The organism is Streptomyces sp. NPDC102259, assembly GCF_044766465.1.
Lineage (GTDB): Bacteria > Actinomycetota > Actinomycetes > Streptomycetales > Streptomycetaceae > Streptomyces.
Map to the genome: position 1 here is coordinate 1 of NZ_JBIWMA010000013.1, position 55,719 is coordinate 55,719.

Sequence of the window (55,719 nt, forward strand, 5' to 3'; positions counted from 1 at the left end):
AGCTACGACGAGATCGCGGCCGCCGTCGACAAGAGCCCCGCGGCCGTCCGCCAGATCGCCCACCGCGCCCGCAAGCACGTCGACGCCCGCCGGCCTCGCGAGGTGGTCTCCCCGCGCGAGACCCGGGCGGTGCTGGAGTCGTTCCGGCACGCCCTCGACACCGGGGACCTCCAGGGCCTCCTCGACGTGCTCGCGCCCGAGGTCGTCATGCTCAACGACGGCGGGGGCGTCAAACAGGCCGCGCGACGGCCCGTCGTCGGCGCCGACAAGGTGGCCCGCTTCATCATCGCCACCGCGGGCCGGCACGAGGCCGTCCTCACCGGCCACCCCACCCTGGTCAACGGCAGCCCGGCACTGCTCATGCGGTTCGACGGCGAGGACGACGGTGTCATGGCGATCCGCGTCGAGGACGGCCGCATCACCGGCATCTACTACGTCCGCAACCCCGAGAAGCTCACCCGGGTCGCCGTCGAGACCCCGCTCACCCTGCGCTGAACACCGCGGTGGCGGACCCCTGACCTCGGAAGCCGGACCCCGGACCCCGGAAGCCGTGCCGCCGGAGGCACGCGGGAGACATGCGCGAGGCACGCCTGAGGCGCGCGGGTGTGGCAGCGGGTCGGGGGCGCCGTCACCTGCGCAGTGACCTCCCCGGGTGCCCAACTCGGCCGTTTTTCATGGCGTTTCCACAGGATTCCACGGTAGACAGAAAGCGATCTCCACCACTTTCCGGAACCGTTTCAGTTCGTAGCGTTGACACCCCGCACACCCCCTCTTATTGTCACGCCACCATTCCGACCACGTGACGATATTTCGAACGGCTGAAAGGCAAGTGCCCTGCGCGCCACCGAAATCAGTGCATACGTGGCAGGCGCGCCCCGGCGCGGCCTGGCGTATGTACAGGTGCGCCCCGGTGACGCGATCACGAGAGCCGGCACGTCCTGCTTACAGGGCCGTCCCGCCGCACTGATCGATGATCCACCGGACACCGAGGCGCTGGAGCGCCGGCCCGAGCCACGCGCCGGGCGATCCGATCGGCAGTCAGTTCAGCGTGACCCTCCGCCTGTTCGCCGTCCATGACCAGGCGCGCCGGGCCCCCGACGGCCTCGCGACCGCACGCGGATCCAAGAGATCGCCGAGCGGATCCGCGCCGCGGGGCGTACCCCTTCACCGGAAGTCCGGTCGGTACCCGGCGCCCGAAACCCACCCGCACGGCGCCCCCCTGAGGGGTCGGGACCCGACCCCCGCACCAAGCCGCGCGGAAGCGGACACGGCGCGTCCCACCCCCGGATCGCCCGCCCTGCTCGCCGGCTGTCCGGCCCGCTCCACCGGTTCCCCACAGCCATCCGACACCCCCCATCCTCTCAACGACGAGAAGAACGAGGAACGATCACCATGCGCAACCGAAGAGCTGCCCTCGCCGCCACCGCCGGAGCCGTCTCTGTCGCCCTCACCCTGTCCGGCTGCGGCCAGGACGTCGGGGGTAGCTCCGAGGGCAGTTCCGACGGCGGCACCATCGGCATCGCCATGCCGACCCAGGCCTCCGAGCGTTGGCTCACCGACGGCAAGAGCGTCGTCGACGACCTGAAGGCCGACGGTTACCAGGCCAAGCTGGTGTACGGCAAGGACGACCCGAAGACGCAGGTCTCACAGATCGAGGCCCTGATCAAGCAGGGCGTCGACGCGCTGATCATCGCGGCCATCGACAACAAGTCGCTGAACGGCGTGCTGCAGAAGGCCGCCGACGCGAACATCCCGGTGATCTCCTACGACCGGCTCATCCTCGGTACCGAGAACGTCGACTACTACGTCTCCTTCGACAACGAGCAGGTCGGCCGGTTCCAGGCCCGCTACATCATCGACAAGCTCGGCCTGGAGGACGGCGCGGGCCCGTTCAACATCGAGCTGTTCGCCGGTTCCGCCGACGACAACAACACCAAGTTCTTCTTCGACGGCGCGATGCACCTCCTCCAGCCGTACCTGGACACCAAGCAGTTGGTGGTCCGGTCCGGCCAGACCGCGCTCAAGGACGTCACCACCCTGCGCTGGGACGGGCCCACCGCGCAGAAGCGCCTGGACGGCATCCTCGCCGAGTCGTACGGGAGCAAGAAGGTCGACGCGGTTCTGTCGCCGTACGACGGCATCTCCATCGGCGTCCTGAACGCGCTGAAGGCGAACGGCTACGGCTCCGGCAACAAGCCGCTGCCGATCGTCACCGGGCAGGACGCCGAACTCGCCTCGGTGAAGTCGATCATCGCGGGTGAGCAGTCGCAGACCGTCTACAAGGACCTCCGTCAACTCGCCGGAGTCGCCGCGGAGATGGCGGACGACATACTCAACGACAAGACGCCGAAGGTGAACAACAGAAGGGCCTACGACAACGGAGTCAAGGCCGTGCCCGCCTACTTGTTGCAGCCGACCACCGTCGACAAGACCAACTACGAGTACGTCCTGGTCGCGGGCGGCTACTACACCGAAGCCGAACTCAAGTAACCGCGGAACGGTCCCGTCGACGCCGGACCACGAGCGCCCCCGATCACCCCGATCACCCCGATCACGCCGACCGCGCCGACCGCGCCGACCGCGCCGATCACGCCGACCGCGGGTTCGCCGCGGTCGGCGCGGTCCTGGCGGTCCTGGCGGTCCCGTTGATCCTGGTGGTTCTGGCGGTCTGGCGGTCCCGGTGATCCTGGCGGTGCGTCCGCCCGGCTAGATCCACGTGTCGAGCCACATCCGCGACCGCCAGTCGCCGACCGGGATCGCCTGGCCGGTGTAAACGGGCCAGAAGTAGATGAAGTTCCAGGCGATGAGCAGCACGAGGCCGCCCGCGGCGACCGCGCCCAGTGTCCGGCGTCTCTCGCCCGCCCCCGGCGGACCCAGGAGCGCGCCCAGCATCATCGCCACGGCCAGACACAGGTACGGCACGAAGGCGACCGCGTAGAAGGAGAAGATCGTGCGGTCCTGGTACAGGAACCAGGGCAGATAGCCGGCCGCCACCGCGCACAGGACGGCGCCCGCGCGCCAGTCGCGGCGCAGCGCCCACCGGTAGAGCAGATAGACGAGCGCGCAGCACGCCGACCACCACAGCAGCGGTGTGCCGAGCGCGAGGACGGCCTGCGAGCAGTCGGTCGTGGCGTGGCACCCGTCCTGCCCGGCCTTAGGCGACCGGTAGTCGAACAGCACCGGGCGGCCGAGGACCAGCCAGCTCCACGGGTTGGACTCGTACCGGTGCCAGGTGTGGAGCCCCACGTTGAACCGGTAGACGCCGTACTCGTAGTGCCACAGGCTGCGGAGCGGGGCCGGTATCCACGACCAGGGGCCGCCGCGGCCGTCCGCCCAGTGCCGCCCGTAACCGTCGTCGGACCGGAACCAGCCGGCCCACGTCACCAGATAGGTCACCACGGCGACCGGCACGACGGACAGCACCGACCAGCCGAGATCCTTGCGCAGCACCGCCCGGTACGGGCGACCGGCCCCGGCCACGCGGCGGGAGCCGACGTCCCACAGCAGGGTGAGGGCCACGAAGAAGACGAGGAAGTACAGGCCGTTCCACTTGGTCGAGGCCGCCAGCCCCAGGAAGACGCCGGCCGCGAGCCGCCACGGACGCGGTCCCGTCCCGGCACGTTCGCCCGTGACCCGGTCCGGGCGCGCGTGGCCGTCCCCGTCCACCGGGAGGGCCGCCGCGAGCCGCGCCCGTGCGTGGTCCCGGTCGAGCAGCAGACAGCCGAACGCCGCCAGCACGAAGAACATGACGACGAGGTCCAGCAGCGCGGAACGGCTCATCACCACATGCAGACCGTCCAGCGCCATCAGCGCGCCGGCCAGACAGCCCAGCGCCGTCGACCGGAACAGACGGCGTCCGATACGGCACAGCATCAGCACCGACAGCGTGCCCAGCACCGCGGTCATGAAGCGCCAGCCGAACGGGGTGAGGCCGAACATCCACTCACCGAGGGCGATCACCCACTTGCCCGTCGGCGGGTGGGCGACGAACGCCCCGGTGTCGGAGAGCGGGATCACCTGCGGGTCCGCGAGGATCTGCGGGTCGGCGATCTTGCGGTCGGGCCAGCTGCCCTCGTAGCCGAGCCGCAGCAGTGCCCAGGCGTCCTTGGCGTAGTAGGTCTCGTCGAAGACGAGGCCCCGCGGCTGCCCGAGACGCCGGAACCGGATCGCTCCGGCCAGCGCGGCGACGAGTACCGGCCCCAGCCAGTCCAGCACCTTCACGACGCGGTACGCCCCGGCCGGACCGAGACGTATGAGCTCCCACACGCGGGTCGACGGCCCCGGAAACGCCGGAACCAGACGCTCCCGCACATCGACCCGAGGACGCCCGGCGTACCCGAACAGGCGCAGCCGGCCCCGCCAGTCGTCGGGCGTCTTCGTCGCACGGCCGCCGTCGACAACGGGGAAGCGCCGCACACCGCTACTCGTCACCGGACGACCCTAAACGCCGACCTGCACGAACAACCGCGCGACCCCGATTCCCCCGCCGGGGGACCTGCGGTGCCCGTGCCGCTTCCGTCCGGAGAAACGGAAGATCTCGGACGGCATGTCATGAGAACGGCGCGCTCATACCTCTCTTCCGTGAACGGCCGCCGCGCCCGAAGAGCGCCAACGGCCCGCACCTCAAGGGAGGTTGGACGATGGAGCTCGCCGCTGCACTCTTGTACGTGGTCGCCCCGCTGGCCCCAGCGATCAAAGGCTGGCTCGACAGCGTGGCACATCGCAACCGGTCCTACGCCCGCGCCGAGATCATCCGCGCCAGGTCGGCGAGTCCGAGCGACTCGCGCGAAGTGCACCTGAGGAGAGAGGAAGACAATGACTGAGCGGGAGGCGGTGACCGCCGAGGCCCTGGGCGCCCTGTACGCGAAGTACCGGGTCAGCCTGACGGTGACCGCTCGGCACGCGCTCCTGACCCGCGGCGTGCCGGAGTCGGTGGTCTCGGCCGAGGACATCGTGCAGAACGCCTTCACCAAGGCCCTGCGCAACCCGGCGTCCATCGAGCATCCGATCAGCTACCTGCGGGCGGTGATCCGCACCGAGGTGGCCAACCGGGCCCGGCAGCAGGCTGATCACAGCCGCTTGGAGGCCCGTCGTACGGCTGATCCTCTCCGCTTCGACCCACCGCGATCGCCGGACTTCTCCGCGCTGGTGGTCAACCGTTGTGCCGTCGACAAGGCCCTGGCCGGCCTGTCTCCCCAGCAGCGCACCGCGGTATGGGCGACCAAGGCGCTGGACTTCACCCAGGGCGAGGCGGCGAATCTCATGGACAGAGCCCCGGGCACGGTCGCCACACACGTCTCCCGCGGCATGGTTCTGCTGCGCGCGAGCCTTGTCGCCGCCGTGGTGGCCGCCATCGTGTGTGCTACGGGTCGTTTCATCGGCGGACACCCGCAACGCGCCGATCCGGCGAGGGAACCCGGCGACGGGACGGGCGCCTCGCCCTCACGGTGGTGGCATGAGGTACGGGCCATGCTGCTGGTGCTGTACGAGCGCCGGCCCGAAGCCACTGTCCTGTCACTCCTGGCTGTGGGTGTGGCTGTGGCTGCGGCTGTGGGTGTGGCTGCGTGCGGCGCTCTTCCCCGGTTCCGGCGGCGCTGCGCGACCAGCCGGAGACCCGGGGCGTTACTCGGCAGGTGGCTGAGCGTTCGCAGGACGAGGCGGGCGTGGCTGAGCGCGACGAGGGGACTCGGCACGCCCTTCATCGCGCGCGGCATCACCCGCGACGTCATCGTCTTCACGGCCCAGGGCGCTTCCGACGCCGACGCCCTCGCGAAGGGCATGGAACACGTCTCCCTCCACATGGAGCGAAAGCTGGGCCGTGTCGTTCGCCTGGAGCTGTCCGGCGAGCCTCCCCGCCGACGGCACCTCACCCCCAACACCCGCCTACAGGAGTTGTTCCGCCTGACCGGCTGGTCCAAGGGCGACCTCGCCAGACTGCTGAGCAGGCAGACGGCCGCCATGGGTCACCCGCACCTGGCAACCGACACCTCGCGGGTACGGCGCTGGCTGGACGCGGGGGAGATCCCGCGCGACCCCGTACCGCAGGCGCTGGCAGCCCTGTTCACCGAACGACTCGGCCGGGTCGTGACCGCCGAGGACCTCGGTCTGGTCGGACGCGGGCGCATGAGGACACGGTCCGCGGGCGGGGGCGGGGAGAATCCGGACGGCGTGCCGTGGGCACCGGAGCGCACTGCCGCGGTCCTCACCGAGTTCACGGGAATGGACCTCATGCTCAACCGCCGCGGCTTGGTGGGCGCGGGCGCCACGCTGACTTCAGGCGCCACGCTGACCGCGGGCACCAAGCTGACCGCGGGCACCAAGCTGACCGCCGGCACCGGCACCGCGCCCGACGGGCAGCCCGCCGAGCGTCCGGGCAAGCCGAACGCGCAGGCACATCACGCAACCCGCGAAGCCCTGAGGATCCTGGAAGTAGTCACCCAGGCACCGCACGGCGTGGTCTCCCAAGCCCAGATCGTCCGCTCCCTGACGAGGTTCGGCATGGCGGAGGCAGCGGCCCTGTCCATGCTCATCCAACAGGGCTACGTCCAACGCCTCCCGGACAGCAGATACACCACCGGGCAGAACCTGGACAGACTCGCCCTCATGAACTACCCACCCATGGGGGCACATTGACGATCAAGACGGCTCTCTGAACGCCGCGTACGCTCGCCCGACCTCGCCCAGGTACTGCTCCAGACAGAAGCGGACCTCCTCGACGAGCCGCCCGTCGGGGCCCGGATACATCAGGTCGGACCAGATGACCGTCCCGCCCCGGAGCCGGATCCGGAACGTCAGCTTCTCCGGTCCCGGCTCGCGCTGTTCCCGCGCCGCCACCGCCACCTCGCACGGCATGTCCGTCGGATAGAGCGGCCCGCCCGGGCGCAGCAGTCGCCTCGGATCGAGGCCGGCCATTCTGCTGTCGCTGCGCGCGACCACGTCGAGGCCGTCGACGAAGAGGTACGTGTGCACGGCGGCGCACGCCGGGGCTCCAGGGCACGCGCCGACGAGCAGCGTGCTCACCGCACCCTCGCTCTGCCCGCCGGGCCCGGCGGCCCGCATCTCGCGCGGGGACCTACGCGGCATCCGCCTGATGTGTCGTCATGCGCCGAGGGTAGCGGCTGCGCCACACCGCTCTCATGTGTGACGGGAGGGTGCGGAGCGGGATGAACCGCCCTCCCGCGGACGTCGGAGCCCGGCGGCGGCAAGTTCGACGGTGGCGAATCGATTTGGCGGGGCACCCAGATAGGCACGGCTTCTCTGAAAGGAACCACCATGGCAACTCCCCTGACCGCAGCGAGGGTTTTAGCCGCCCTCAGAGCGGAGGGCGTCACCGTCGTCGAGGTCGGCGGCTGGCGCACCCACAACCGGGCAGGGCACGGCGCGTGGGGCCCGGTCGCGGGGGTGGTCGTCCACCACACCGTGACGTCCGGGACGGCCGCCTCCGTAGCGATATGCCGTGACGGATACGCCGGCCTGCCCGGACCGCTGTGTCACGGCGTCATCGACAAGCGGGGCGTCGTGCACCTCGTCGGTTGGGGCCGTGCCAACCACGCCGGCAGCGGCGACGGCGACGTGCTGAAAGCGGTCATCGCCGAGAAGGCGCTGCCCGCGCCGAACGAGAGCGACACGGACGGCAACGCCCGCTTCTACGGCTTCGAGTGCATCAACCTCGGCGACGGCAAGGACCCCTGGCCGGCGGTCCAGCTGGACGCCATGGTCCGCGCCTGCGCCGCGCTGTGCCGGGCCCACGGCTGGTCCGCCGCCTCCGTGATCGGCCACAAGGAGTGGACGAACACGAAGACGGACCCACGCGGCTTCACCATGGCCGACTTCCGCGCCAGGGTCGCGGCCCGGCTGCGCAAGGCCCCCGGCGCCGATGCGAACCCCACCCCGACCACCCCGAGCCAGGAGGACACCGTGCCCAACCCGATGATGCTGAGCGAAACGAACGACACCGATGTCGAGCTGCCCTCCGGCGAGTGGGTCAGCCTGGCGTTCACGGACCCGGTCGTCCACTCCGGGCCGCGCCTGCACGACACCCTGGTCCATGTCTCACTCGACGAGAAGGCCCCGGACGACGCGCTCGTCGAGGGCCGCTTCTACCTGACGGACACCTCGGGCCAGCACCCGTCGGCCTACCAGACAGTCACCCGTTACGGCGGCGGTGGCCACCAGTTCGCCGCGTCCGGCACCGTCCCGGCCGGAAAGCACCTGCGGTTCCAGCTCCGGGTGAAGACGGCGGACGCCAGCCCGGTCACCCTCCTGCACCGCACCGCGACCGGCCCGTACTGGGCCACCACCTGACCCACAACCCTTACGAGGTGCCCGAGCGGCCGGTCCTCAGGGGTCGCTCGGGGGGCCGGTGGGCCGGTGGGCCCGTGAGGTGCGGGCCGGGTGGGGTGTGGGTCGGGTGGGGGCAGTCATCGGCCCGGACGAAGACCGGCTTCAGATGCTTCTCCGGCAGGGCGGTAGGCAGGTCCTCCCAGTCCAGGACGTGGGAGACCACCTTCCTCCGTCGGCGGATGGGGGAGTCAGGCAGGCGTGGCCTGGTTGGCCACGACAGCCGCAGCAGCCCTGGCCCGAGCACGGTTTCGGGCATTCCATCGGATCAACAGGGTCGCAACGCCAAGAACCACAGTGATGAGGATCCAAGTAACGGTGTTTTCCCACAAATGCCGATTCAGCATCCAAGCCAAGGCCAAATCGATGAGGACCAGGCTGGCGCCAGTGGCCACGAAGCTGCGCTGGTTCGTCGCCGCCAACCCCCAGACGATCAGGATGACGGGAATCACCAACAGTCCGATGGTCATAACCGTCGCGTTGGGCCAGGGAATGACCGTGGACCCGTGGGGAATCGCAACAGCTATGACGGCCAGAACCAACCCCAGGACGATCCGGCCCCATCTGGGCCCCTTCGACACCTGCGGTCCAGGAGACACCGAAGGTCGTGGAGCGGGTGTGGCCGGGGCGATGGCAACCGAAGTGAGGGGCGGGAGTCGGGTCGGAGCCTGGGGCGTGAGGGGGGCCGATGGTTTCCCGACGCGCCGGGCAACCTTGTTGACGGGGGTCATCGCCCCGTCCAGGGCGTAGACGAACAAAGCGATGTCGTTGGTGTCGGCGTATTCGATGCCGGTGGCGGCATAGCGACTGCCGGTGAAGAAGAACAGCTGCTTGTGCATGTCGCGGCCCCGGGCGCCGAAGAGGTTTTGCAGTTCGGGGCGGCCGACGGCGGCAGCCTGATATTTGACCTGTCCCAGGGCGCGGCGCGAGCGTACGTCGATACCTCCGTCAGCACCGCCTGGCTTCGCCTGGGCGTCACTGAAGCCCCAATGGCGCATCCATGCCGCAGCGTTGTGCTCGGCGTCCTGCCAGGACTGGATCTGTCGCCTGGCCGGCGGGGCAGCTGATGTCACGAGACGGGGATTCTCACTGGTCACAGGCATGAAGTATCACAGGGCAACGACTGCCAGCCTCGCCAGGATGCCCAGTGACGGTGGCCGCCGCTCGGTAAGTTCGATCCATGCGCTTCCTCGGCTGGGATCAGCTCGAGGCGGACGTTCCCCACGGAGCCGTCATGCTTCGACGGGCGCTCGACGACTACCAAGCCACATACCGCCCGGAGCTCGTCGCCGAGTATGCGTAGCGATAAGCAATCTCCGGGCTTGGCATGGCTGTACCAGCGTCGCAGATCGAGTCGAGTGACCCGATGCTGTGGTGGCCGGCTACGCGACTGTCGCAGCCTGGCGGTCGGTGATGGTCTGGTCAGCCCGGTTTGAAGCCCCGAGCGCAGCCGCGATGGATTCGGCAAGCGGGGTGGTCGGGCGGCCGATCAGGCGGCTGAGCGTCTGCATGAACAGGCAGCCGCGCCGCGCCCGACACTGCCGGCCTGGGGTACGTACGTGTCCTCGGCCCTGTCTGGCGCAGACGGGGCCGCGTGGCACGACACCTGGCTGGGATACGGCAGGAAGACCCCCGTGGCTGAACAACTGCACGACACCGTCGCGTTGGTCACCGGTGCCGGCATAGGCGGGCTGCCCGCACTGTGTGGTGCTGCGGCCGTGGGTGTTCCTACTTGGCCGGCAGCAGTTTGTGCCCTGCGGTGCGGATGGACGTGGTGCCGTCCTCACCGATGCGGCGGAGTTTGCCGACGCCGTCGTACTTGCGGGCGTTGATGAGGTAGCCCAGGCCGAAGATGGGGAGAAAGACGCCGGCTATGCCGGTGTATCCGTACCAGGAAGCAATGTCCGGTTCCATGTCGAGGTCCGAGCCGTCCGGCTGCATGGCGACGTCGAAGGTGAGCCAGAGCAGCAAGGCGGCGAGCGCCAGGCCGGTGAGGCCGAGGACGAAGTAGCGGACTCGGTTGGCGGTGGTGCGGTCGCGGCTGTGGACGGTCACCAGGAACTGTTCGCCGCAGGCCTGGCAGACGAGTTTGCCCGTGCCGCTGCCTTCCTGGGGCCGCATGGGCAGCGGCTGGATCCGGTGATTGGTGACCATCACCGAGCCCGCCACGCCCCCCTGCACACTCAGCACATGGGCGAACATCGTTCTCGGCTGGTCCATGACGATGCTGCTTCCGAATGCCATGTGGCGCCCCCCTCCGGACAGTTGCCCCCCGAACAGACGGCAATCATGCCCGCGGGAGGTAGAACCGAATCGCACGGACGCGCACCTGTGCGGCAAGAGTTCGGGCGACTGGCTCGCTCGACCTCGCCCAGGCATTTACTCCAAGCGGAAGCGAACCTCCTCGATGGGCCTGGCATCGGGGCCCGGATACATCAGGTCGGACCGGACGACCGTCTCGTCCCGGAGCGGGACCCCGTCCGGCGTCGTTGATGTCACCCGTGGATGTCAGCCGTCCATCAGGTCCGGGTGGGGACAGAGTTCCAGCGGGGCGGTCGGGCGGTCGGCCCACTTCCACCAGACGTGTTGGTTGGAGCAGCCCCAGACCACCCGACAGGTGCGGCGGTCGTCCTCCTCGCGGTGACAAAGCGCCATCGCGCCGGCCTTCAACGGCCCACCGCACTGGGGACAGGTCGGTACGGACTCGGTTGACATCCCTGCAACGTACCCCTTGGCTCCAGCGGCCAGAGCCCTCAGCTCGGGAAGCTCAGGGCCTCTGGAGCTTGCTCCAGGCCTGACCTGCGGCGGCGGGACACGGACGCGCCATGGACGGTCGATTGGTTCCCCGCTGTTCCCCGTGGTGCCCCGCACGATCTGGCACGCGCTTGGCACGAGTCATTCGTCATCGCACGGCTCCAAGGCCAGCCCTACGGAGCCTTCTTCGAGCCCGTTGTTCTCCTCCAAGTGGAGATGAGCACCGTCCGGTGTGCCGTCCTGCGCGAGGGTGGGAGGTGGCCGGCCAGGGTCTTCAACCCGGCGGCGTTGGCCTCGATCACGATCTCGCCGCCCAGGTTGCGGACCTCGATGCGCGCGCCTTCCTCCCACGTGAAAACTCTGGCGGTTCCGTCGGTCACCGCACTAGCTGCGTGGTCATCGATGGAGCAGCGCTGGGTTCAGGGGCCATACCCCAAGCATCGTGTACCCCGGGCCGGCCGCGACGGCGAGAACGGTACGGCGAGACATGCATGATGACCTCTTCGTGCCGCAGCGACTTCGGTGGGCGTCTGACCTTGGGCTGGTGGGGCCCTCACCAGCGCTGACGGTCCGCAGGCGTCCGCGGTTGTTCGCCGGTGTTCGTCGGCGTTGTCACGCAGTTGGACACTCACCCGGTGCGCTCGTCGTCAGTGGAAAACACCAGTTCCCGCGAGTCCCCGTCCGTTCCGGCACGGGAGTGGGACCCCGGGACCCCCTCGAAATCTCATTGATCAAGGCTCTTGCGCCTCGCCCGCGGCAGTGTCGTCCGCAGAACCTCTGCGGCCTCGCCTGGTTGCTCGAATTCGGTCGATGATGAGTCCCGCAAGGGCGACCAGGAGACAAATCGCCGATGCTCCGAAGCCCACCCGCAGTAGTAGCGGTCGTCCGTTACCCAACGCGCGGGCGCCGGCCCAGACCGCTGCGGCCGTGAGCCCGAGACCCTGTATCCACCATCGCTCATCCTTGGCGCTTGTCATGTACTTCATCAGTGTCATGCGTGATGATCCCACTCGCACCCATCCGCCACTCACCTCAGCCCCCATCGCGTCTGCCGTCAGCCCACTTCGGCAGGGATCGGCCTACCCAGTGCGGCTCCTGGAGGGCGAGGCGCCGTGAACGCCGAAGACCCCGACCGCGATGGGCCGGGGTCTTCGAACTGGTGGGGCCAACAGGATTTTGAACCTGTGGCCTCATCCTTATCAGGTCGATCACTGGGGGACGGCGACGTTGGTCAACCGGCCGTGGCCCTCGGCTGACCGCAAGCCAGTCAGCTTCAGCATCCACGTCGCCGTCCCAGTGCCGACAGCCCCTCGGATCAAAGGCGGCCTGCTCAGGAGGCGTTCCGATCGTCAGTGACCGTCGCCGTTGATGTCAGATCTGGATGCCAGAAGGGGTCCACCTCCGAAATTTCGGAGGTGGACCCCTTCTGAACTGGTGCCCCCGGCAGGATTCGAACCTGCGACACCCGCTTTAGGAGAGAGGCTGGGTGATCTGCGGGCTGAGCTGCGGCTTCGCCTGCCGAGGAAGCGGGCGGCTGCTCGACCGTGGGGTACCGGTGTTGACCGTGACCGACCCCTGCATCTGGCACGGCTGTGGCACGAACCTCAGCCGACGACAGGGCCCGTAGAGCAACCACAAGACCAAGACAGCGATCCTCGCCGTAGCTGTCGACATCTGTCAGCCTTGGTCCGCTCCGGACGCCCCAGGGATGGCCCGGCTACCGCTCCGACTGCGGCGGCTGCAATGACGATCCCGTCTGATGACCGGCGACGGCTGCGGCGAGTGCCAGCAGGGCTTCGACCTGTGCAACCTGGGCACGCAGTTCATATGAGGCCAGCTTTCCGATCTTGATCGGTGTCAAGAGATCGCTCGCGGCTTGGGCGTGTACTTCGTAGCTGGCCATGCGGAACTCCCAAGTGAGTTGGGTCATGGGAGCGGAACCGTACTACGTCGACCTTCGAGCCTGATTCCCTCCCCGGTACTGACTGCCCGGTACCGCTCGGATGGCGCAGTCTCAATGGCCGAGGCAACCTGCCGCCCGATCGACGCCCCTCGATGCGAACTACGGGCGGGCAGATTGCTGAGGTCTGCCGGCCTGATCGGCCGGTCACGGTGGACCGGTGACGGTCGGCTGTGGTCGTGCCGGTTGCTGTACTCCACTGCTGTATTGGAGGGCCAAGGGCGGCATGAGCAGCTCAAACCCGCATCCTGCTTCTCCGGTGACCGACGCTGCCTCCTATGTACGGCGACGCCAGGCAGGAGGCAGCAAACGTACAATGAACCTGCGCCCCTTGCTCGTAAAGATGGCACGGCAGGTTCTAGTGAAGCTATTGACTACTTCGTCCATCAAGCGCTTGTCTCCCCAACGTTGCTCCCAGAAGTCGGCTTGATCGGGATTCTCGGCAGGGGGCATGCCGTTACTAACGTAATCAGCCAGGCGTTCGAGCCATATGTCGAGATGCACAACAGCAAACTGAGCAAGGGCGGCGGGATACTCCGGTGCCTCTACTGCAACGGCACTTACCGTACGCTTTAAGTCGACCTGCGACTGGCGGGCAACCTGGACTTTTCCCATCACTGCTACAGGTTCCAAGCGGCGCCACCGAATGTCGCCCATGATCTCATCCACGGTGTCTCGCTGAAGCAGCATAGCTGTCGCAAAGGCGTTTACCGCAGTCTTGAGGGACTTCTTGGCCTCCAGGGAGAACTGCCCGCGGCTACTGATCGAGGCAGCTCGCGTGGCTCCGAGTGCCCCAGCCATCGCCCCGAGGAGTGAGCCGGCTACACCCGCTAAGGCCACCTTCGTTTCCATGTCCACTCCGCGCATTGTGCCCTGTCTGTTTGGCACGAGCCAAGGCCCCTTGGACGCGTGCTGAACCTTGGCTGGGTCATGGGCGTGCGACGTGGCCGACGCGTCTTATTCCAGCCTGCACCCCACCCGCACTTATCCCAGCTCTCATCCCGTCCGCCGTCGACCCACACGCATGTGGCGCGGGCGTGGTCCACGGCGTCCAGATGGAGCGCGCCACTGTACGAACGACTTGGACGCCATGGGCCGCGTCTGCTCGGTTTCGCCAGGGTCGACGGCGGACGGGATGAGAGCTCCCAGCGCACGCCCCATCGGACCCGCAGTGGCGGCGGTGCCCCCTCCATCCCGGTGCCAGCCCTAGACGTCAAAGGCCCCCTGGAATCCGCCGATCGGTCCGGGGCCTTCTGCCTGGCGCCCCCGGCAGGATTCGAACCTGCGACACCCTCTTTAGGAGTTCGATCCGAGACCGTTTCGACTGCTGTCGGCGGCTGATGCGCCACCCGGAATGAGCCGCTGGTGTACGCCTCCGTCCGGCGTCGTTGATGTCAGACGTGGATGTCAGAAACCTTCTGATCCGTAGGATCCGGCTGCGCGTTGGGAGGAGTGTCCGCAGTCGTCCGCCCCGATCGCTCAGATTAGCGATCATGTGCACCTGTGCGCCGTCATTGCCGTCAACTCTGCACGGTAGCTGCACCGCAGGGTTCGCCGTCCTCCGTCACAGCTTCAGTCACCGTCGGTACCGTCTTCTGCAGAGACGATCGCGCAAACCGCACGGTGCCGGCATCAAACAAGGGACTAACCACATTCGATATGCAACATCCTATTGCCCGCTACGCCCACAAATGCTTCACTGATACCCCGCCTCCATATCGCCGCTGAGAGACTCGGCATCTAATTTTCAGAGACAGGCAAGGACGCTCGATGAAGCTAATCAAGCACTTTAATACGTTTCTATCGGAACAGGTGAACCTGTCCGAGTCTCGCCTTCAGTCTCTGGACTCCAGAGTAAATAGCGTTTCCAAATTTCTCAGAAACGGAAATAATTCCATTTCCAGTCGTTACATTGGCATGATTCCGCAAGGCTCCTACGCCCACAGAACTATGATCAACCCGGTCAGGAAGGACGACGATTTCGACGCTGATGTCTTGTTGGAGATGGAAGAGAACGCAGACTGGTCTGCAAAGGACTACATTGAGGAACTGTACAAAGTATTCTACGCAAGCGGTACCTACGGCCACATGGTGAGCCGTCATGCGCATTGCGTAAAGGTCGACTACGCGAATGACTTCCACATTGACGTCGTCCCTTATCTTGAGCGACATGGCAGTCACTATGTCACAAATCGCGACGACGACCTGTTTGAGCTGACGAATCCAGAAGGCTTCAATGAGTGGCTCGACGGAAAAAATAGAATTGCAAGCGGCCGACTCGTGAAGGTGATTCGCCTCTTCAAGTATTTGCGCGACTACAAGAACACCTTCTCAGCGAAGTCAATTATCTTGAATATCCTCCTCGGGAGCAGGGTCAACAGCGTGCTACTACTTGGAGACTCAAGGCGCTACTGTGATTTGCCCACGGCATTCACCAATATTCTTTCGGACCTCAATGACTACCTCCAATCCAACCCGTCAATGCCAAGCGTCGACGATCCGAGCTGTCCCGGACAAAACTTTAACCACCGCTGGAGCGAAAACCAGTATCAAAACTTTCGCAATAGAGTAAAGCTCTATCACGAATGGGCTCGGGCGGCGTTTGATGAGGAGGACCGAGCGGAAAGCATTCGTATGTGGCGCAAGATTTTCGGTGATTCCTTCGCCGAGACTCCAGCTGCCTCCATTGTGAAATCTTCGGCAACATCAGTTCCTGTAAATCACACGGAAACCGAGCAATTTCTCGACCGTGATTACGGAATCCCAGAGATGCTAGACGCGAGGTATAAGGTGGCCATCACAGCAAACGTGGTAGCGAAAGAAGGATTCCGAAACTTTAACCTACGCAGGCATGGAAATGTGGTTGGGCCTGATCGCATTATCGAGTTTCGTGTGTCCGAGTGCACAGTTCCCGGCTCATACCGGATCTATTGGAAGGTCAGAAACACGGGACTGGAGGCGACGTCCGCAAATTGTGTCCGCGGGCAAATCGAGCGAGATAATGGCTCGCGGTCTCGTCGTGAGCCAACGAAATACCGTGGCAAGCACTACGTGGAGTGCTACATCGTCGTAGATGGAATCTGCGTCGCGAAGGATCATCAGGTGGTCGTCATTAAATAGGTGAAAACGAGTTCTCACAGCATCAGAGGATCCTTTTACTGTGGGCGGACACTTCGACGGAGGGAGGCTGCCCGGGGATTACCCCGCGACGCTTGATCTGCTCAGCTGTCACCCACACGACATCAGTTCTCTGAGTTGATGCAAGGTCCCTAAAGGCTTGTGTTTGTTCCGGAGTCGGGACGAGCTCGTAAACATCAGCAACGAGAATCTCGAACGCCTGCGCCCACTCACTCCACCTGATTTTATCTACCTCCTGCTTAAGGTAGTTGTGCATGATGTGAGGGAATTTATCTTGTGGCAGAATTTGTGACGCTAGCAGCTCTTCTTGGAACTCGCGCCACGGAGAGTCCTCCCGCCCCAATCGAGAGTCAAACCACTGGAAGAACTGAAATAGGTTCTTCCCTGGAACTCGTACACGCAAATCACGGTAGTTTGCCGCGTCTACGGGAATCAGTCCATCATCAGTTACATCCATTGCGGACAAGACTGCGCTTCCCTGTGGCGAAACCTTGTGGACGCCACCAACGGGCTGATACTGATTGCGCCATCTAGAGCCTTGAATCAGCAGGTACTTTCCGTCGATATAAATCTTGAAAAGGTATGAAGTGGAAATTCTGACCGACTGGTTGCGGTAGCGGAATGAGTACCATAGGATTCGAAGCTTTCCCCGATTCTGGGCGAGTTGCTCAAAGACCGGAACTGCAAGTCCCATGCTTAGGCCGGCCGTCATATTCACAACGGTAGAATTGGTGATAAAGAAGCTCGCTACCCCAGAGACGATGGCCAGTAGCAAGTACACGGTAAGCCTTAGCAAGGTAACTCCTAACGTGGTAGTGGCACTAGAGGATTTCCGAGCAGGTATCGACTGATCCAAGTAAGTTGCGAGTTGGAATTAGCCAAGGCTTCTAGAAGTAAACGGGATACGGACTTCGCTTCATACATTGCAACCAGCAGGGCCCGTCTCACATTGACATCCGCCTCGTTCTCGAACTGGCGTCGTAGGAGCTGCCCATCGGCGATCGTGCTTACCCTTCCCAGATAGCGGGCGGCAAATTCGCGGGGTAGACTCGACTTATTTTTGTCGCCCAATATAGCCCACGCCATATCGCGAATATCCGCATCGAAAATATCTTGCCGCGTGGCTGCCTGCAATATTCGCTGTTCAAGATTGTCGTACTTGTGACCTGAGGCGCGTCGCATGGCCGATATGAAAGATCGAGTGATTGCAGGTAGCCTGTTTGGGAAACACTCCAGGTATCTGAGAAGCTCGCTGGCCAAGTGGTGGCTTTCCTTTAGGTTCCGTAGCACCCATGCGATCGCTCGATCGTCAGAGTGGTTTCCCATCCGGAAGAGGGAAAACTTAACATCTCGATCATTCTGATCACCTTCAGTGGCTTCTAGGAAGAGTTTGTAAAGCCTCTCCTCTGCCGCCACGTCGCCGATTCTAAGTCCGTAAGCGATCGCGTCCTTTTCCAAACTTTCAAGTTGCGAAAGAGCCGATATGGCGTCGTAAATATCGGTCTTCGTCATAGACATCGACAGGCGGCGAGAGCGGAGAATAGAGTTGATTTCCAGAAGGGCGCTTCGTAGGGACTCACGCTCTGTGTCAAAGATCATCATGTCATCGGAGTACCGGAGGTATTTGAACTTGGCGCGATGAACAAACTCATCTACTGGCAGCATGTAGAGGTTGGCCAAGATCGCTGAAGAGTCCGGACCTTGTGGTATCCCCCATGCGTGGCTTGATGACTGAAACATGCGAAGCCACGAAATCAGTCTGTCCGTCACCCACGAGTTAGCACCAACTGATTGAATGTCTACGGCGAGTGTTCCAACATCAATATGCTCGTAGAAGGAAACGACGTCTGTACGGGCGAGCTGAAACGGTGTTTTGCTGATCATTCTGACGCCGCGTTTCTGCATCGACACCCATGAATCGATTGGCTTCCAGAACGACTTTCCGTTTTTTCCCCACCTGGCACTGTAAACGCTGTCGTGTAGTTGCTTCTCTACAAGCTCCGCGATGGAAAATACCAACGTGTCATAAACAAGTCGGTCATGCACCGAAAGCCTGGCGATCGGGCGCACCGCTACTGCGTTCTTTGGTAGGTCTAGCACTTCGACATAGTCAGGGCCAACTTGTCCGTTTCGCAGAGAAGTTGCTACAGCAGAACGGATATCGCCCCATGACGCCTGTACATCTGCCCAATTGATAATGTCTGGCACTTCCGACCGCCCGCGCCCATGAAGTAGGCGGTTCCACGCGTCGTCCAGGTTGGCCCAGAAGGGACGTCCCATAGCTCGCCGTTCCCTCTCCATTCAAGCCCTCGCGATCGGGTTCCCTAGCGTAGTAGGAGCGATTGACAGTGAGGCCCCAAGTGGCAGGCATGAAGCCGGAAGTTGGCCGCCCAATCTCCAGATGCCAGCTCCCAACCACCGCTGGCAAGCAACGCAACCTGACTTGACGGCACCAGGCTTCGCCGTGCGATGCAGCCGATATGCCCCAATGTGTACTACTTGCCACTGGTTAACATCTGTTGATCCAAGGCTGCGAGCCACGTTCCAGAGCTTCAGTTGCTAAAGCTAGGCGGGCTCGCGGCCCGCTCCCAACCCGCCTCGTCCACGCTGCTACCCGCGCGGTCTTGCCCGCCTAGCCCTGATTGCGTCAGCCCAAGAGAGATCGCGCGTCGGGAATCTCGTCAAGGTGACGTGAAACGGCCGATGTTGCGTCCGCCTCTACTCCAGTCTGAGATCCTGGAGTCCGATCGAGAGGGGCCGCAGGTATGGAGTGGAAGACCCACGGTGAGCGACAGATCTACACCAACCCTTGGGTGAATCTGTGTCTGGTCGACGTCCAACAGCCTGACGGGCGCAGGTGGGAGTACCACGTCGTTCGCCTGCGGCATCTGGCCGTGGCTGCCGTGGTCAACGACCGCCAAGAGGTGCTGATGATGTGGCGGCACCGCTTCATCACGGACTCCTGGGCCTGGGAGTTGCCCATGGGCCTGGTCGAGGAGGGCGAGACTCCTGAGGAGGCGGCGGCCCGTGAGGTGCTGGAGGAGACGGGCTGGCGTCCTGGTCCCATCAAGCCCCTGATCTACGCCGAGCCGGCCAACGGGATCACCGACTCGCAGCACCATGTCTTCCGTGCAGACGGGGCGACTTACGAAGGTCCGCCCACGGAGAAGAACGAGTCCGACCGCATCGAGTGGATACCCCTCAGCGAGATACGGGGGATGATCGACCGTCGCGAGATCGTGAGTAGTGGATCGCTCGTCGGTCTCCTGTACGTCCTCATGGATGAAGCGATCCGCTGACTGGTGGCAGGAGCTCCCGTAGTCGCGCCTCGAAGGCCAGGGCTACGGGCTCCTGCCTGTGTGGGGCCAACTGGTCGTAGAACTCCCTGAGGTGGCCTGACACTCGCTCCGAAGCCACCGCCGATGCAGGCTCCAGGGCTTGGGTGGCGGTGTGGCACGCCTGGTCGAGCTTGCCTTGGTCCAGCTGCGTACGGGCCAGCCAGAACGCGTGAAATGCGCGGCCCCGCTGGTTGGTGTGGGCTTCCCGACGTAAGGCGTCCGCGATCAACGGTTCGGCTGTCGCTGCCTCGCCCAGTCGGCCGTGGGCAATGCCGGTGTCCACGATCAGCTTCGGCTCGTCGAAGTAGGCCACCCATGACGGGTCCGGGTCGCTCGCCTGGATCTGCTCGAACTGGCGGTGCGCTTCCGTGATCGCCCGGTGGGTGGATGTCTGGCTGCCGAGCGTGGCGTGGGCGAAGGCTTCCCGCATGGAAAGCATCGAGAGGACGCGCGGGGTGGTGTCGGTGGCTGAGCGGGCCTGGTCCTGGGCGGCGGTCACGAGTGCCAGGGAGTCCGCGGGCTTGTCCTGGTAGGTCGCCTGCAAGCTCATGCAGGCAAGGACGTTGGCCATGAACTGGCGGTCGTCGACGGCCTTGGCGAGTTGCAGGGCCTCGGTGAAGTAGGCGCGGGCCTGGTTGTACTGGCGGGCGTCGAAGTAGGTCCAGCCGGTGAGGCGTGCGAGTTCGGCCGCGATTCCGTACAGGCCGTGTTGGATGGCTGGCGGCCGATTCTCCTTGAGGAGTCCGACCACGTAGCGAAGCTGACCGACGACGGCCGGCCTGAGTGCCTCCCCGCCGTGCTGGTCGTCTCGTCGCCAGTAGTCCTCGATGGAGGAGCGGAAGGCTGCAAGTGTCGCTGCGCTGAGGTTGGTTCTCGTGGTCAGCGCAAGGATGCTGTCCACGTCGGGCCCCGGTAGCGACGCGGGGGCCTGCTGTTCCGGCTCCGGCATCTGGGGTGCTTCGCGCTCGGTGACGACGAGAGCTTGAGGCGTCTCCCATGGGCGCCGGGCAAGCCCGAGCATGTGCCCCGGGATGCGCAGCCCGTCGGCGATGCGCTCGACGACGTCCATGTGCAGCAACTGGCGTCGGCCCGCGATTACTTCGCCGACGCGGCTTGGCGTCAGCTCGCATCGCCTCGCGATCATCGACGGGTAGATGCCCGCTCTGGTCTTCACGAGCCGGAAGACTCTGCCGAAGTCCCGTACCCGGCACGCATTGATCATCTCGGGATCGGTGAGCAGCCGGGCAGGCAGCTCCTGCGGCCGGTCGGGCTCGGGCATTGGGCAAGCTCCCACACTGCGAGGGCTACGCAACGTCGCGGATTCTCTACTTGCCGCGATATTACCCAAGTTGGGTAATCAGCCTGACCTTTTGGCAGGGGTACCTGAATCGCGATGCTCGTGTGCATGGCGAGCAATCAGCAGACCAGACCAGCCATCGGTGAACTGGCGAAAGACAGTGCCACCGGACGCATCGGCTTCGTCATGGGTGAGATCGGTGGCCGCGTGCAGATGCGGCCGGTCCGTGGCGGCAAGGAGTGGGATGCCATGCCGGGCAGCGTGGCGGCACCCAGTGCGCGAGAAGAACTGAGTGCCCGCCTGGCCGTACGGAACAACGACAGTCAGGTCCCGCTGTGATGCGCGCCATCGGCCGGTATGCCGGGGTCCTGTTCATCATCTGCATCAGCGGTTCATGCGGTCTGGTGATCGGCGTGGCCCTCGGGTCCGGCCAGTAGACCGGCCGCCCCGGACGGGTGCCGACCGCCCGGCTCCCCGTCCCCGTCCGGGGCGGCCTCAAAGCCCGCTTCCCGATCGTCTCTGAGCCGAGCTCGCCGATCGGGACGGTGGTACATGCCCCGCACCACCTCACCTGAGGAGACTGCACATGACAGCAACAGCGAACGATCAGAAGACCGGCCGCGCGGTGGCTGGCGAAGAGCTGTTCGAGAACCTGGCCCGCTTCGTGGTGACCCACAACGGGCAGCCCCCCGAGCGCGCTGAGCGGATCGCGGACCAGGCGGTCGCCTTCCTGGTCACGGCGGCCACGGCCACCGTTCCCATGGTCCCGTCCGACGACGTCGACCTCGGTCTCCACGCGCTCATCTTGCACACGAAGGAGTACGCCGAGCTCTGCGAGCAGCACGCGGGGCGCTTCCTGCACCACAACCCGAAGCCGGGTGGAGGAGCACGCGACCCGGAGAAGGTCGCTGCCTCGGCTCACGCCATGAAGGCGGCCGGGTTCGTGGTCTTCGACGACCTGTGGACCGTGGACGGCGCGAACCTCGCGCAGTGCGACTCGGACTGTGGCCGACCGTACGGTCAGGCGTAGTTCACGACAGCAGCGAAGCGGCCGGCCTCGACTCGGGTCGGCCGCGTTCGCCCGGAGGGAGAAGAGATCTTGTCCGGCCCAACCCCTGAACTGCCGATCGTGGTGCTCGACGCGCTCATGCCCACGACTCGGCGCATGGTCATCAACCGCCGGGGCTCCACGGTGTGGGAGGTGGAGAACCACCGGGGCCACTACGCCGTGAAGCTCGGCTATCCGATCAAAGCCACTGCCGAATGGCCTGCCCAGCCGTGGACCGCTCTCGCGCCCGCACGTGAGGGCGCCGTCCTGCATCGCCTCGGCCTGCAAGCCGTGTTCGGCGAATGGGAGCACGGTACGTGGAACTTCCAGCCGTGGCACGAAGGACCAGACCTGCACAGGCTGTGGGAGCCATGCCGTAAGGCAGGCTCGCTCATGAAGCCCCACGCCAGTGTGGCGCTGGGATGTGTCCAAGCTCTGGCCGATCTGCACGTGAGGGGCTGGGCACACGGTGACGTGCAGCCCGCCCACTTCATCATCGGACCGGAACGCACGCACCTGATCGACCTCGCCCTCGCCCGGGGCGGACACGTGCCCCAGGGCTACGACTTCCCGTTCCGCGGCTGCCTCGTCCACTACGAAGCACCGGAGATCGCGCGCAGCGTGCTGGACACCGGGGAAGCGGAGCCGACTCAGGAAGCTGACATCTACGCGCTCGGGGCCTCGCTGCTCATCTCCGCCACGGGCTGGCGGGCGGTCGAGTACCCGGACGACGCTCCTCGTCCCGTGCAGCGAGAGGCGGTGGCCAATGGCCGACGTCGGCCCGTGAAGGTGCCCGGTGAGCTGGGCGAACTGGTCGACGCGATGCTCAGTCATGCCCCGGAGGATCGGCCCACCATCTACGAGGTGGGCAAAGCCCTGATCTGACCCCGAACCCCAACCGACCCGTCTCGCGCCACCCTCGCGCGGACGACAACAACAAAAGACCGGACCACCCCTCAGCCTCGACAGCATTCCGGGTGGTCCGGTCGCGGAAGCCCTGATCAGGACCCCGGTGCCGATGGTACCGGGGCGGTCGGCGTGCTCGGATTCGGGTGCTGCTCCAACCCCTTTCGTTTGTCGCTGAGTTAGAGAGGAGAGCGGTTGAAGGCCAGTCATTGGAAGCGCAGTTCTGGCCTGCGCCACCGAAAGTCAGCCACGGCGGCGGGTGCGCCGAACGAGTACCCGTCACGTGTGTCTCCAGCAACCCCGTCCCGGTATCAGCCACGTCTCCCGCTTTTGAAACGGCGGCCATCCGGACGGCGGGGTCGTGCTTGCTCGGGCACGGCCTGGACCTGGTCGTGGTCCTGTGGCTCGGGCCGGCCGGTTGCTTCCTGGCCTGGCTGTCTGGCTTGGCGGTGCTGCGCGCTGAGTGGCCGGGGGCCGGCGCAGCGGTGGCGGAGACAGGGAGCGGCGGCGGCCCGTGGCCGCCAGCGCGCGCGGACCGCCGTAGGCGGGCCGCCTTGATCCAGTAAAGAAACTCTGAACAGAACCGCAGGCCAGTAGTCGATCAACCTGGGAGAGGCACGGATGCCGTGGGCAAGTCCCGGCGGTTCGAGCAAGTGCGGCACGGAACGGCGGCACGGCAGCAAGCGGGGAGCGATGACCGAGCACATACCGGACAACGAAACGAGGTCGATCAGCATTCACGTCGGGGACGCGGATCAGGTAGTCGCGCTGATCGAGGAGATGCGGGCCATGGTCGTCCGCCTCAGCAGGGAGACCAGGGAGCTGCGAGAGGAAGTGGCCCAGATCAGGACTACGGCTTCGGCTGCTGAGCTGCCTTCAGCTCCTCGACCTCACGTCGCAGTTCCTGATGATCAGCGCTGAGGACACGGATCTCGTCACGTAGCGCGGTGAGTGCTTCAGCAAGGGTGGTCCCGGCGTCTTCGGCCGCTTCGGTGGCGTCGGGCCCCCCCTCCCCCTGCCCTGCCTGGCCAGGCTTCTCGTCCTGGTTCGCCAGGTACCAAGCGGGAGCGGTGTAGTTCGCCGAGAACTCCCCGCCGGCGCTGTGGTCTGCGACGAAGCTGCCACGTCCATGGATCGTGTAGATCAAGCCCTCATCGCGCAGCACATTGAGTGCGGACCTCGCGGTCATGTTGGCCACGCCGAAGCGTTCTTGCAGCTCGCGGATGGACGGCATCTGCTCGCCCGGCTTGATCCGCCCCTGCAAGATGTCGCGCCGAAGCTCGTCGGCAGCGTGCTGATACGGCGGCCGGCGGTCCTGCTTGTTCTCTGGCGCGGGGCTCATGGCCCAAGAGTAGCGATTTCTAGCACCCTTAGCACACCCCACTGACATAGGTGGCCTATGTCAGCTGATACCTAGCTCACCCGAGTCACTTGACACTGCTAGGTTAGCTATGTTCAATGGTGATCACGCCCCACCGCTCTGGTGGAGCGCAACCGAAAGGAATCAACTCCCATGGCACGCATCCGTGTTGGCCTGCTCCCCACCTCGTCGTTCATGGTCGGCACCCTGCCGGTGCCGAAGTACGCGGACCAGGAGAAGACGCAGTTCGCCACCGACCGTGAGACCGGCGCGAAGCTCTACACGATCACCCTCTTCTTCATGGAGGAGGACCGTGCCGAAGCTCTGAAGATCACCGTTCCGGAGACCGGACTGCCCAACGGACTCCGGCCGGGTGTCCCGGTCATGCCGGTGGAACTGTTCGCCACCCCGTGGGCGCGGATCTTCAACGGCTCGCTCTCGGACGGCATCGCCTACCGCGCTGGTCGGCTGGACCTGGTGGCCCCGGCCGCTGAGGCGGCGTGAGCGTCATTGCCTCCCGGTCCGGCGCTGAGCGCAGCTACCCGCTGTCTCACGCCGGGCCGGATGCCCGGTTCACCGAATCACTCGTGAACTCGGTGGCGGCCGTGCTCGTCGGCTACGGCTATCCCCGCCTCGACGCGTCGGCGGATCGGGCGGCCCTCGAATCGGCCCTGGCGGCCTTCCTCTACAACCCGTTGGAGAGCCACACATGAAGGACTCGAACGCCCCGGCGGAAGGGATCTTTGGTCAAGTCCCGCTCGTCGTCGCCCTGCCGCTCGCCGTGCTCGTCGGATGGGCGGCCTGGTGGGTCGTGCGCTACGTTCGCGCCGACGTCATGACCCGGCAGTCCATACGGCAGGCCGTACGCGTGCGTTGGGGCTGGAAGCGGCTCGCACCGATGCTCAAGCTGTCGGCCACGGACAAGACCCCGACCGCCCTGGCGTCTCTGGCGAACACGAACGGCAAGCCCATCAAGCCGCGCGTCCTCATCCCCTCCCTGAAGGTGAAGCACGACGCGTACGGAGTGATCGCGCGGGCACAGTGCCTGCCTGGTGTTGGACTCCAGCAGTTCCAGAAGGCGGGCCCGCATCTCGCGGACGCCTGGCGGTGCACGCGAGTGGCGGTCACCCAGGACAAGCCTGGGCAGGTCCTCATCCGGGGTGTGCGACTGGACCCGCTGAAGTTCCCCACCGAGCACCACCCCACGGGTGAGCCACCGGAGGAGACAGCCCGGTGGGATCTGGGCCTGGACGAGTACGCGCGGCCCGTCTCCGTGAACCTCACGCAGGTGCCCGGCGTCACCGTGGCCGGCCTCCCCGGCTTCGGCAAGACCAGCCTGATCAACCGGCTCCTCTCCGACTGGGCACCCTCGCCCGCGGTGCAGTTCGCCTGCGCGGACGGCAAGGTGTCGGCGGCCTACGAGGGCGACTATGCCGACTGGGTCCAACGCACGTTCGCCTTCGTCGGCGATGACCTGGAAGAGGCCAACAAGCTGTTCCGGCACCTGGTGGAGCTCCGCCGCGCCCGGTCGGCCTCGGTGCGCCAGATGCTCGGGGTGAAGTCCATGTGGGACGTCGGTCCGTCCGAACACTGGCCCCTGGTCGTGCTGATCATCGACGAAGCCCACACCTACTTCCGCGACCACAAGGGCAGCGACCAGCAGACGAAGAAGCTGGCCGCGCTCGCCGCCGAGAACGCCCGGCTCGTCGAAGACCTGGTGAAGAAGGGCCGGTCCGTGGGACTGCTCGTCATCCTCACCACTCAGAAGTCCACCGGCGACGCGATCCCCACCTTCATCCGCGACGTGTGCCCCGTGGGCCTGAGCTTCGCCCAGAAGACTGCCGAAGCCTCCGTGGCCGCGCTCGGCGAGGAGATCCGGGAATGGCCGGACGCCAACCCGATCAACCTCCAGGACCCCACCTACGTCGGCGTCGCCTCGATGAACCACCAGTCGCAACCCGGCTTCACCCGCATCCGTACGCCCTACGTGCCCGACACGGAAGCGGCCCGTGTCGCCAAACAGACTGCGAACCTCACCGCCGACCCCTCCGTCCTCCTCGAAGCCTTCCTCGGCCTCCGCACGGCGGACGTGGACCTCACCAGGCTCGACGTCTGAGCAGCCTGCCAACCGCCCTCGGCCGTTCCCGTCACCCCGGAGAGGAGGTGAACACTCATGACAGAAGACCGGATCACTCAGCGCACCATCACCGCCGTCATGATCGTCATTGCCGCGCTGGCGTTCGTCTTCTCCTTTGGCAACGTCTGGTCGCTCGCCCTGCGCCTGGGCGTCCCCGGCCCGATCGCACCGCTCATCGCCCCGATGGTGGACCTGTCCGTGGTCGGCCTCCTGGTCGCCCTGCGCTACCTCTCGCTGCGCGGCCTGCCGGCCGACCAGATGACGGCTGCCACCCGCCTCATGCACTTCTCCGGACTGCTGACCCTCGCCCTCAACGTCGCAGAACCGATCGTCGCCGGACACTACGGCCGCGCCGCCGTCGACGCGGTGGCCCCGCTGCTCCTCCTCGGCTGGGGCTCCGTCGGCCCGCAGCTCCTGCGCGCCTTCCACACCGTTGCGCGGCCCGCCGTACCGGCTTCCGTGCCGGACGAGATCGACCCGCAGGCCGAGACGGCAACGGAGGCCTCCCGTCCTTCGGTGCCCCTCACCCTTCCGGCCCCGGCCCCGATCGCTCCTCAGATCGCCCCGGCTCCCGCTGCGCCTGCGGTCAAGGTCCCTGAGCCGTTGCTGACCGAAGCACGCTCCATCGCGACATCCCACCACACCGAGCACGGCGAACCGATCACGGCGGCCCAGCTCAAGACGCGACTCGGGATCGGCCTGCCCATGGCCACCGCGCTGCACGCCGCTCTGTAGGGCCCCCCCTTCCGCCGGCCTCTCCGGTGCTCCCCACCATCGCCCGCCCCAGGGCCCGACTTGCCATGCCTGCGGGCAGCAGCCCGAGCGCACTGAATCGCTGCTGCCCGCAGGTCTCACCCTCGCGCCAGAAGGGACACCCCGCCACCCATGCGCCGCCCCCTCGACCTGCGCCACGTCATCAGCCCCGGCCTGCGGGACCTGGTCGAACTGGCCAACACCGACGACTTCGACCGCGTCACCGAACAGGTCCGCGACCTTCGCGGCTGCACCAGCCCCGTCAACCTGCACGGCTGGACGGTCACCACCGACCAGACCACCAAACAAGTCGTCCGCTCCTACCGCTCCGAGGACGAACCCTCCGGACGCCTCCTCACCACCTGCGGCAACCGCCGCGCCTCCCGCTGCCCCGCCTGCTCGCGCCTCTACGCGGCCGACACCTACCACCTGATCAAGACCGGACTGTCCGGCGGAAAGAACGTCGCCGAAACCGTCCGCGACCACCCCCGCGCCTTCGTCACCCTCACCGCCCCGTCCTTCGGCCCCGTCCACAACCGCCCCACGACCAACGCGGGCAAGCCGCGCCCCTGCCCGTGCGGCGAGAACCACCCCCGGGACGCTCCCGAACTCGGCACTCCACTCCGCCCGTCCAGCTACGACTACACCGGCGCCGTCCTCTGGAACGCCCATGCCGGGGCCCTGTGGGCGCGCTTCACCACCTACCTGCGCCGTGCCCTCGCCGAGCACCTTGGCATGACACAGAAAGCACTCAACACAGCCCTCCGCGTCTCCTTCGCCAAGGTCGCCGAGTACCAGCAACGCGGCCTGGTCCACTTTCACGCGGTCGTCCGCTTCGACGGTCCCGACGGCCACACCACCTCACCCCCGGCCTGGGCCACCTTCGACGCCCTCCGTGTCGCCGTCGGCCTGGCGGTCGAGCGTGCCCGGCTCACGATCGAGTCGGACGCGGTCGGCGAACGGGTCATCCGGTGGGGCGACCGCTTCAAGGTGGACCAGATCTCCGCCCTGGGGGACGGCGAACTCACGGACGCCAAAGTCGCCGGATACGTGGCCAAGTACGCCACGAAGAACGCCGAGGGCGCGGGCACCGTGGACCGCACCCTCGTATGCCGCCCCTGTGCCGGACGCGGCCACGTACGCGGCCCTGACGGCTTCCACGACCTCTGCGTCGACTGCGACGGCACCGGCCAGGCCGAACCCCTCACAGACCTCCCCGTGCAGCAGCACGCCCGCCAGATGATCCGCACCGCATGGGCGCTCGGCCACCTCCCCGAGTTCGCCGAACTCAAGCTCTGGAAGTGGGCCCACATGCTCGGCTTCCGCGGCCACTTCTCCAGCAAATCGCGCGCCTACTCGACCACCCTCGGCGCACTCCGCGACGTACGCCGCGCCTGGCGCACCGCCCAGGCCGAAGCCGCCCGCATCCGCGCCGGCCTCCCCGGCGGTGACGAGAACACCACCCTCGTCACCGACTCCTCATGGACCTACCTCAGCAGCGGCTACCGCCCTGGCGAAGAGCTCCTCGCCGCCCAGGTTCGCCACGACATCGCCCACTCCCAACGCGCCAAACAAGAAGGGCTGCTGCCTGCATGACGACGGCCGTTCTCACCGTGGACCAGGTCGCCGAGAGTCTCGGCGTCAGCCGCTGGAAGGTCTACTCGCCGCAAGCCCCCACCAACCCCGGAACGGAAGGAGAACCCACCCGTGGCTGACCGCTACCTCACCGTGGCGCAGGTGGCCGAATGCCTCGGCACCTCGGAGCGTTTCCCGCGCCGCCTCATCGCCGAGCGACGCATCACGTTCGTCAAGGTCGGTAGGCACGTCCGCATCCCGGAGAGCGCGCTGACCGCCTTCGTCGCAGCCCACACGGTGCAGCCGATCGACCATCGGCGTGGCTTGCTGCGGAGGGTCGCCTGATGACCAACCAGAAGAAGCAGCGTAGAAGCTTCGGGTCGGCTCGTCAGCTCCCGTCCGGCCGTTGGCAGGTCCGCTATCGAGACCCTGAGAGTGGGCAACTCCGCCCGGCCGAGAAGACGTACCCGACGAAGAGCGATGCTCAAGTCGCTCTCGCCCAAATCGAGGCTGACATCTCGCGTGGCCAGTGGTCGGACCCAGACGCCGGGGCGGTGAACTTCGAGGAGTACGCGATCGCGTGGCTTCGGGACCGGAAGCTAGCCGACCGCACTCGTGAGAGGTCTGAGTCCGTCATGCGGCTGCACATCTTGCCCACCTTCGGAGCCGGGACCGTGGCAGACGTGGCGACGGCTCGTGTGCGTAGCTGGCGGGGAAAGCTCCTCGCGGCCGGCGTTGGTGAGCCGACGGTGGTCAAGGCGTACCAACTACTGCGGGCCTTGATGAACATGGCCGTGGACGACGAGCTGATCCGGCGCAACCCGTGCCGTATCAAGGGTGCCGACCGCTACGACGTGCCCGAACGACCGGTCCTCACGGTCACCGAAGTCTTCGCCGTCGCCGACTCCATCGTGCCGCGCTACCGGCTGCTCGTCCTCCTGGCCGCGTTCACCACTCTGCGGTTCGGTGAACTCGCAGCCCTCCGCCGCCGAGACATCAACCTGGAAGCCCTGACTGTCAGCGTCCGCCGGTCACAAGCTGAGTTGCAGGACGGTCGGCTCTTCGACAAAGCGCCGAAGTCCGCTGCTGGCGTACGTGTCATCTCGTTCCCCGCCGAGCTGCTCGACGACGTCACACGCCACCTGGAACAGTTTGCCGCGCCCGGCCGCGACGGACACGTCTTCGTCGGCCCTCAGAGAGGCCAGCTCCGGCGAAGCAACTTCCGCGACGACTGGGTGTCGGCCAGGACGGCGGCGGGCGTCACGTCGGAACTCCACTTTCACGATCTCCGCCACACAGGCAACACGCTGGCCTCGACCGCCGGTGCCAGCACCCGTGAGCTGATGACCCGCATGGGCCACAGCAGCTCGCGCGCCGCGCTGATCTACCAGCACATGACCAGCGACCGTGACCGGGCCATCGCTGATCGGCTCGGAGCGATGATCCGTGAGGGTGAGGGAGAGGCCGTCTCGGACTAGAGGATCCGGCCCCCGTACAGCCGTAGTGGCACGCGTGTGGCACGACTCCGGACACGACGAAGGGCCAGCCTGGGAGGAAACCCTCCTGAGCTGGCCCTTTTTCTGTGCCCCCGGCAGGATTCGAACCTGCGACACCCGCTTTAGGAGAGCGGTGCTCTATCCCCTGAGCTACGAAGGCGGGGTGGTGACCCTGTGGGTTACTGGCGTCAGCGTACCGGATTCGGGTTGGGGGGTGTGGGGGTCAGGTCAGGGGGACGTGGGTGAAGCGGGCGGCTGTGTGGAGGTCTGTCTCGATGTGGGAGGCGGTGGAGAGCAGGGCCGGGAGGATGTCGTCGACGCACTCCTCGGCCGTGCGGCGGGCGACGTGGGTCGCCGCGTTCAGGGCGGCGATCACCCGGCCGTCCCGGTCGCGGATCGGGACGGCGATCGCGCGTACGCCCTGTTCCAGTTCCTCGTCGGCCAGGGCGTAGGACCCCGCCACCGCGGGCCCGGTCAGCAGGAGGCGGCCCATTGCCGTGGAGGGGGCCGGGAGCCGTGTGCCTACTGCGATGTCCACGCTCATGACGTGGTTCGCGGTCGCCCGGGCCGTGTACTGGATCTCGTCGCGCCGTTCGGTCAGGACCGCCAGGGAGGTCGTCTCCTGGACGGCGTCCGTCAGCGTCGTCAGGTGGGGGGTCGCGATCCGGGGGAGCGACGTGCGGGAGAGGGGCGGGAAGCCGAGGGAGAGGACCCGGGGGGTGAGGGCGAACGTGCGGTGGGGGGTGGGGGCCACCAGGCCCAGGTGTTCGTAGGTGATCAGGGCCCGGCGGGCCGTCGCCCTCGCCAGGCCGGTCGTCTTCGCGACGTCCGTGAGGGTCAGCTCCGCCCGGCCCTCGTCGAACGCCGCCAGGACGGTCAGGCCCCGGGCGAGGGACTCGATGAACTCGCGGCCCAGTTCCTGCTTCGAAGCGCCCGTCCAGGTCGCCAGTCCCGCCGGGGACCGGCCCGGCTCGGGGTGTGGTGCCCGGCGCAGGTCCTCCTCCATCGCCGCCACGGCCAGACGGAGGCGGGGGAGAAGCGTGTCGCGCAGGTCGGCCGACGTGTGCCGGCTCGTATGGCTGACGACGTTCGCCACGCACGCGATCCGGGCCGTACGCGGATCCCGTACGGGGACGGAGACCGCCACCAGACCGGGTTCGATCAACTGGTCGTCCAGAGCGCAGTTCTCCTCCGCCGCCCGCGCGGTCCTGCGGGTGAAGTCCTCGTCGCTCCCCGCGCTCCGTGCAGGCGACGGCGGCACGGTCGGGAAGTCGCGGTTCTGCGGGTCCCTCGTCCTGCGGGCGCGCCAGGCCTGCCACTCGGCGTCGGTCCACTCCGTCGCGAACAGCTGGCCCGGCGCGGTGCGTTCGGCCGGGAGCAGGTCGCCGATGCGGAAGCTCAGGGACATCGCGCGGCGGCGGGTCGCCTGGTGGATGAAGCGGATGCCGTCGCGGTCGGCGACGGCCAACGACACGGATTCGTCCAGTTCGTCGGCGAGGCGGTCCGCGCGGGCGGACAGCAGCGCGGGCAGGCGCAGCGCCGCCAGGTAGGCGTTGCCCAGTTCCATGACACGGGGGGTCAGGATCGCGTCCCGGCCGTCGAGACGGACGTACCCCATGCGGGTGAGGGTCGCGGTGATGCGGTCGACCGTGGAGCGGGCGAGGCCCGTGGCACGCTCCAGTCCGCTCAGGTTCATCGTGCCGCCCGCCTCGGTCAGCCGCCGCAACACGGTGACCCCGCGGATCAGCGGCGAGACGGCCTCCGTCGGCGCCTGCCCGGCCTCGGCCTCCGGGCGCGGTACCGGAGCCGGGACGGGGGCGGATGCGGTCGTCTTCGCGGACATTGCTGCTCGGCTCTCCGATACGGCGGCGGAACTGGCGGTGGTGTGGGCAGGGGCACGGCAGTGACAGCGTGCGGCGGCCGTGGGCGGTGCCGGTGTGCGGTGACGGTGTGTACCTACCTACCGGCCGGGTGCGGTACGTGCGGGTGCGTGTGCGTGCGTGTGCGTGCGTGGTCGTACGGCGTCGCGGCAGGCCTACGGTAGCCCCGGTCGGCCTGCGGACCGCACGTCCCGCCCGCCCGCACGGCTGTCCGCCCGTCTGCACATCCGTCCGGCCGCCCGTCCACGACTGCAGCGGCTGCTACCCCCGGCTCACCCGTACGCGGTAGTCACCTTTCAGGTCCGCGCCCACCACCGAGATGCGGATGCCCCTCTTGGGGTCCTTGAACGTCTCGCCCGGAGCGAAGGGGGCGTCGGAGAGTTCCGCGTGGACGTTGGGGCTGCGGGTGCAGCCGCCGCTGTCGGTGTGGGAGTCGTAGACCGTGACCGGGCCCATGCCGGTGTCGACGTCCGCGTCGACCTTGTAGATGAGGACGCCCGAGCGGCACACGCTCTCGTCGTTGCCGCCGTGGGCGCGCAGTTCGACGGCGTAACCGGTGCGGTCGCTCATCGGGACGAAGATCAGCTTCGGGCCGGCCGCGCGGGAGAGGGGGGTCAGGGGGTACTCCGTCGTGCCCTGCGCCGCCGCGCAGGCGATCTGGGTGGCGTCCAGCCAGCCCAGTTTCCACTTGTGCCAGCCGAGCAGATCGTTGTTGGCGCCCCAGTCCTCGCTCATGATGTCCCAGTGGCCGACCGCGCCTCCGCCCTCCTGGGTGTAGAGGTCGGGCAGGCCGAAGACGTGGCCGTTCTCGTGGGGGAGGACGCGGTAGCCGGTGCGGTCGTAGGAGCCTGAGCCGTCGTCCTGGCGTGAGTAGACGAAGGACGCGTTCGCCACGGTCACCCCGTCGGCGACCGGCGCCTCCGCGTTGCCGGCGAACGTCACGGAAAGCACCGTGTCGAGGGCGGAGGGGCCCGCGTTCGGGGTGACCAGCACGTTCAGGAGGTCGTACGAGCGGAAGTCCACCGTCGGGTCGGCGGCGGCCACGATGTCCTGGACGAGTTCGCGGTAGCCGGGGTCGAAGGGCGCGCCGCGCTCTATGCCGTACTCGCGGAACGTCTTGGGCATGCGCAGCCAGTGCCGGATCGGAGTCTCGCCGCGGTAGTCGAGGCGGCCGTACGAGGCCGTGCGGAACCATTCCTCGGTCTGGGGGAAGAACTCGCGGTAGCGGCCCATTGCGCTGCCCCGGCCGGGCGCGTCCGAGAAGTCGATCATCAGGGTGAGGGCGCGGACGGTGCCGGTGGAGCGGGAGTAGCCGCCCGGTGTGGGCAGGCCCTCGGACATCTGGACGGTGGCACGGCCATTGATCATGCAGGGGGCGAGGGCGGAGGAGCGGGCCAGGGAGGCGGGGCCCGCGCCGGCCGTCGTCGCACCGGGGGCCGGCGCGAGGTGTCCGGACCCGGCCGACGTGCTGACCGCGAGCGTCAGCACGGAGACGGAGGCGAGCGCGGCGACGCGGCGCGGGCGTATCCGACGGCGGAGTGGCTCGCCTGCGCGGGCCGGGGCGGTGCGCAGGGGCTGCGGCTGCATGCAGGGGGCCTTTCGCTCCAGGCAGCCACCGGTCACCGGCTGCGTCCTTTCGATCACCCTCCGACGCGGTGTACGCGGGCGCGCGCTGGGGGAGACCGATCGTGGATTACCGACCGGTACGGCCGCGACGGTCCCGTCCGGGCACCCGTGCCCCCTGGTCACGCCCATTTCGGGACGTCCGTTCACCGGGGGTGCGGCCCGCCCATTGCCGCCCCGCGCCTGCCCCGCCCTCCCGCCCTCGGCGGCCCCACACCCGCTCGCGACCTCCCCGTTCCGCCCCTGATGGCCTCCCTGTTCCGCCCCCATCCCGGATGTGACTCAGGTCACATCGAGAAACTTCTGGGTTTGGGAAATAACCGGGGACGCCATCCCCGTTTAGTCATGTGTCCGAGCGAAACGGGGAGTCGATCCCCGGATCGTCATCAGTTCCGAAACGTTCAGGAACGTTCCGAAACAGCCCGAAACGTCAGAAGGAGTGCGCCGTGCAGACCGCGACCGCTACCCCCACCGTGCGTAAGGTGACCCGGCCCCGTGCCGACGCTCAGCGCAACCGGGAGCGGATCGTCATCGCCGCCCGCGAGATGTTCGTCGAGTTCGGGCCCGATGTGCCGCTCGACGAGATCGCGCGCCGGGCCGGCGTCGGCAATGCCACGGTGTACCGCAACTTCCCCGACCGTGACGCCCTGGTGCGTGAGGTCGTCTGCTCGGTGCTGGACCGCATGGTCCAGGCCGGGCAGATCGCCCTCGCCGAGAGAGACGCGTTCGGGGCGCTGGAGCGGTTCGTGCACGCCTCCGCCGAGGAGCGGCTCAGCGCGCTGTGCCCGATGATCTCCAGCACCTTCGACGAGCACCACCCCGACCTCGAAGCCGCGCGCGAACGGGTCGAGCGGATCATCGAGGAGGTCATGGACCGTGCGAAGGCGGCCGGGCAGCTCAGGCCCGACGTCGGCGTGGGGGACGTGATGATCGCGGTGGCCCAGCTCAGCCGGCCCCCGGCCGGTACCGGCTGCCTGAACGCCGACCGGTTCGTCCACCGCCACCTTCAACTGTTCCTGGACGGACTGCGGGCCCCGGCCCCCTCGGTCCTGCCGGGTTCGGCCGTGACCATGGAGGATCTGCGCCAGGCCTGAACGATCGGTTCGTGAAACCGCAGCAGCAGTCGTCCTCACCCTCACCGGTGGTCACCGGCCCTCGGCCGACCCTGGTGGCCCTCAGTCGCCCTCACCTTGCCTCGGCGGCCGTCGGCGACCCTCACGAGTCATCACGACCCTGATGAGTCATCACGTCCATCGAGCAACGACCCGTCAGCGTTGACGAGTCGCCCTTTACTTCACCCTTTTCCGTCACGAAGTCCCGAAGCGGGTATCCCCATGTCTGAAACAGCCCTGAAGGCCCCCGGTAAGACGGGCGGCCCGGACGCCAACCGCTGGAAAGCGCTGGCCTTCATCGCCCTCGCCCAGCTGATGGTCGTCCTCGACGCCACCATCGTGAACATCGCGATGCCCTCCGCCCAGCAGGACCTGGGCATCTCCGACGGCAACCGGCAGTGGATCGTCACCGCCTATGCCCTCGCCTTCGGCGGTCTGCTGCTCTTCGGCGGCCGCATCGCCGACCTGTGGGGCCGCAAGCGCGCCTTCGTCGTCGGTCTGGGCGGCTTCGCCGTGGCCTCCGCGCTAGGTGGCGCGGCCGCCAACGAGGCGATGATGTTCGGTGCCCGCGCCCTGCAGGGTGCGTTCGGCGCCCTGCTCGCGCCCGCCGCGCTCTCCCTGCTCGCCGTGATGTTCACGGACGCGAAGGAGCGCGCCAAGGCCTTCGGCATCTACGGCGCGATCGCGGGTGGTGGCGGCGCCGTCGGCCTGATCCTCGGCGGTTTCCTCACCGAGTACCTGGACTGGCGCTGGACGTTCTTCGTGAACATCCCGTTCGCGATCGTCGCCGCGGCCGGCGCCTACTTCGTCATCCGTGAGCCCGAGGGCGGTCGCAACCGCTCCCCCCTCGACATCCCGGGCGTCATCCTCTCCACCCTCGGTCTGGTCTCCCTGGTCTACGGCTTCACCCGCGCCGAGTCCGAGGGCTGGAGCGACTCCGTGACCGTCGGCATGTTCGTCGCGTCCGCGGTCCTGCTGGCGACCTTCGTGATCGTCGAGTCGAAGGTCAAGGCCCCGCTGCTGCCGCTGCGCGTGATCACCGAGCGCAACCGCGGCGGTGTCTACCTCTCCCTCGGCCTCGCGATCATCGCGATGTTCGGTCTGTTCCTCTTCCTGACCTACTACCTGCAGATCGTGAAGGGCTACTCGCCGGTCAAGACCGGTTTCGCCTTCCTCCCGATGATCGCGGGCATGATCACCGGCTCCACCCAGATCGGCACCCGTCTGATGACCCGGGTCGCCCCGCGCCTGCTCATGGGCCCCGGCTTCCTGGTCGCCGCGCTCGGCATGCTGCTGCTGACCCAGCTGGAGATCAACACCTCGTACGCGGCCGTGCTGCTGCCGGGGATGCTGCTGCTCGGCCTCGGCATGGGTACGGCGTTCATGCCGGCCATGTCCATGGCCACGCTGGGCGTCGAGCCGCGGGACGCCGGTGTCGCCTCCGCGATGGTCAACACCTCGCAGCAGGTGGGCGGCGCGATCGGCACCGCCCTGCTGAACACGATCGCCGCGTCCGCGACGACGTCGTACATCAAGGACCACGTCGCCGGCGCCGCCTCCAAGCCCCAGCAGCAGCTGGTGCAGCTGGAGGGCATGGTGCACGGCTACACCAGCGCCATCTGGTTCGCCGTCGGCATCCTGGTCGCCGCCGCGACCATCGCCCTGACCCTCATCAACGCCGGCAAGCCGGACATGGGCCCGGTCGCGGGCTCGGGGGCGAAGGACGCCGAGGACGCGGTGCCGGTGATGGTCCACTGACCCGGCTACGGATCTAGGGCCTTTCTATCGGATCAGGTCGGCTTGGGGCGGCGGTGCCCTGTTCGCACCCCGCGAAGGACGGCAAGATCCGAAAGAGAGGCCCTAGCGGAGCCAGGGCAGGTCCGCACCCGCTTCATCGGGCTGAAGTCCCTCGGCGACGATCTGCATGATCTCGCCGAGGGACTTCTGCTGTTCCGGGGTGAGCCGGTCGAACACCGCGTGGCGGACGACGGCGACATGGCCCGGCGCGGCGCGCTTCAGCACCTCCAGGCCCTGGTCGGTCAGTACGGCGAACTGGCCGCGCTTGTCGGAGTCGCACTCCTCGCGGCGCACCCAGCCGTTCTTCTCCAGCCGGGCGATGGCATGGGAGAGGCGGGAGCGGGTGATCTTCGCGTACTTGGCCAGCTCGGTCATCCGCAGGCGCCGGTGGGTGGACTCGGCGAGCTTGACGAGGAGGCCGTAGTAGATGTGCGGCATACCCGCTTCACGCTGGAGCTGGCGGTCCATGTGATCTTCGAGGAGGGTCGTGGCGTGCACGTAGGAGCGCCAGATGCGCTGCTCCTCGGGGGTGAGCCACTGGGGCTCGTCAGCGGATGCGGGTGCCTTCGTCATGGACTCCACTGTAAACGTCTGCTCCTTGAAATTTAAACCAATCGGGAATATGCTGTGCGATATTGACGTTTTAGATTTCAAGCAAGCGTCGCGAAGCATTCGGAGCCGGTGGTCTTGGAAGCCGACAGCGTTCGGAGCCGGAACGTTCGGAGCCGACAGCGTTCGGAGCCGGAAGCTCTCCGATGTCAGATGTTTCCGGAGTCAGGGGCCGAGGTCCCGGAAGGAGCAGCCGCCATGTCCGCCGCACCCCAGGAGCGTGCCCTCCCCCAGGAACGCATGCCCGCCCTCTACCTCAGTCATGGCGCCCCGCCCCTCGCGGACGACCCGATCTGGCCCGGCGAACTCGCCGCCTGGTCCGCCGACCTGCCCCGGCCCAAGGCGATCCTGATGGTCTCCGCCCACTGGGAAGAGGCCCCCCTCGCCCTCGGCGCCGTCGACCCGGTCCCCCTGGTCTACGACTTCTGGGGCTTCCCCGAGCACTACTACCAGGTGAAGTACGGCGCCCCTGGCGCGCCCGAGCTCGCCGAGAGCGTACGGAAGCTGCTGCGCGCCCCCGGTATCCCCGTGCAGGACATCCCCGACCGCGGCCTCGACCACGGCGCCTACGTGCCGCTCGTCGAGATGTTCCCGGCCGCCGACATCCCGGTCCTCCAGATCTCCATGCCGACCCTCGACCCCGTGAAGCTGATGGAGATCGGCCGAAAGCTCGCGCCGCTGCGCGACGAGGGCGTCCTGATCGTCGGCTCCGGCTTCTTCACCCACAACCTGGCCGCGCTGCGGCACACCGGCGGAGGAGTGCCGACCTGGTCCTCGGAGTTCGACGACTGGGGCCGGCGCGCGCTGGAGACACGCGACTGGGACGGGCTGCTTGACTTCCTCCACAAGGCCCCGGCCGGCCGGTACGCCCACCCGCGCACCGAGCACTTCGCCCCGCTCTTCGTGACCATGGGCGCGGCGGAGATGTCCGGCGAGCTGGACGCGCAGAAGTCCGTGATCGACGGGTTCTGGATGGGGATGGCGAAGCGGTCCGTGCAGTTCGGCTGACGCTCCTTCCGGGGCCGGAACTGCTTCCCGGGCCAGGGCCCCTTCCTGGGCCGGGGCCCCTTGCGGGGGCGGGGTATGGGCTCCCTCCCGGGCCGGGGCTCCTTGCGGGCCGGGGCCGGGGCGGGGGCCGGGGCTGCTCCCGGAGTCGAGGCTCCCTCCGAGGTCAGAGCTCCTTCTCGTACCAGGCCACGTCCCAGTAGCGGTCGAACTTGCGGCCTACCTCGCGGTACGTGCCGACATGCCGGAAACCGAAGCGTTCGTGCAGCCGCGCGGACGCTTCGTTCGGTTGCGCGATGCCCGCGTAGGCGCGGTGCAGGTCCTCGCCGGCCAGCGCCTCGAAGAGCGCTGTGTAGAGGAGCGTGCCGATGCCGCGCCGGCCGGCGTGCGGGGCGACGTAGACCGTCACCTCCACCGAGGTGGAGTAGGCCGCCTTCGGCCGGTAGGCGCTGGATGTGGCGTAACCCAGGATTTCCTGTGAGGTCCGCCGACTGCCCTGTGAGTCCGCTTCCGTGGCAACCATCAGGCGGTGCGGTCCGTCTTCAGGGTGGGAGAGCAGCCAAGGACGTCGCTCTTCCGGACTGAAGGCCACGGTGTCAAATGTGATGGGCGTCTCACGTACGTAGTGGTTGTAGAGGCTTGTGAGGGCTTCGAGGTCACCCTCGACTCCTGACCTGACCTGCACATCTGTACGTTCCGACAACATCGCGTCTCCTTGCGTGGTCGGACAGGGTACTGCAAGATCATAAAAATCGGGGTGCGGGTTGGGAATTCTGTCCTGATTCCAGTCGTTGTTTCCATCAGATGCAGGGCACCCGAGGAGAGTCCGAGTCCGAGAGTGCCTGGTGTCTGAAGGGCCACCCGCCGAACCTCCATCGCAAGGGAGCACGCATGGCAACCCGTGCCGTCGCCCGTCGCAAGTCCGCCAACGGCGAGACGACCGACGCGGCCCGCAGTGTTCGCGCCCATGGCGGCGAGATCGCCGACCGCGACCTGGTCGGCATGTACCTCGACGAAATCGCGCGCACACCACTGCTCGACGCCGCCAAGGAAGTCGAGTTGTCACAGATCATCGAAGCGGGTGTGTTCGCTCAGCAGGTCCTCGACGGCGACGAGGAGTCCCGGTCCGTCGCCACGCGCGAAGAACTCGAGGCCCTGGTCGTCGAGAGCGAGCGGGCCAAGGACGTCTTCATCCGCTCCAACCTCCGGCTGGTCGTCGCGGTGGCCCGCCGCTACCCCCGCAGCGGTCTCCCGCTCCTCGACCTCATCCAGGAAGGCAACGCCGGTCTGGTCCGCGCAGTCGAGAAGTTCGACTACCGCAAGGGCTTCAAGTTCTCGACGTACGCGACCTGGTGGATCCGTCAGGCCATCACCCGCTCGATAGCGGACCAGTCGCGCACGATCCGCCTGCCCGTCCACCTGGTGGAGGAGCTCGGCCGGATCCGTCGTGTGCAGCGCGAGTTCAACCGCGAGAACGGCCGCGACCCGGAGCCCGCGGAGATCGCGACCGAACTCGGTTCGACGCCGGCGCGCGTCACGGACGTCCTGGACTGGGCCCGCGACCCGGTCTCGCTGAACATGGCGGTCGACGACCAGGGCGAGACCCAGTTCGGCGACCTGTTGGAAGACACGTCCGCGGTCTCGCCCGAGCAGTCCGTCATGACCCTCCTGCGCAGCGAGGAACTGGACGGCCTGATCGACCGCCTCGAGCCGCGCACCGCCTCCATCATCAAGATGCGGTACGGCATCGACGACGGCCGTGAGCGCACCCTGACCGAGGTCGGCAAGGAACACGGTCTGACGAGGGAACGCATCCGCCAGATCGAGAAGCACGCCCTGCTGGAACTGAAGAAGCTGGCCCGCGACACGGGCTTCGAGGCGGCGGCGTAAGGCGCTTGAACCTCCGTCGGCCGGCCGGAGCCTGACGCTCCGCCGGGCGACGTCGGTCGATGAACGGTCCATGACCTGCCGATGGTCCACGGCCGTCAACCGATGGTCGACTGGTGCTTGGTGCCTGGTGCCTGGTGCTTGGTGCTTGGTGCCTGGTACCTGGTCTCGGTCTCGGTGGCTGCGCCCGGTGTTCGGTGCCCGGGTGGGGCGGAGCGGGACGTAGTCCGGGTACCGGCCGAGCCGTGGAGGCTCCGGAGTCGGGGTGCCGTCGGTGTCGGTATGGGTGTCGGTGGCCGTCCGTGGCCTCGGTGGTGCCGGTGGCCATCAGGCCATCACCCCGTCGAGGGCCGCTTGTTGGCCGGGGGTACGCCGTGTGAGTCATTCGCCTGACGTGCCTCACGTGCCGCAAGTGCCTGAAGCGGGTGAAGTGCCCGGCGGCTGGAGCCGGGGTTTTGGCCGCGTCGACGCAGGGGTTGCGCGGAGTCGTGCCGCGAGGTTCGCGGCCGAAAGGGCGCCTGCGCCGCGGCCCGGAGCTGCGGCGAGTGGGCTTCAGGCGCCCTGTCGTGCCGGGTTCCCGCCCGCGTGCGCCGGGTGGTGGAGCGCCGCGCAAACATGGCGGAGGAACGCCGCTTCAATGAGGAGGAGCGCGGGAACAAGACTTCTGGGCACGGGAGTCCGAGTCGGCACAGGAGTTCGGGCCGACCCGACCTCGCAGCCCTTCCCGAGATCTCCGCCGCACATGAGCCAAGTCCCGACGCACATCCCCCCGGCGCCGGGACTTTCCCCGAGCCGGGCTTCGGTGCCTCTCCCCCCAGGCGCCGGGGCCCGGCTCCTCTTCGTGCCCGGGCGGGCCCGACTTCGGGCCGGGCCGGGGCGGGGATTGCGGGCGCACACGTCCGCCGGGCATATGACACCGCGGACGGGCACGCTGAGAGGGCGGGGCACCCCGTACCTGAACCACGGGGTGGCCCGCCCGAATGGCAGATTGTGCCACATGGGCATAGCCTGCCGACGTGATCAGCTCGACCCCCCATCCCGCCCCGGCTTCACTGACCGAGCGGCGCAAAGCGGCGACCCGCATGGAGATCGCCCGTGCGGCGGCAGGCCTCTTCGTCAGCCGGGGCCTGAGGGCCACCCGCGCCGAGGACATCGCCCAGGCCGCGGGCATCGCCCCGCGCACTTTCTACCGGTATTTCGCGACCAAGGAAGAGGCCGTCGCCCCGCTCTACGCGGCGGGCGCGCAGCGCTGGGCGGAGGCGGTACGTGAGGCCCCGGCCGGACTGACCGTGCCGGAGGCCCTGGAACACGCGATACGGCACACTCTCGTCCCGGGCCGCGGGGTGTCGTCGGCGTCCTGGGAATGGGTCCGCACCCTGATCCGACTGGCCGGAACCAGCCCGGCGCTCGGCAAGGTCTGGGCGGAGGTCTGCCACACCTCGGAGACGACACTCACGGAGGTACTGGCGGAACGGACGGTGACACCGTCCCGTACGCCTGGTCCGGACGGCGTTTCCGACACCGGTTCCGCAGCCGTTTCCGACACCGGTTCTGCAGCCATTTCTGACGCCGTTTCCGACACCGGTTCCGCAGCCGTTTCTGACGCCGTTTCCGACACCGGTTCCGCAGCCGTTTCTGACGTCACTTCCGCCCCGGAGACCTCCTCTACTCCCGCTCCCGCGCCCAGCCTCACATCCGAGCCCGCTCCCGCGTCCGACAACGTTGCCTCCCCCTATCAGCGCTTCACCGCGGCGGTGGCCGGGGCGGCGGTTCGGGTCGCGGTCGAAAGCTGGGCGGCGACCGACTCCCCGCCCATCGGCCGACAGGGCCCGGCGGAGCTGGCGTTGCGCAATCTGCGGGCCCTGCACGGGTTCGCGTGGCAAGAGAGCCCGGCGGAGGAGGCCTGACCCACGCCCTCCCGCGCTCTCCCCATCCTCGCGCGTCCCTTTTCCCCGCGCGTCCCCTCCCGCGCTAGCCCCCCGAGCCCCTCCCGGACGCACCCTTCGTTCCTGCCGCTCGGCTCAGTCGCCCGCCGAACTCCCGTACGCAGTCCACCAGTTCCGGCGGTCCCTGGACCGAGAACTCGCAGCCCAGCGTCGCCAGCCGCATCGCCACCCACTCCACCGGGTGGCTGGTCGTCCCCTGTAGCCGGCAGCCGCCCTCGCCGTCGGTGTCCGCCGTCGGCGTCGCGACCGGCGTGCCCAGCCACGTGGGCAGGCGTGCCGTCACGAACTCCGTCGGCGCCTCGAAGCAGACGTCGAGTTCGTACTCGTAGGCGTCCGGGCGCAGTTGGATGGATCGCCGGAGGTATTCCGCCGCGCTCCCCGTCGGCAGCTCGCGCGGAGTGAAGCGGGCCCCGGTCGCGAACGGGTCCTGGACCCGGTCCACCCGGAAGGTCCGCCAGTCCTCGCGGTCGAGGTCGTACGCCACGAGGTACCACCGCCGGCCCGTGGACACGAGGCGGTAGGGCTCGGTCAGGCGCCGCGACTCGGTGCCGTCCTTCGTGCGGTAGGCGAAGCGCAGCCGCTCCTGCCCGGCCACCGTCGAGGCGATGACGGTCAGCGTCTCGGGTGCGATGCTCGCGCCGTCCCCGCTGGTCAGCGGTGTGGTCGCGGCCTGGAGGGTGGAGACGCGGTGGCGCAGCCGGGCCGGCAGCACCTGCTCCAGCTTGGCCAGGGCCCGCACGGACGCCTCGTCGACGCCCTCCAGCGCGTGTCCCGCCCCCGCCCGCAGCCCGACCGCGATCGCCACCGCCTCCTCGTCGTCGAGCACCAGCGGCGGCATGGCCTTGCCCGCGACCAGCCGGTAGCCGCCGTCGGAGCCCAGGGTCGCCTGCACGGGATATCCCAGCTCGCGCAGCCGGTCGATGTCCCGTCGGACCGTGCGGCGGGAGACCCCGAGCCGGTCGGCGAGCTCGCCGCCGGGCCATTCGCGGGGCGTCTGGAGGAGCGAGAGGAGCTGGAGCAGCCGAGCCGGGGTGTCCGTCGTCATGCATCCGAGCATGCCGCAGAACTAGGACACGATCTGACCTAGTGCGGTCCTACTGTCACACCATGACCTCCACGGAGACCTCCCTCGAGACCTCGCCCGAGTCCTCGCCCGACCCTCGAACGGCCCAGGCGGCCCAGGCGGCGCCGGGCGACCGTCGCCGTTGGTTCGCGCTCGCCATCGTGATGACCGCGGCCTTCATGGACCTCGTCGACGTCACGATCGTCAACATCGCCATCCCCTCGATCCGGGAGGACGCGGGCGCCTCCTGGAGCCAGATCCAGTGGATCACCGCCGGTTACGCGCTCGCCTTCGCCGCCGGGCTCATCACCGGGGGCCGACTCGGCGACATCCACGGCCGCAAGCGGCTGTTCCTCCTCGGCATCGGCGGCTTCACCCTCGCCTCCGCGCTGTGCGGCTTCGCCGCGAACCCGGAGATGCTGGTCGCCTCCCGCATCCTCCAGGGCGCCATGGCGGCGATGATGGTGCCGCAGGTGCTGTCGATCGTGCACGCCACCTTCCCGGCGCACGAGCGGGGGAAGGTCTTCGGGCTCTTCGGCGCGATCGTGGGGCTGGGCGCCGTCTCCGGGCCGCTGCTCGGCGCGCTGCTGACGGAGTGGAACCTGTTCGGTCTCGAGTGGCGGCCGATCTTCCTCATCAACCTGCCGGTCGGTATCGCGGGACTGATCCTCGGCAGCCGCTTCATCACGGAGTCCAAGGCGCCCAAGGCGCTGAAGCTGGACATCGTCGGTGTCGTCCTGGTCACCCTCGGCCTGCTCATGCTGCTCTACCCGCTCACCCGCGGCCGCGAGCTCGACTGGCCGGTGTGGGGATACGTGTCGATGGCCGGCTCGATCGGTGTCTTCGGGGCGCTGGTCGCGTACGAACGGCGCAAGGGCGCGCGGGACGGCTCGCCGCTGATCGAGCTCTCCCTCTTCCGGGTGCGCAGCTTCGCGGCGGGCGTCGCCGTACAGACCGTATTCGGGGTCGGTCTCGGCGTGTTCTTCCTGGTCTGGACGCTGTACATGCAGACCGGGCTCGGCTGGAGCCCGCTGAAGGCCGGTCTGACCGGGGTGCCGTTCTCGCTCGCCGTGTCGACGGCCGCCGGGCTGTCCGTGCAGAAGCTGGTCCCGCGCTTCGGGCGCAAGGTGCTGCAGACGGGCGCCCTGACCATGGCCATCGGCGTACTCCTCTACATCGGGGAGTCCGCGCGGTACGGCCTCGGCATCGCCCCGTGGCAGATGGCGCTTCCGCTGGTCGTGATGGGCGTCGGCATGGGGCTGATCGTCGCCCCGCTGACCGACGCGGTGCTGTCGGACGTACCGCGTGAGCACGCGGGTTCGGCGTCCGGGCTGATCAACACCGTCCAGCAGATGGGCAACGCGCTCGGGCTCGGTCTGGTCGCGGTCGTCTTCTTCGGGCAGATCGGCGACCGGCTGACCCCGGCCGAGGTGGGCCCCGCCTTCGTGAACGCCTTCGAGCACGCTCTGCGCTGGGTGGCCCTGGTGATGTTCGCGATCTTCCTGCTGATGTTCGCCCTGCCGAAGCGGCCGGCGCAGCACCTGGAGGGCGGCGCCGAGGACGCCCCGGAGGCGGCCCCCTCCGGGGACCGGGAGCGCGAGCTCATCGCCTGAGCCGACGTTCCCGCGTGAGGGGCCCGTCACCTGATCGACCTGATCGGTGACGGGCCCCTCACGCATGCCCTGGCGCAGGGGCGGAAGCGTGGCAGCGCGGAAATAGACGCAGGGCGAGCGAAACGGGTGGCAACGGAGAGGGGGAGCGCGGATGGAAGGGGTGGCAGTGCAGAGGGGGAGTGCGGGTGGAAGGGGCGGCAGTGCAGAGGGGGAGTGCGGGTGGAAGGGGCGCAATGGAGAGGGTGGCGGTGCAGAGGGCGACAGGGGCGGAAGTCCGTTCATGCCCGGATCACGTCCGAACCTGTTTACTTTCCGGAAATCCGGGCGTAGCCTCCAGGCGAAACCACAAGTTCGGGCATAAATCTGGTAACGGTCGGAGGGTAACGGACATGTACGCACCGGAGCGGCAGCAGGAGATCCTGCGGCTCGCCCGTGACGGCGGCCGGGTGGACGTCCTGTCGCTGGCCGAGGAGTTCCAGGTCACGGCGGAGACGATCCGCCGCGATCTGAAGGCCCTCGACCGGGCCGGCCTGGTGCGCCGTGTGCACGGCGGCGCCATTCCGGCCGGACGCCTCGACTTCGAACCGGACCTCGCCGAACGCGAAGGCACCTCCGCCGACGAGAAGGACCGCATCGCCAAGGCGGCCCTCACGGAACTGCCCACCGAGGGCACGGTGATCCTCGACGCCGGCACCACGGTCGCCCGCCTGGCCGCCGCCCTCCCGCTGGAGGCCTCGCTCACCGTCGTCACGCACAGCCTGCCCATCGCGGCCCGCCTCGCGGACCACCCGGGCATGCAGCTGCACCTCGTCGGGGGGCGCGTACGGCACCGGACGCGCGCCGCCGTGGACGCGTGGGCGCTGCGCGCGTACGGCGAGATCCGCGCCGACGTCCTGTTCGTCGCCGCCAACGGGTTCTCCGCCGAGCACGGGCTGACCACTCCCGACCTCGCCGAGGCCGCGGTGAAGCGGGCGGCCGTCGCCGCCGCGCGCCGCGTGGTGCTGCTCGCCGACTCCGCCAAGCACGGTCAGGAGCACTTCGCCCGCTTCGGCGACCTGAGCGACGTGGACCTGCTGATCACCGACAGCGGGCTGAGCCCCGACGACGCGGCCGCCATCGAGCGCGGCGGCACGGAAGTAGTACGCGCATGATCCTCACCGTCACCCCCAACCCCTCCCTGGACCGCACCTACGAGGTCCCGTCCCTCGACCGCGGCGAGGTCATCCGCGCCACCGGCGAGCGGATGGACCCGGGCGGCAAGGGCGTGAACGTCTCGCGCGCCGTCGCGGCCGCCGGACGGCGCACGGTCGCCGTCCTGCCCCTGGGTGGTGCGCCGGGCGCACTCGTCGCCGACCTGCTAGACGCGCAGGGCATCGAGGTCGCGCCGGTCCCGGTCGCCGGAGCCACCCGCTCGAACATCGCGCTCGCGGAGTCGGACGGCGTCCTGACGAAGATCAACGCACCCGGCCCCGAACTGTCCCCGGCGGAACAGGAACTGCTCCTGGAGACGGTCCGCGAGCAGTCCCGCGACGCCGACTGGATCGCCTGCTGCGGAAGCCTGCCCCGGGGCCTCTCGCCCTCCTGGTACGCCGAAGTGGTCGCGCGGGCGCACGCCGGAGGCGCACGTATCGCCCTGGACACCTCCGGGCGTGCGCTCCTGGAGGCGCTCCGGGAGCGGCCCGACGTGGTGAAGCCGAACGCCGAGGAGCTCGCGGAGGCCGTCGGGCGCCCCCTGGCCACCGTGGGCGACGCGGTGAAGGCGGCCGAGGAACTGCGCGGCATGGGCGCCCGCGCCGTGCTCGCGAGCCTGGGCGCCGACGGACAGCTGCTCGTGGAGGACACCGGCACCTGGTTCGCGAGCGCCCGCGTCGACGTCGTACGCAGCAATGTGGGAGCGGGCGACTCCTCCCTCGCCGGCTTCCTCGTCGCCGGAGGAAGCGGCCCCGCGGCACTCGCCTCCGCCGTCGCGCACGGAGCGGCGGCCGTCCAGCTGCCCGGCAGCGTGATGCCGACCCCGGACGACCTGGACCCGGCGGCGGTGACAGTCACCGCGCAGGTGCCGGTGGACCGTGAACTGAAGGAGCCGGTGTCATGACGACGAGCCCCGCGGTGTCCCCCGTGCCGACGACGACTCCCCCGTTCCCCATCCCGCCCGGCGAACCGGTCGTCGAGCGGCGAAGTTCCTCGTCACTCGCCGCCCGACACGGTCGGCAGGGCCGCCCGAGCCGCCCCGCCGATCAGGGGAGGCACGGTCCGAACCCGCCTGACACCCCACAAAGGCGGGACTTCCCCGGCCCGCCCTGCGCCTCCCTCACCTCCCCTCACTGCACCGCCGTAACAACCCCCGTCCCCGTCCCCACCCTCGCCCACCACCCCACGTCCCGGGCGACACGCGTGCGAAGGAGCCCGCGATGAGCGACATGATCACCGCGGACCTGGTCGATCTCGACCTGTCCGTCGAAACAAAGGAAGCGGCGGCGCGATCCCTCGCCGAGCGCATGGCGGCCCTGGGCCGGGTGACCGACCTGGAGGGCTTCCTCGCCGACGTGGCCGCCCGTGAGGCCCAGATGCCCACCGGCCTCGACGGCGGCATCGGCATCCCGCACTGCCGCAGCGCCCACGTCACCGAACCGACACTCGCCTTCGGACGCAGCGCCGCCGGCATCGACTTCGGCGCGGCCGACGGCCCCGCCGACCTGATCTTCCTGATCGCCGCCCCCGCCGGCGCGGACGACGCCCACCTGACGATCCTGTCGTCGCTCGCCCGTCAGCTGATGAACGCCGAGTTCACCGACGCGCTGCGCTCGGCAGGCGACGCGGCGGCCGCGGCGGCCCTGATCCGCGGCGACGCGGCCCCCGCCACCGACGCCCCGGCCGCCGATGCTCCGGCCACCGATGCTCCGGCTGCCGATGCTCCGGCTGCCGACGCCCCCGTCGCCGAGGCCGAAGGCACTTCCGCAGACTCCGTGTCGGCGTCGGCGGCGGCCTCCGCCGACGCCGACACGGCCACCGGCGACGACAAGGACGCCACGGCCGCGCGCCCCTTCCGGATCGTCGCCGTCACCTCCTGCCCGACCGGCATCGCCCACACCTACATGGCGGCCGAGTCCCTGGAGAACGCGGGCCGTGAGGCGGGCGTCGAACTGGTCGTCGAGACGCAGGGCTCGGCCGGCTTCACCCGGCTCGACCCGGCCGCCATCGCCGCGGCAGACGGCGTGATCTTCGCCCACGACGTCCCCGTACGCGACAAGGACCGCTTCGCCGGCAAGCCCACCGTGGACGTCGGCGTGAAGGCGGGCATCAACCGGCCCGCCGCACTCATCACCGAGGTGCGCGGGAAGGCGGCGCGCGGTGAGGTCAGCGCGTCCGCGGCCGGCGGTGCAACGCCGGTCGAGCGGACCGGCGAATCCGGTGACAGCTACGGCACCAAGCTGCGCAAGTGGCTGATGACGGGCGTCAGCTACATGGTCCCGTTCGTCGCCGCGGGCGGCCTGCTGATCGCTCTCGGCTTCGCGATCGGCGGCTGGGAGATCAACAAGGCGCCCTCGGTCATGGAGCACTTCTCCTGGACCCAGGTCGACAGCTGGGGCGCCCTGCTGTTCCAGATCGGCGGAGTCGCCTTCGGCTTCCTCATCCCGGTCCTGGCCGGCTACATCGCGTACGGCATGGCGGACCGGCCCGGTCTCGTGCCCGGCTTCGTCGGTGGCATGATCGCCTCCAACATCGCGGCCGGCTTCCTCGGCGGCCTGGTCGCCGGTCTGCTGGCGGGTGGCATCGTCCTCGCGATCCAGCGGATCAAGATCCCGCCGGTGCTGCGCGGCATCATGCCGGTGGTGGTGATCCCGCTGATCTCCTCGCTGATCGTCGGCTTCCTGATGTTCGTCGTGGTCGGCAAGCCCATCGCCGAGGCCCAGAAGGGCATGACGGACTGGCTGGCCGGCCTCTCCGGCACCAACGCCGTCCTGCTGGGCGTGCTGCTCGGCCTGATGATGTGCTTCGACCTCGGCGGCCCCGTCAACAAGGTCGCGTACGCCTTCGCCACGGCCGGCATCGCCGTCCAGGACCCCAGCGACTCCGCGATGAAGGTCATGGCCGCCGTGATGGCCGCGGGCATGGTCCCGCCGCTGGGCATGGCGCTCGCGACCACCGTCCGCAAGAAGCTCTTCACCCCGACCGAGCGCGAGAACGGCAAGGCCGCCTGGGTCCTGGGCGCCTCCTTCATCTCCGAGGGCGCGATCCCGTTCGCCGCGGCCGACCCGCTGCGCGTCATCCCCGCCTCGATGGCGGGCGGCGCGGTCACCGGCGCCCTGTCGATGGCCTTCGGCGCCACGCTCCGCGCCCCGCACGGAGGCATCTTCGTGGTCCCGCTGATCGGCGACCCGTTCCTGTACCTGGTCGCCATCGCGGCCGGCGTGTGCGTGACGACGGCCCTGGTCATCGTCCTCAAGGGGTTGCGCAAGCCGGTCCCCGGCGCCGTCGAGCCCGGGACGACCGAGGAGTCCGCGGCCGCCACGGAGGCGCAGGCGAAGCAGCCGGTGGCCGCATAGCCGGCGACGGCCGCGGCCGGCTCCGGCCCTGGCTTCGGCCGCGGCTGCCCGTCACGGCTTGTGGCTACTGATGACCATCTGCGGCGATTAAAGGATCTCCGCACCGAACAGGGCTATCGCGCGGTGTGAGCGGTCTGCGTGATCTGTGTGGCATGCGAGATACATCACGGTCCGGGACATAGGTCCGGACCGTGGTGTCTACTGGGCGGTATGCCCGTGCATCTAACGTCCCCTCAGCTGGCGGCCCTGACGGTCCTCGCCGTGGCGTCCATCGCCTGGCTGGTCTTCGTGACCCGCATCCTGCGGCGCAGCCGCACGGGCAGCGAGGCCCACGCCGTGCTCCCCACCCCGCCGGTGCTGCCCGCCCTTCCGCGCCAACGGCAGTCCGGTCCCGGCCGGGAGGCCGTCGAACTGACCCCGGCGGAGAGGGACGCCTTCGCCGGCCTCGTACGACAGCTCGACGGCGGCCGCTGACCGACGGCTCGACGGGGCCGCGGAACGGCTCAGGAGACCTGCGCCGCCCGGCGTTCCATCGCGTCCCGGGCCGCGGCCTCGGACACGTACACCTCGCACATGTGCCGCCCGTCGGGCGTCGCCGTGTGCTCGACCTCCCACAGGGAGATCTCCCGCCCGTCCCGCAGCAGGAACGCGTGCTCGTAGAGCGAGTAGCCCAGTCCGATCCGGCCCGCGCGACAGGGCCGCCCGAAGGCCTGGGTGATCTGGTGCGCGAACGCCGACTTCAGCAGCGCGGCCGTGTCCGCGTCCGGCCGGTCGGGGTTCTCCGCACGGCGCAGCAGCCTGCGCGCGTGGTCCGCCGAATCGTCCGGCACGTACACATGCCGGGGCCCGGGGACCGGCGACAGCTGCACCAGCACCGGCAGTTCGAAGTCCGGAGTGTCCGACGGCAGAGGCAGCCGGGCCGTGGCGGCGCGCAGCTCCTCCTCGTCGACGTACACCTCGTGCTGCGGCTCGCTGCCCGGCGCGGTGTTGTGCACGAGCTCCCACAGCGTGAGCGCGCAGCCGTCGGCCAGCAACCAGGTGTGCCGGTACGTCTCCCGGTGCAGGCCCGCGCTGTGGTGCGCGGAGTGCAGGGAACTGTCGTGCGCGAGTGCGCAGTCGAGCCGCCGCAGGGCTTCGTCGGGCAGCTCGAACGAGTTCAGGGCGCGACCGAGCAGTCGCGCGAGGTGCTCCTCCGGAGACTCGGGCGACTCGGCTGGTTCGTACGCTGTCGTCTCGTACGGAACGCTCAAGGTTTCTCCCGGCGTTGCTGCATGTCACCTTGTGGGTGCATACCGTAGCCCCTCGGTCGGACATCATGTCCGGGAACCGAGAAAACCTACGCCGTGAAAACGTCGGGCCCGCGCGAAAAATTCCCGCCCGGCCCGACGGCCCATCAGAAATCGCCGGTCAGAGGGCGTCTCGGCCGATCACGCGGTGCTCCCCGCGGTCCACTCGGCCCAGGACATGTTCCACCCGTTGAGCCCGTTGTCCGGCGACACCGTCTTGTCGGGCGAGTTCTTGACGATCACCACATCGCCGATCAGCGAGTTGTCGTAGAACCACTTGGCGGGCGTGTCACCCTGCGCGCCCTGTGCGTCCGCGAGCCCCACGCAGCCGTGGCTGGTGCCGGTACGACCGAACGGCGGATTGCCCCTGCTGTACCAGTAGTTGCCGTGGATGAAGGTGCCGGACTGCGTCAGACGCATCGCGTGCGGCACGTCCGGGATGTCGTACTCGCCGCCCAGGCCCACCGTCTGGCTGTTCATACGCGTCTGCGTGAACTTCTCGGAGATCACCATCTGCCCGTTGTACGTGGTGTGCTCCGGGCTCCCCGACGAGATCGGAACCGACTTCAGGGTCTGTCCGTCCCGCACCACGGTCATGGTCTGCGTGTTCACGTCGACCGTGGACACCTGCGACCGCCCGACGGTGAAGGTGACCGTCTTCTTCTGCACCCCGAAGACGCCGTTGGCGCCCTCGACTCCGTCCAGGTCGATCTTCATCGTCACCTTGGAGCCGGCCTTCCAGTACTCCTCGGGACGGAAGTCGAGCCGCTGCGCCCCGAACCAGTGCCCGACCACCTGCTGGCCGCTGCTGGAGCTGACCGTGATGTGCGACTGCACGGACTTCGTGTCGCTGATGGCCTTGTCGAAGGTGAACGACACCGGCATTCCGACGCCGACCGTGGTGCCGTTGTCCGGCGTGTACGTCCCTATGAAGCTGTTGGCCGAAGAGACGGTGGTGAAGATGGAGTTGGCGGCGGCCGTCTTGCCGTTCGCGTCCTTCGCGGTCGCCGATATCTGGTACTTCGTCCCGCGCTCCAGCTGCTCCTTCGGCTTCCAGGTGCTGCCGTCGGCCGACAGAGAGCCCTCGACGGCCTGCCCCGACCCGGCCACCGTCATCTTCACCTCGGTGAGCCGGCCGTCGCTCACCTTCACTCCGGTCGCGTTGATCGACGCGCTCGTCGAGCCGTCCTTCGCCGAGATGACGATCTTCGCCGTGGACGTCTTGACGCTGCTGCCACCCTTGGCGTCCCCGTCCTTGTCCTTGGCGTTGGCGCTGCCCCCACAGGCGGTCAGGGTCAGGGCACCGACCACCAGGACGGCACAGGCTCCGACCGCGCGCCGCACTGCTATGTCCGCCGTAGTCACGGGCTGCTCCAGCTTCGTGTGATGTGAGTGATCCGCTCCAGTACGTGGAGAAGGAGGGATCCGGCGGCCGGTGAGGTTCCCTCCGGTCGCCGTTGGCACGATCGCGTGACGGAACCGGGACAATCGCCTTTCGAGGCCCGCGGAGTCACCGGCCCCCGTACAACTCCTCGTACGACGGCCACGACCCGCCCGGCCCGGTCACCGACTCGGCGGCGCGCACGGCCCGCACGATCGCGCGCGTCACCACGTCCGCGCCCGCCGCGAGGATGTCGTTCAGGGCGAGCGGATGGTCGGGGTCGAGGGGGCGCGCGCCCGTCGCCAGCGTGAAGACGGTGTCCCCGTCGTTGAGTAGATGCACCGGACGCACGGCCCGCGCGATCCCGTCGTGCGCCGTGCCCGCCAGCTTCTGCGCCTGTGCCTTCGTCAGGTCCGCGTCGGTGGCGACCACCGCGAGCGTGGTGTTGAGCAGGGGAGGCGCGTTCTTCGCCGTGATCGCGGCCAGACGCCGGCGCGCGGCCTCGTGGACGCGGGCCTCCGGATACTCCGCACGCCCCTGGAACAACTCCCCGTACAGCACACCCGTCTCCGGATCCGTCACCGAGCCCGCCGCGTTCGCCACCACCAGCGCGGCCACTGTGACCCCCGAGTCGAGAAGCACGCTCGCGCTGCCGACCCCACCCTTCATCAGCCCGACCGCGGCCCCTGTCCCCGCGCCCACGCACCCCTCCCGCACCGGAGCCCCCGCAGCGCTCGCCGCGGCCTCCTCCACGGCCGCCAGGCCGGTGGCGGCGTTCGGACGGGCCCGGAAGTCACCGCCCCGCGCCAGGTCGAAGACACAGGCGGCGGGCACCACCGGCACGACGTGCGTCGGGTCCGTGCCGACGAGAACCCCACGCCCCTGACCCTCGAGCCACGCCATCACGCCGGACGCCGCGTCCAGCCCGTAGGCGCTGCCGCCGGTCAGCACGATCGCCTCGACCCGCTGCACCACATTGCGTGGATCGAGGGCGTCGGTCTCCTTCGTGCCGGGACCGCCACCGCGCACGTCCACGGCGGCCACGGCACCCCCCTCCGGTGCGAGAACGACCGTGGTGCCGGTGAGCCATCCGTCGCCGGTCCGCGTGGCGTGTCCCACGCGTACACCGGCGACGTCCGTCAGAGCGTCAACTGTCATGGGTGCCAGTCTCGCCCGGCCGGCGTCTGTGTGGCGCTGTCACGCCCCGTCAGATCACCGCGCTCGAAGCTCGTCCGGGGCTCTCCCGTGACTCCCGCGCGACCATGCGCGCCGTCAGGGTGGTCCCGGTGGCCACCGCCAGCGCCGACACCACGCCGGCCGTGAGGACCGCCCACTCGCCGAGGAAGGTGCCGCAGATCACCAGCAGCGCGGCGACGGGCAGCACCAGTTGCTGGGCCGTACCCACCTTGAAGTGGCGTGCGTGCAGGACCCAGACCGTCAGCAGGTACAGCGCGGTCGGCAGGGTGACGGAGGCCGACGCGGCGAGCGTCGAGATTGCGGCCTCGCCGACCGCCTGCTCGACCGCCACCTCCAGACCCGCCCCGATCGCGGCGGCCGAGGCGAAGACGACGTAGTGCCCGTAGCCCCACAGAAACGCCTGCCTGCTGGAGCGCAGATGCCCATGGATGGGCACCACGAAATAGATCCACCAGGCGGCGAAGACGATCAGCAGCCCGCCCACCGCGATCGGCAGCAGCTCGCCCAGCGCGTCGTTCTCGTCGATGCCGGACTTCACGGCGACCGTCGCCGCCGCGATCGTCTCGCCCAGCACGATGATCGTGAACAGGCCGTAGCGCTCGGCGATGTGATGCGGATGCCAGGACGTCGGATGGTCCTTCTCCGCGTAGATCGGCACGCACATCTCGAGCGGCGCCATCACCAGGAACAGCCACGCCCTGCCGCCCTCGGGCAGGATCAGCAGCCCCAGCCACCCGACCTGGCAGATCAGCACGCCCGCCGCGTACCGCAGCGCCATCGTCCGCTCCGCGCCCTCGGCGGACCACGCGACGCGCAGCCACTGCCAGCTCAACGCGAACCTCATGATCGCGTAGCCCAACCAGACGGCCACGAACTCGTGGTCCTCGAACGCCCGCGAGATGCCCGCCGCCAGCACCAGGACCCCGGCGATCTGCACCAGTGTGACGATCCGGTACAGGACGTCGTCGTTGTCGTACGCCGACGCGAACCACGTGAAGTTCATCCACGCCCACCAGATGGCGAAGAAGACCATCGCGTAGTTGAGGATTCCCTCGCCCGCGTGGGACTCGGCCACGGCGTGCACCAGTTGGATGCCCGCCTGGGCGATGGCCACGACGAAGCACAGGTCGAAGAAGAGCTCGAGGGGCGAGGCGACCCGGTGCGTCTCGCCCCTCCCGCGCGCGGTCAGGCTGCGCAGTGGCTTCAAGCGGGTGGGCGCCGGGGAGTTGGGGGGCCCGGAGGGAGGAGGAGAAGCCGACGGGGGCGTACTGGACGTCATGGGTACCAGCACAGCAGACAATCGGCGGAAAATCTTGCGTGGAATCCGCGGAATCCACGGGCCCGCGGGGTGCGCGTTCGGCGGTCCGGCCCTGACCCGAGCGGGTGCCGGGGCCGTACTCTGGAGGGATGAGCACCCCCTCCGCCTCCGAGCCGCGCGACCCGAAGGCCGCGCTGATCTTCGACGACCCGCTGGACCGGCAGTCCTCGGACGACACCGACCGAGGTTGGGGCGAGCGGCCGTCACCCGAGGGCGACAGCGTCGCCGACCTGAAGCGCTTCCTCGACGAGAAGCCGCCCCACCACGTGTGAACCCGACGGGCCGGGGCGGTCCGGCAGGCCCGGGAGCCCTGACGGAGCACCGCCCGCAGGGCTCCGTCGAGCGCCGCTACCGCTCGCTGTGCCCCGAGCCCCGCTGGGCGACCAGCGCGTCGCGGATCTCCTTGAGCACTTCCAGCTCGGTCACCTCGATGATCTCCTGCGTGCCCTCCTTGGCCTTCCTGCGGGCCTCCGCCTTCGCCAGGTACTTCGACATGGGCAGGACCATCAGGAAGTACACGACCGCAGCGGTGATCACGAAGGTGAGGGTCGCGCCCAGGACGGACCCCCACAGGATCCGGACGCCCGTCGCGCTGTCCCCCGTGCCGGTGCAGGGGCCCTTGAGGCAGGAACTGTAGCTGTCCAGGTTCTTGGTACCGACCGCTCCGATGAGCGGGTTGATGATCCCCTTCACCACCGAGTTGACGATGTTCGTGAAGGCCGCGCCGATCACCACCGCGACTGCCAGATCGACGACGTTGCCACGCATCAGGAAGGCTTTGAAGCCCTGCAAGACGCTTGCCTTCTTTTCGCTCACCTCGGGGACACTCCTCGCATGTACAGGTTGTGGAACAAACAGCTCCGCAACCTACGTCAACGCTAGGCGGGCGTGTCCAATTCGGCCCTTCGGACGAGCGACTTGACGTCACCACAGGGTCACCGCCAGCCGAGCCGTCGCACTGGCCCCCGCCAGGCGCGCGGCGGTGGACCGGGGCACCGACAGGACGACCAGCGCCCCGTCGTCAGCCGTGCCGGCAGCGGTGTCCAGCGGCTCCGGCACCTTCGTCACCAGCGCCCCGCGCGCGACCACTCGGGCGTCGCCGCCCGTGCCGTCCATGCCGCCCAGCGTCGCCGGCTCGGCGGCGATGACATCGACCCGGTCACCAGGGCGCAGCAGCCGGACCGTGGCCGCGTCGGCGATCCGTACCGGCGCAGCCACCTTCTTCCCGGCGCGAGGGCCGTCCGCAGGGGCGCGTAGTGGTACATGCGCGCGGGGGTGCGAGCCCCCGCGCGCGTCCGGCCGCGCAGTTCCGCCGGGAGGTCCGTGCGCCGCACCGCCGTCCCGGGGGCCGGA

The 55,719-nt window shown here is 68.3% G+C and carries 51 protein-coding genes, 3 tRNA genes and 1 pseudogene (1 of these 55 only partly in view); 29 read left to right on the forward strand and 26 right to left on the reverse strand.

Annotated features, from left to right (window positions below):
* Together ACIRPU_RS26915 and chvE are read left to right on the forward strand one after the other, a co-directional pair.
* Positions 1–495: pseudogene (locus ACIRPU_RS26915) on the forward strand (RNA polymerase subunit sigma-24); the annotation flags it as partial.
* A gap of 897 nt (positions 496–1,392) precedes the next feature.
* Positions 1,393–2,490 (forward strand): multiple monosaccharide ABC transporter substrate-binding protein, encoded by a 1,098-nt coding sequence (gene chvE / locus ACIRPU_RS26920; protein WP_403871742.1) that lies wholly within the window; start codon positions 1,393–1,395, stop codon positions 2,488–2,490.
* A 216-nt stretch (positions 2,491–2,706) separates the two neighbouring features.
* On the opposite strand, the gene ACIRPU_RS26925 is transcribed toward chvE, so the two are convergent.
* A complete protein-coding gene (locus ACIRPU_RS26925) occupies positions 2,707–4,416 on the reverse strand; it encodes a dolichyl-phosphate-mannose--protein mannosyltransferase (protein ID WP_403872122.1) in 1,710 nt (569 codons plus the stop codon).
* Positions 4,417–4,640: 224 nt separating this feature from the next.
* On the opposite strand from ACIRPU_RS26925, the gene ACIRPU_RS26930 reads away from it, so the two are divergent.
* Together ACIRPU_RS26930 and ACIRPU_RS26935 are read left to right on the forward strand one after the other, a co-directional pair.
* Positions 4,641–4,823: a hypothetical protein gene (locus tag ACIRPU_RS26930; RefSeq protein WP_403871744.1), complete on the forward strand. Its 183-nt coding sequence runs from the start codon at positions 4,641–4,643 to the stop codon at positions 4,821–4,823.
* Positions 4,816–6,633 (forward strand): RNA polymerase sigma factor, encoded by a 1,818-nt coding sequence (locus ACIRPU_RS26935; protein WP_403871746.1) that lies wholly within the window; start codon positions 4,816–4,818, stop codon positions 6,631–6,633. Before ACIRPU_RS26930 ends, ACIRPU_RS26935 begins: the two co-directional genes overlap by 8 nt.
* A gap of 3 nt (positions 6,634–6,636) precedes the next feature.
* Here ACIRPU_RS26935 and ACIRPU_RS26940 read toward each other — a convergent pair whose 3' ends face one another.
* Positions 6,637–7,083 carry a hypothetical protein gene (locus tag ACIRPU_RS26940; RefSeq protein ID WP_403871748.1) on the reverse strand — a complete coding sequence of 149 codons (447 nt, stop codon included), beginning with the start codon at positions 7,081–7,083 and terminating at the stop codon, positions 6,637–6,639.
* 189 nt (positions 7,084–7,272) lie between these two features.
* Between ACIRPU_RS26940 and ACIRPU_RS26945 the strand changes: the two genes are divergently transcribed.
* Positions 7,273–8,304 (forward strand): N-acetylmuramoyl-L-alanine amidase, encoded by a 1,032-nt coding sequence (locus tag ACIRPU_RS26945; protein WP_403871750.1) that lies wholly within the window; start codon positions 7,273–7,275, stop codon positions 8,302–8,304.
* A 227-nt stretch (positions 8,305–8,531) separates the two neighbouring features.
* Here the strand turns inward: ACIRPU_RS26945 and ACIRPU_RS26950 are convergent, their stop codons facing one another.
* The 8 genes from ACIRPU_RS26950 to ACIRPU_RS26985 form a co-directional block, all read right to left on the reverse strand.
* The gene (locus ACIRPU_RS26950; RefSeq protein WP_403871752.1) at positions 8,532–9,443 is read right to left on the reverse strand and encodes a restriction endonuclease; all 912 of its coding nucleotides are present in this window, start codon (positions 9,441–9,443) and stop codon (positions 8,532–8,534) included.
* Positions 9,444–10,068: 625 nt separating this feature from the next.
* Positions 10,069–10,584: a hypothetical protein gene (locus ACIRPU_RS26955; protein WP_403871754.1), complete on the reverse strand. Its 516-nt coding sequence runs from the start codon at positions 10,582–10,584 to the stop codon at positions 10,069–10,071.
* Positions 10,585–10,848: 264 nt separating this feature from the next.
* Positions 10,849–11,055 (reverse strand): dehydrogenase, encoded by a 207-nt coding sequence (locus ACIRPU_RS26960; RefSeq protein ID WP_403871756.1) that lies wholly within the window; start codon positions 11,053–11,055, stop codon positions 10,849–10,851.
* 212 nt (positions 11,056–11,267) lie between these two features.
* The gene (locus ACIRPU_RS26965) at positions 11,268–11,474 is read right to left on the reverse strand and encodes a hypothetical protein (protein ID WP_403871758.1); all 207 of its coding nucleotides are present in this window, start codon (positions 11,472–11,474) and stop codon (positions 11,268–11,270) included.
* A gap of 1,052 nt (positions 11,475–12,526) precedes the next feature.
* A tRNA-Arg gene (locus tag ACIRPU_RS26970) sits at positions 12,527–12,604 on the reverse strand.
* Positions 12,605–12,811: 207 nt separating this feature from the next.
* Entirely contained in the window at positions 12,812–12,997 is a 186-nt protein-coding gene (locus tag ACIRPU_RS26975; protein ID WP_403871760.1) for a hypothetical protein, read from the reverse strand.
* Between the two features lie 333 nt (positions 12,998–13,330).
* Complete coding sequence (locus tag ACIRPU_RS26980; RefSeq protein WP_403871762.1) at positions 13,331–13,906, reverse strand: hypothetical protein; 576 nt, start codon at positions 13,904–13,906, stop codon at positions 13,331–13,333.
* A 406-nt stretch (positions 13,907–14,312) separates the two neighbouring features.
* Positions 14,313–14,379 (reverse strand) — tRNA-Phe (locus ACIRPU_RS26985).
* 445 nt (positions 14,380–14,824) lie between these two features.
* Here ACIRPU_RS26985 and ACIRPU_RS26990 point away from each other — a divergent pair.
* On the forward strand, positions 14,825–16,174 hold the full coding sequence (locus tag ACIRPU_RS26990) for a cyclic GMP-AMP synthase DncV-like nucleotidyltransferase (protein ID WP_403871764.1): 1,350 nt from the start codon (positions 14,825–14,827) through the stop codon (positions 16,172–16,174).
* A gap of 22 nt (positions 16,175–16,196) precedes the next feature.
* On the opposite strand, the gene ACIRPU_RS26995 is transcribed toward ACIRPU_RS26990, so the two are convergent.
* Both ACIRPU_RS26995 and ACIRPU_RS27000 read right to left on the reverse strand, forming a co-directional pair.
* Positions 16,197–16,904, reverse strand: coding sequence for a hypothetical protein (locus tag ACIRPU_RS26995; protein WP_403871766.1), 708 nt, complete (start codon positions 16,902–16,904; stop codon positions 16,197–16,199).
* 92 nt (positions 16,905–16,996) lie between these two features.
* Positions 16,997–18,472, reverse strand: a complete 1,476-nt coding sequence (locus ACIRPU_RS27000) for an RNA-directed DNA polymerase (RefSeq protein ID WP_403871768.1) — start codon at positions 18,470–18,472, stop codon at positions 16,997–16,999.
* A gap of 485 nt (positions 18,473–18,957) precedes the next feature.
* Between ACIRPU_RS27000 and ACIRPU_RS27005 the strand changes: the two genes are divergently transcribed.
* Complete coding sequence (locus tag ACIRPU_RS27005; RefSeq protein ID WP_054244045.1) at positions 18,958–19,491, forward strand: NUDIX hydrolase; 534 nt, start codon at positions 18,958–18,960, stop codon at positions 19,489–19,491.
* Here the strand turns inward: ACIRPU_RS27005 and ACIRPU_RS27010 are convergent.
* Positions 19,469–20,809, reverse strand: a complete 1,341-nt coding sequence (locus ACIRPU_RS27010; protein ID WP_403871770.1) for a helix-turn-helix domain-containing protein — start codon at positions 20,807–20,809, stop codon at positions 19,469–19,471. The genes ACIRPU_RS27005 and ACIRPU_RS27010 overlap by 23 nt on opposite strands.
* Before the next feature lie 114 nt (positions 20,810–20,923).
* On the opposite strand from ACIRPU_RS27010, the gene ACIRPU_RS27015 reads away from it, so the two are divergent.
* From ACIRPU_RS27015 to ACIRPU_RS27025, 3 genes are all read left to right on the forward strand, one after another.
* A complete protein-coding gene (locus ACIRPU_RS27015) occupies positions 20,924–21,166 on the forward strand; it encodes a hypothetical protein (protein ID WP_403871772.1) in 243 nt (80 codons plus the stop codon).
* Between the two features lie 247 nt (positions 21,167–21,413).
* A complete protein-coding gene (locus ACIRPU_RS27020; RefSeq protein WP_403871774.1) occupies positions 21,414–21,857 on the forward strand; it encodes a glycine-rich domain-containing protein in 444 nt (147 codons plus the stop codon).
* A 69-nt stretch (positions 21,858–21,926) separates the two neighbouring features.
* Positions 21,927–22,760, forward strand: coding sequence for a protein kinase (locus ACIRPU_RS27025; protein WP_403871776.1), 834 nt, complete (start codon positions 21,927–21,929; stop codon positions 22,758–22,760).
* 871 nt (positions 22,761–23,631) lie between these two features.
* On the opposite strand, the gene ACIRPU_RS27030 is transcribed toward ACIRPU_RS27025, so the two are convergent.
* Positions 23,632–24,123 (reverse strand): GntR family transcriptional regulator, encoded by a 492-nt coding sequence (locus ACIRPU_RS27030; protein ID WP_403871778.1) that lies wholly within the window; start codon positions 24,121–24,123, stop codon positions 23,632–23,634.
* Positions 24,124–24,294: 171 nt separating this feature from the next.
* On the opposite strand from ACIRPU_RS27030, the gene ACIRPU_RS27035 reads away from it, so the two are divergent.
* The 8 genes from ACIRPU_RS27035 (at position 24,295) to ACIRPU_RS27070 (ending at position 30,084) form a co-directional block, all read left to right on the forward strand.
* Positions 24,295–24,645 carry a hypothetical protein gene (locus ACIRPU_RS27035; protein ID WP_006381100.1) on the forward strand — a complete coding sequence of 117 codons (351 nt, stop codon included), beginning with the start codon at positions 24,295–24,297 and terminating at the stop codon, positions 24,643–24,645.
* Positions 24,646–24,728: 83 nt separating this feature from the next.
* A complete protein-coding gene (locus ACIRPU_RS27040; RefSeq protein WP_403871780.1) occupies positions 24,729–24,854 on the forward strand; it encodes a hypothetical protein in 126 nt (41 codons plus the stop codon).
* The gene (locus ACIRPU_RS27045) at positions 24,851–26,257 is read left to right on the forward strand and encodes a cell division protein FtsK (RefSeq protein ID WP_403871782.1); all 1,407 of its coding nucleotides are present in this window, start codon (positions 24,851–24,853) and stop codon (positions 26,255–26,257) included. Before ACIRPU_RS27040 ends, ACIRPU_RS27045 begins: the two co-directional genes overlap by 4 nt.
* A gap of 57 nt (positions 26,258–26,314) precedes the next feature.
* Positions 26,315–27,013, forward strand: coding sequence for a DUF2637 domain-containing protein (locus ACIRPU_RS27050; RefSeq protein ID WP_403871784.1), 699 nt, complete (start codon positions 26,315–26,317; stop codon positions 27,011–27,013).
* A 150-nt stretch (positions 27,014–27,163) separates the two neighbouring features.
* On the forward strand, positions 27,164–28,627 hold the full coding sequence (locus tag ACIRPU_RS27055) for a replication initiator (protein WP_403871786.1): 1,464 nt from the start codon (positions 27,164–27,166) through the stop codon (positions 28,625–28,627).
* Positions 28,624–28,746, forward strand: coding sequence for a hypothetical protein (locus tag ACIRPU_RS27060; RefSeq protein WP_403871787.1), 123 nt, complete (start codon positions 28,624–28,626; stop codon positions 28,744–28,746). Before ACIRPU_RS27055 ends, ACIRPU_RS27060 begins: the two co-directional genes overlap by 4 nt.
* On the forward strand, positions 28,739–28,951 hold the full coding sequence (locus ACIRPU_RS27065) for an excisionase family DNA-binding protein (protein WP_403871789.1): 213 nt from the start codon (positions 28,739–28,741) through the stop codon (positions 28,949–28,951). Before ACIRPU_RS27060 ends, ACIRPU_RS27065 begins: the two co-directional genes overlap by 8 nt.
* Complete coding sequence (locus ACIRPU_RS27070; protein ID WP_403871790.1) at positions 28,951–30,084, forward strand: tyrosine-type recombinase/integrase; 1,134 nt, start codon at positions 28,951–28,953, stop codon at positions 30,082–30,084. The genes ACIRPU_RS27065 and ACIRPU_RS27070 overlap by 1 nt, the downstream gene beginning before the upstream one ends.
* 105 nt (positions 30,085–30,189) lie before the next feature.
* On the opposite strand, the gene ACIRPU_RS27075 is transcribed toward ACIRPU_RS27070, so the two are convergent.
* The 3 genes from ACIRPU_RS27075 to ACIRPU_RS27085 all read right to left on the reverse strand — a co-directional run bounded on the left by ACIRPU_RS27075 (position 30,190) and on the right by ACIRPU_RS27085 (position 33,569).
* Positions 30,190–30,262: transfer RNA gene (locus tag ACIRPU_RS27075), tRNA-Arg, on the reverse strand.
* Between the two features lie 63 nt (positions 30,263–30,325).
* Positions 30,326–31,945, reverse strand: a complete 1,620-nt coding sequence (locus ACIRPU_RS27080; protein ID WP_403871792.1) for a helix-turn-helix domain-containing protein — start codon at positions 31,943–31,945, stop codon at positions 30,326–30,328.
* A 298-nt stretch (positions 31,946–32,243) separates the two neighbouring features.
* A complete protein-coding gene (locus ACIRPU_RS27085) occupies positions 32,244–33,569 on the reverse strand; it encodes a M6 family metalloprotease domain-containing protein (RefSeq protein WP_403871794.1) in 1,326 nt (441 codons plus the stop codon).
* A gap of 482 nt (positions 33,570–34,051) precedes the next feature.
* Here ACIRPU_RS27085 and ACIRPU_RS27090 point away from each other — a divergent pair, with 482 nt between their 5' ends.
* On the forward strand, positions 34,052–34,699 hold the full coding sequence (locus ACIRPU_RS27090; protein ID WP_403871796.1) for a TetR/AcrR family transcriptional regulator: 648 nt from the start codon (positions 34,052–34,054) through the stop codon (positions 34,697–34,699).
* Between the two features lie 240 nt (positions 34,700–34,939).
* Positions 34,940–36,475: an MFS transporter gene (locus ACIRPU_RS27095; RefSeq protein WP_355707602.1), complete on the forward strand. Its 1,536-nt coding sequence runs from the start codon at positions 34,940–34,942 to the stop codon at positions 36,473–36,475.
* A gap of 102 nt (positions 36,476–36,577) precedes the next feature.
* Here the strand turns inward: ACIRPU_RS27095 and ACIRPU_RS27100 are convergent, their stop codons facing one another.
* Complete coding sequence (locus tag ACIRPU_RS27100; RefSeq protein ID WP_385554070.1) at positions 36,578–37,087, reverse strand: MarR family winged helix-turn-helix transcriptional regulator; 510 nt, start codon at positions 37,085–37,087, stop codon at positions 36,578–36,580.
* Positions 37,088–37,321: 234 nt separating this feature from the next.
* Between ACIRPU_RS27100 and ACIRPU_RS27105 the strand changes: the two genes are divergently transcribed.
* Positions 37,322–38,131, forward strand: coding sequence for a dioxygenase (locus tag ACIRPU_RS27105; protein ID WP_385554068.1), 810 nt, complete (start codon positions 37,322–37,324; stop codon positions 38,129–38,131).
* A 163-nt stretch (positions 38,132–38,294) separates the two neighbouring features.
* Here ACIRPU_RS27105 and ACIRPU_RS27110 read toward each other — a convergent pair whose 3' ends face one another.
* Complete coding sequence (locus ACIRPU_RS27110) at positions 38,295–38,834, reverse strand: GNAT family N-acetyltransferase (RefSeq protein ID WP_403871799.1); 540 nt, start codon at positions 38,832–38,834, stop codon at positions 38,295–38,297.
* A gap of 185 nt (positions 38,835–39,019) precedes the next feature.
* Here ACIRPU_RS27110 and ACIRPU_RS27115 point away from each other — a divergent pair, with 185 nt between their 5' ends.
* Positions 39,020–40,018 (forward strand): sigma-70 family RNA polymerase sigma factor, encoded by a 999-nt coding sequence (locus ACIRPU_RS27115; protein WP_355707594.1) that lies wholly within the window; start codon positions 39,020–39,022, stop codon positions 40,016–40,018.
* A gap of 1,079 nt (positions 40,019–41,097) precedes the next feature.
* Complete coding sequence (locus tag ACIRPU_RS27120) at positions 41,098–41,922, forward strand: TetR family transcriptional regulator (RefSeq protein ID WP_403872124.1); 825 nt, start codon at positions 41,098–41,100, stop codon at positions 41,920–41,922.
* Positions 41,923–41,986: 64 nt separating this feature from the next.
* On the opposite strand, the gene ACIRPU_RS27125 is transcribed toward ACIRPU_RS27120, so the two are convergent.
* The gene (locus ACIRPU_RS27125) at positions 41,987–43,006 is read right to left on the reverse strand and encodes a helix-turn-helix transcriptional regulator (RefSeq protein WP_403871801.1); all 1,020 of its coding nucleotides are present in this window, start codon (positions 43,004–43,006) and stop codon (positions 41,987–41,989) included.
* A gap of 62 nt (positions 43,007–43,068) precedes the next feature.
* On the opposite strand from ACIRPU_RS27125, the gene ACIRPU_RS27130 reads away from it, so the two are divergent.
* The 5 genes from ACIRPU_RS27130 (at position 43,069) to ACIRPU_RS27150 (ending at position 49,658) form a co-directional block, all read left to right on the forward strand.
* Complete coding sequence (locus ACIRPU_RS27130) at positions 43,069–44,637, forward strand: MFS transporter (RefSeq protein ID WP_403871803.1); 1,569 nt, start codon at positions 43,069–43,071, stop codon at positions 44,635–44,637.
* Between the two features lie 389 nt (positions 44,638–45,026).
* Positions 45,027–45,788 carry a DeoR/GlpR family DNA-binding transcription regulator gene (locus ACIRPU_RS27135; RefSeq protein WP_062645330.1) on the forward strand — a complete coding sequence of 254 codons (762 nt, stop codon included), beginning with the start codon at positions 45,027–45,029 and terminating at the stop codon, positions 45,786–45,788.
* Positions 45,785–46,732, forward strand: coding sequence for a 1-phosphofructokinase (pfkB, locus tag ACIRPU_RS27140; RefSeq protein ID WP_403871806.1), 948 nt, complete (start codon positions 45,785–45,787; stop codon positions 46,730–46,732). The genes ACIRPU_RS27135 and pfkB overlap by 4 nt, the downstream gene beginning before the upstream one ends.
* 316 nt (positions 46,733–47,048) lie before the next feature.
* Positions 47,049–49,184, forward strand: a complete 2,136-nt coding sequence (locus ACIRPU_RS27145) for a fructose-specific PTS transporter subunit EIIC (RefSeq protein WP_403871808.1) — start codon at positions 47,049–47,051, stop codon at positions 49,182–49,184.
* Positions 49,185–49,394: 210 nt separating this feature from the next.
* Entirely contained in the window at positions 49,395–49,658 is a 264-nt protein-coding gene (locus tag ACIRPU_RS27150) for a hypothetical protein (protein WP_403871810.1), read from the forward strand.
* Positions 49,659–49,687: 29 nt separating this feature from the next.
* On the opposite strand, the gene ACIRPU_RS27155 is transcribed toward ACIRPU_RS27150, so the two are convergent.
* The 4 genes from ACIRPU_RS27155 to ACIRPU_RS27170 all read right to left on the reverse strand — a co-directional run bounded on the left by ACIRPU_RS27155 (position 49,688) and on the right by ACIRPU_RS27170 (position 54,327).
* Positions 49,688–50,434, reverse strand: coding sequence for a DUF6227 family protein (locus ACIRPU_RS27155; protein WP_351763334.1), 747 nt, complete (start codon positions 50,432–50,434; stop codon positions 49,688–49,690).
* Between the two features lie 177 nt (positions 50,435–50,611).
* The gene (locus ACIRPU_RS27160) at positions 50,612–51,835 is read right to left on the reverse strand and encodes an Ig-like domain-containing protein (protein ID WP_384124173.1); all 1,224 of its coding nucleotides are present in this window, start codon (positions 51,833–51,835) and stop codon (positions 50,612–50,614) included.
* 145 nt (positions 51,836–51,980) lie between these two features.
* Complete coding sequence (locus ACIRPU_RS27165) at positions 51,981–53,009, reverse strand: P1 family peptidase (protein WP_403871813.1); 1,029 nt, start codon at positions 53,007–53,009, stop codon at positions 51,981–51,983.
* 49 nt (positions 53,010–53,058) lie between these two features.
* Positions 53,059–54,327, reverse strand: a complete 1,269-nt coding sequence (locus ACIRPU_RS27170; protein ID WP_403871815.1) for a low temperature requirement protein A — start codon at positions 54,325–54,327, stop codon at positions 53,059–53,061.
* A 128-nt stretch (positions 54,328–54,455) separates the two neighbouring features.
* Between ACIRPU_RS27170 and ACIRPU_RS27175 the strand changes: the two genes are divergently transcribed.
* Positions 54,456–54,638 carry a hypothetical protein gene (locus ACIRPU_RS27175; protein ID WP_355707572.1) on the forward strand — a complete coding sequence of 61 codons (183 nt, stop codon included), beginning with the start codon at positions 54,456–54,458 and terminating at the stop codon, positions 54,636–54,638.
* A 76-nt stretch (positions 54,639–54,714) separates the two neighbouring features.
* Here the strand turns inward: ACIRPU_RS27175 and mscL are convergent, their stop codons facing one another.
* The gene (gene mscL, locus ACIRPU_RS27180; protein WP_403871818.1) at positions 54,715–55,182 is read right to left on the reverse strand and encodes a large conductance mechanosensitive channel protein MscL; all 468 of its coding nucleotides are present in this window, start codon (positions 55,180–55,182) and stop codon (positions 54,715–54,717) included.
* Between the two features lie 108 nt (positions 55,183–55,290).
* Positions 55,291–55,719, reverse strand: the 3' portion of a protein-coding gene (locus tag ACIRPU_RS27185; protein ID WP_403871820.1) for an RcpC/CpaB family pilus assembly protein. Its footprint extends 120 nt past the window's final position; 429 of the gene's 549 nt are visible here — the last part of the coding sequence; its start codon lies beyond the right edge, outside the window — the gene reads right to left on this strand; the stop codon is at positions 55,291–55,293.

What these genes read in the sequence shown, in the direction of transcription:
- ACIRPU_RS26935 (WP_403871746.1), top strand. Translation starts at nt 4,816, where the DNA reads ATGACTGAGCGGGAGGCGGTGACCGCCGAGGCCCTGGGCGCCCTGTAC.
- ACIRPU_RS27010 (WP_403871770.1), bottom strand. Translation starts at nt 20,809, where the DNA reads ATGCCCGAGCCCGACCGGCCGCAGGAGCTGCCTGCCCGGCTGCTCACC.
- ACIRPU_RS27050 (WP_403871784.1), top strand. Translation starts at nt 26,315, where the DNA reads ATGACAGAAGACCGGATCACTCAGCGCACCATCACCGCCGTCATGATC.
- ACIRPU_RS26960 (WP_403871756.1), bottom strand. Translation starts at nt 11,055, where the DNA reads ATGTCAACCGAGTCCGTACCGACCTGTCCCCAGTGCGGTGGGCCGTTG.
- ACIRPU_RS27120 (WP_403872124.1), top strand. Translation starts at nt 41,098, where the DNA reads ATGGAGATCGCCCGTGCGGCGGCAGGCCTCTTCGTCAGCCGGGGCCTG.
- ACIRPU_RS26955 (WP_403871754.1), bottom strand. Translation starts at nt 10,584, where the DNA reads ATGGCATTCGGAAGCAGCATCGTCATGGACCAGCCGAGAACGATGTTC.
- ACIRPU_RS27070 (WP_403871790.1), top strand. Translation starts at nt 28,951, where the DNA reads ATGACCAACCAGAAGAAGCAGCGTAGAAGCTTCGGGTCGGCTCGTCAG.
- ACIRPU_RS26940 (WP_403871748.1), bottom strand. Translation starts at nt 7,083, where the DNA reads ATGCCGCGTAGGTCCCCGCGCGAGATGCGGGCCGCCGGGCCCGGCGGG.
- ACIRPU_RS27030 (WP_403871778.1), bottom strand. Translation starts at nt 24,123, where the DNA reads ATGAGCCCCGCGCCAGAGAACAAGCAGGACCGCCGGCCGCCGTATCAG.
- ACIRPU_RS27020 (WP_403871774.1), top strand. Translation starts at nt 21,414, where the DNA reads ATGACAGCAACAGCGAACGATCAGAAGACCGGCCGCGCGGTGGCTGGC.
- ACIRPU_RS27100 (WP_385554070.1), bottom strand. Translation starts at nt 37,087, where the DNA reads ATGACGAAGGCACCCGCATCCGCTGACGAGCCCCAGTGGCTCACCCCC.
- chvE (WP_403871742.1), top strand. Translation starts at nt 1,393, where the DNA reads ATGCGCAACCGAAGAGCTGCCCTCGCCGCCACCGCCGGAGCCGTCTCT.
- ACIRPU_RS26980 (WP_403871762.1), bottom strand. Translation starts at nt 13,906, where the DNA reads ATGGAAACGAAGGTGGCCTTAGCGGGTGTAGCCGGCTCACTCCTCGGG.
- ACIRPU_RS27105 (WP_385554068.1), top strand. Translation starts at nt 37,322, where the DNA reads ATGTCCGCCGCACCCCAGGAGCGTGCCCTCCCCCAGGAACGCATGCCC.
- ACIRPU_RS26995 (WP_403871766.1), bottom strand. Translation starts at nt 16,904, where the DNA reads ATGACGGCCGGCCTAAGCATGGGACTTGCAGTTCCGGTCTTTGAGCAA.
- ACIRPU_RS27135 (WP_062645330.1), top strand. Translation starts at nt 45,027, where the DNA reads ATGTACGCACCGGAGCGGCAGCAGGAGATCCTGCGGCTCGCCCGTGAC.
- ACIRPU_RS27080 (WP_403871792.1), bottom strand. Translation starts at nt 31,945, where the DNA reads ATGTCCGCGAAGACGACCGCATCCGCCCCCGTCCCGGCTCCGGTACCG.
- ACIRPU_RS27055 (WP_403871786.1), top strand. Translation starts at nt 27,164, where the DNA reads ATGCGCCGCCCCCTCGACCTGCGCCACGTCATCAGCCCCGGCCTGCGG.
- ACIRPU_RS27035 (WP_006381100.1), top strand. Translation starts at nt 24,295, where the DNA reads ATGGCACGCATCCGTGTTGGCCTGCTCCCCACCTCGTCGTTCATGGTC.
- ACIRPU_RS27130 (WP_403871803.1), top strand. Translation starts at nt 43,069, where the DNA reads ATGACCTCCACGGAGACCTCCCTCGAGACCTCGCCCGAGTCCTCGCCC.
- ACIRPU_RS27000 (WP_403871768.1), bottom strand. Translation starts at nt 18,472, where the DNA reads ATGGGACGTCCCTTCTGGGCCAACCTGGACGACGCGTGGAACCGCCTA.
- ACIRPU_RS27170 (WP_403871815.1), bottom strand. Translation starts at nt 54,327, where the DNA reads ATGACGTCCAGTACGCCCCCGTCGGCTTCTCCTCCTCCCTCCGGGCCC.
- ACIRPU_RS27015 (WP_403871772.1), top strand. Translation starts at nt 20,924, where the DNA reads ATGCTCGTGTGCATGGCGAGCAATCAGCAGACCAGACCAGCCATCGGT.
- ACIRPU_RS27045 (WP_403871782.1), top strand. Translation starts at nt 24,851, where the DNA reads ATGAAGGACTCGAACGCCCCGGCGGAAGGGATCTTTGGTCAAGTCCCG.
- ACIRPU_RS27145 (WP_403871808.1), top strand. Translation starts at nt 47,049, where the DNA reads ATGAGCGACATGATCACCGCGGACCTGGTCGATCTCGACCTGTCCGTC.
- ACIRPU_RS27115 (WP_355707594.1), top strand. Translation starts at nt 39,020, where the DNA reads ATGGCAACCCGTGCCGTCGCCCGTCGCAAGTCCGCCAACGGCGAGACG.
- ACIRPU_RS27060 (WP_403871787.1), top strand. Translation starts at nt 28,624, where the DNA reads ATGACGACGGCCGTTCTCACCGTGGACCAGGTCGCCGAGAGTCTCGGC.
- ACIRPU_RS27085 (WP_403871794.1), bottom strand. Translation starts at nt 33,569, where the DNA reads ATGCAGCCGCAGCCCCTGCGCACCGCCCCGGCCCGCGCAGGCGAGCCA.
- ACIRPU_RS27165 (WP_403871813.1), bottom strand. Translation starts at nt 53,009, where the DNA reads ATGACAGTTGACGCTCTGACGGACGTCGCCGGTGTACGCGTGGGACAC.
- pfkB (WP_403871806.1), top strand. Translation starts at nt 45,785, where the DNA reads ATGATCCTCACCGTCACCCCCAACCCCTCCCTGGACCGCACCTACGAG.
- ACIRPU_RS27095 (WP_355707602.1), top strand. Translation starts at nt 34,940, where the DNA reads ATGTCTGAAACAGCCCTGAAGGCCCCCGGTAAGACGGGCGGCCCGGAC.
- ACIRPU_RS26990 (WP_403871764.1), top strand. Translation starts at nt 14,825, where the DNA reads ATGAAGCTAATCAAGCACTTTAATACGTTTCTATCGGAACAGGTGAAC.
- ACIRPU_RS27175 (WP_355707572.1), top strand. Translation starts at nt 54,456, where the DNA reads ATGAGCACCCCCTCCGCCTCCGAGCCGCGCGACCCGAAGGCCGCGCTG.
- ACIRPU_RS26950 (WP_403871752.1), bottom strand. Translation starts at nt 9,443, where the DNA reads ATGCCTGTGACCAGTGAGAATCCCCGTCTCGTGACATCAGCTGCCCCG.
- ACIRPU_RS27005 (WP_054244045.1), top strand. Translation starts at nt 18,958, where the DNA reads ATGGAGTGGAAGACCCACGGTGAGCGACAGATCTACACCAACCCTTGG.
- ACIRPU_RS27125 (WP_403871801.1), bottom strand. Translation starts at nt 43,006, where the DNA reads ATGACGACGGACACCCCGGCTCGGCTGCTCCAGCTCCTCTCGCTCCTC.
- ACIRPU_RS26930 (WP_403871744.1), top strand. Translation starts at nt 4,641, where the DNA reads ATGGAGCTCGCCGCTGCACTCTTGTACGTGGTCGCCCCGCTGGCCCCA.
- ACIRPU_RS26945 (WP_403871750.1), top strand. Translation starts at nt 7,273, where the DNA reads ATGGCAACTCCCCTGACCGCAGCGAGGGTTTTAGCCGCCCTCAGAGCG.
- ACIRPU_RS27150 (WP_403871810.1), top strand. Translation starts at nt 49,395, where the DNA reads ATGCCCGTGCATCTAACGTCCCCTCAGCTGGCGGCCCTGACGGTCCTC.
- ACIRPU_RS27110 (WP_403871799.1), bottom strand. Translation starts at nt 38,834, where the DNA reads ATGTTGTCGGAACGTACAGATGTGCAGGTCAGGTCAGGAGTCGAGGGT.
- ACIRPU_RS26975 (WP_403871760.1), bottom strand. Translation starts at nt 12,997, where the DNA reads ATGGCCAGCTACGAAGTACACGCCCAAGCCGCGAGCGATCTCTTGACA.